The organism is Cupriavidus sp. YAF13 (assembly GCF_052113425.1).
Classification (GTDB): domain Bacteria; phylum Pseudomonadota; class Gammaproteobacteria; order Burkholderiales; family Burkholderiaceae; genus Cupriavidus.
This window is the reverse complement of record NZ_JBFRDD010000002.1, coordinates 1-56,035: the sequence shown is the minus strand read 5'-3', so window position 1 is coordinate 56,035 and position 56,035 is coordinate 1. Positions and strand designations below refer to the sequence as shown.

At 66.1% G+C, this 56,035-nt stretch carries 50 protein-coding genes (1 of these 50 cut by a window edge); 23 read left to right on the top strand and 27 right to left on the bottom strand.

Annotated elements, in window-relative coordinates; genetic code table 11:
- On the bottom strand, window positions 1-388 hold the 5' portion of the coding sequence (locus AB4061_RS02270; protein WP_043345022.1) for a CoA transferase subunit A. It extends 314 nt beyond the left edge of the window; only the first 388 of its 702 coding nucleotides appear in the window; its start codon is at window positions 386-388; its stop codon lies off the left edge, out of view.
- Window positions 389-561: 173 nt separating this feature from the next.
- Here AB4061_RS02270 and AB4061_RS02265 point away from each other — a divergent pair, with 173 nt between their 5' ends.
- Window positions 562-1,107 (top strand): LuxR C-terminal-related transcriptional regulator, encoded by a 546-nt coding sequence (locus tag AB4061_RS02265; RefSeq protein ID WP_441630544.1) that lies wholly within the window; start codon window positions 562-564, stop codon window positions 1,105-1,107.
- Window positions 1,108-1,117: 10 nt separating this feature from the next.
- On the opposite strand, the gene AB4061_RS02260 is transcribed toward AB4061_RS02265, so the two are convergent.
- The 6 genes from AB4061_RS02260 to AB4061_RS02235 all read right to left on the bottom strand — a co-directional run bounded on the left by AB4061_RS02260 (window position 1,118) and on the right by AB4061_RS02235 (window position 6,907).
- The gene (locus AB4061_RS02260; protein ID WP_043345018.1) at window positions 1,118-1,516 is read right to left on the bottom strand and encodes an acyl-CoA thioesterase; all 399 of its coding nucleotides are present in this window, start codon (window positions 1,514-1,516) and stop codon (window positions 1,118-1,120) included.
- A 221-nt stretch (window positions 1,517-1,737) separates the two neighbouring features.
- Window positions 1,738-2,442: a DUF2968 domain-containing protein gene (locus AB4061_RS02255; RefSeq protein WP_441630542.1), complete on the bottom strand. Its 705-nt coding sequence runs from the start codon at window positions 2,440-2,442 to the stop codon at window positions 1,738-1,740.
- 236 nt (window positions 2,443-2,678) lie between these two features.
- Window positions 2,679-3,707, bottom strand: a complete 1,029-nt coding sequence (locus AB4061_RS02250) for a DctP family TRAP transporter solute-binding subunit (RefSeq protein WP_441630540.1) — start codon at window positions 3,705-3,707, stop codon at window positions 2,679-2,681.
- A 137-nt stretch (window positions 3,708-3,844) separates the two neighbouring features.
- Window positions 3,845-5,149 (bottom strand): TRAP transporter large permease, encoded by a 1,305-nt coding sequence (locus AB4061_RS02245; RefSeq protein WP_150983918.1) that lies wholly within the window; start codon window positions 5,147-5,149, stop codon window positions 3,845-3,847.
- Complete coding sequence (locus tag AB4061_RS02240) at window positions 5,146-5,754, bottom strand: TRAP transporter small permease (RefSeq protein ID WP_441630538.1); 609 nt, start codon at window positions 5,752-5,754, stop codon at window positions 5,146-5,148. The genes AB4061_RS02245 and AB4061_RS02240 overlap by 4 nt, the downstream gene beginning before the upstream one ends.
- Before the next feature lie 367 nt (window positions 5,755-6,121).
- A complete protein-coding gene (locus tag AB4061_RS02235) occupies window positions 6,122-6,907 on the bottom strand; it encodes an SDR family oxidoreductase (protein ID WP_043345010.1) in 786 nt (261 codons plus the stop codon).
- A 346-nt stretch (window positions 6,908-7,253) separates the two neighbouring features.
- On the opposite strand from AB4061_RS02235, the gene AB4061_RS02230 reads away from it, so the two are divergent.
- Window positions 7,254-8,939 (top strand): 4Fe-4S dicluster domain-containing protein, encoded by a 1,686-nt coding sequence (locus AB4061_RS02230; protein WP_441630536.1) that lies wholly within the window; start codon window positions 7,254-7,256, stop codon window positions 8,937-8,939.
- Window positions 8,940-8,997: 58 nt separating this feature from the next.
- Here AB4061_RS02230 and AB4061_RS02225 read toward each other — a convergent pair whose 3' ends face one another.
- Entirely contained in the window at window positions 8,998-9,459 is a 462-nt protein-coding gene (locus AB4061_RS02225; protein WP_441630534.1) for a hypothetical protein, read from the bottom strand.
- Window positions 9,460-9,607: 148 nt separating this feature from the next.
- Window positions 9,608-10,498 (bottom strand): flagellar brake protein, encoded by an 891-nt coding sequence (locus tag AB4061_RS02220; RefSeq protein ID WP_441630532.1) that lies wholly within the window; start codon window positions 10,496-10,498, stop codon window positions 9,608-9,610.
- A 305-nt stretch (window positions 10,499-10,803) separates the two neighbouring features.
- Between AB4061_RS02220 and AB4061_RS02215 the strand changes: the two genes are divergently transcribed.
- Complete coding sequence (locus tag AB4061_RS02215) at window positions 10,804-11,502, top strand: FadR/GntR family transcriptional regulator (protein WP_441630530.1); 699 nt, start codon at window positions 10,804-10,806, stop codon at window positions 11,500-11,502.
- Between the two features lie 104 nt (window positions 11,503-11,606).
- Complete coding sequence (locus tag AB4061_RS02210) at window positions 11,607-12,713, top strand: NAD(P)/FAD-dependent oxidoreductase (RefSeq protein ID WP_441630528.1); 1,107 nt, start codon at window positions 11,607-11,609, stop codon at window positions 12,711-12,713.
- A 30-nt stretch (window positions 12,714-12,743) separates the two neighbouring features.
- On the opposite strand, the gene AB4061_RS02205 is transcribed toward AB4061_RS02210, so the two are convergent.
- The 5 genes from AB4061_RS02205 to AB4061_RS02185 form a co-directional block, all read right to left on the bottom strand.
- On the bottom strand, window positions 12,744-13,970 hold the full coding sequence (locus tag AB4061_RS02205) for an MFS transporter (protein ID WP_441630526.1): 1,227 nt from the start codon (window positions 13,968-13,970) through the stop codon (window positions 12,744-12,746).
- Between the two features lies 1 nt (window position 13,971).
- Window positions 13,972-15,090, bottom strand: a complete 1,119-nt coding sequence (gene aroC, locus AB4061_RS02200) for a chorismate synthase (RefSeq protein WP_441630524.1) — start codon at window positions 15,088-15,090, stop codon at window positions 13,972-13,974.
- Between the two features lie 87 nt (window positions 15,091-15,177).
- Window positions 15,178-15,897, bottom strand: a complete 720-nt coding sequence (locus tag AB4061_RS02195) for a glutathione S-transferase C-terminal domain-containing protein (protein ID WP_441630522.1) — start codon at window positions 15,895-15,897, stop codon at window positions 15,178-15,180.
- A 22-nt stretch (window positions 15,898-15,919) separates the two neighbouring features.
- Window positions 15,920-17,818, bottom strand: coding sequence for an MFS transporter (locus AB4061_RS02190; protein WP_441630520.1), 1,899 nt, complete (start codon window positions 17,816-17,818; stop codon window positions 15,920-15,922).
- 163 nt (window positions 17,819-17,981) lie between these two features.
- A complete protein-coding gene (locus AB4061_RS02185; RefSeq protein WP_006163173.1) occupies window positions 17,982-18,428 on the bottom strand; it encodes a CBS domain-containing protein in 447 nt (148 codons plus the stop codon).
- Between the two features lie 202 nt (window positions 18,429-18,630).
- Between AB4061_RS02185 and AB4061_RS02180 the strand changes: the two genes are divergently transcribed.
- From AB4061_RS02180 to AB4061_RS02170, 3 genes are all read left to right on the top strand, one after another.
- On the top strand, window positions 18,631-19,941 hold the full coding sequence (locus AB4061_RS02180; RefSeq protein WP_441630517.1) for an O-acetylhomoserine aminocarboxypropyltransferase: 1,311 nt from the start codon (window positions 18,631-18,633) through the stop codon (window positions 19,939-19,941).
- A complete protein-coding gene (locus AB4061_RS02175) occupies window positions 19,941-20,765 on the top strand; it encodes an alpha/beta fold hydrolase (protein WP_441630515.1) in 825 nt (274 codons plus the stop codon). Before AB4061_RS02180 ends, AB4061_RS02175 begins: the two co-directional genes overlap by 1 nt.
- 332 nt (window positions 20,766-21,097) lie before the next feature.
- Window positions 21,098-21,415, top strand: a complete 318-nt coding sequence (locus tag AB4061_RS02170; protein ID WP_441630513.1) for an Mpo1-like protein — start codon at window positions 21,098-21,100, stop codon at window positions 21,413-21,415.
- Between the two features lie 13 nt (window positions 21,416-21,428).
- On the opposite strand, the gene AB4061_RS02165 is transcribed toward AB4061_RS02170, so the two are convergent.
- Window positions 21,429-22,793 carry a YihY family inner membrane protein gene (locus tag AB4061_RS02165; protein ID WP_441630511.1) on the bottom strand — a complete coding sequence of 455 codons (1,365 nt, stop codon included), beginning with the start codon at window positions 22,791-22,793 and terminating at the stop codon, window positions 21,429-21,431.
- Window positions 22,794-22,950: 157 nt separating this feature from the next.
- Here AB4061_RS02165 and wrbA point away from each other — a divergent pair, with 157 nt between their 5' ends.
- The 3 genes from wrbA to AB4061_RS02150 all read left to right on the top strand — a co-directional run bounded on the left by wrbA (window position 22,951) and on the right by AB4061_RS02150 (window position 25,510).
- Window positions 22,951-23,556, top strand: coding sequence for an NAD(P)H:quinone oxidoreductase (wrbA, locus tag AB4061_RS02160; RefSeq protein WP_441630509.1), 606 nt, complete (start codon window positions 22,951-22,953; stop codon window positions 23,554-23,556).
- Window positions 23,553-24,002 carry a DUF2069 domain-containing protein gene (locus tag AB4061_RS02155; protein WP_441630508.1) on the top strand — a complete coding sequence of 150 codons (450 nt, stop codon included), beginning with the start codon at window positions 23,553-23,555 and terminating at the stop codon, window positions 24,000-24,002. The genes wrbA and AB4061_RS02155 overlap by 4 nt, the downstream gene beginning before the upstream one ends.
- 86 nt (window positions 24,003-24,088) lie before the next feature.
- Window positions 24,089-25,510 carry an FAD-binding oxidoreductase gene (locus AB4061_RS02150; RefSeq protein WP_441630506.1) on the top strand — a complete coding sequence of 474 codons (1,422 nt, stop codon included), beginning with the start codon at window positions 24,089-24,091 and terminating at the stop codon, window positions 25,508-25,510.
- 20 nt (window positions 25,511-25,530) lie between these two features.
- Here the strand turns inward: AB4061_RS02150 and AB4061_RS02145 are convergent, their stop codons facing one another.
- From AB4061_RS02145 to AB4061_RS02125, 5 genes are all read right to left on the bottom strand, one after another.
- The gene (locus tag AB4061_RS02145) at window positions 25,531-26,346 is read right to left on the bottom strand and encodes a DUF2145 domain-containing protein (RefSeq protein ID WP_441630504.1); all 816 of its coding nucleotides are present in this window, start codon (window positions 26,344-26,346) and stop codon (window positions 25,531-25,533) included.
- 11 nt (window positions 26,347-26,357) lie between these two features.
- Window positions 26,358-26,861 (bottom strand): hypothetical protein, encoded by a 504-nt coding sequence (locus AB4061_RS02140; RefSeq protein ID WP_441630502.1) that lies wholly within the window; start codon window positions 26,859-26,861, stop codon window positions 26,358-26,360.
- Between the two features lie 151 nt (window positions 26,862-27,012).
- A complete protein-coding gene (locus tag AB4061_RS02135; protein WP_441630501.1) occupies window positions 27,013-27,555 on the bottom strand; it encodes a gamma carbonic anhydrase family protein in 543 nt (180 codons plus the stop codon).
- A gap of 148 nt (window positions 27,556-27,703) precedes the next feature.
- The gene (locus AB4061_RS02130) at window positions 27,704-28,381 is read right to left on the bottom strand and encodes a DsbA family protein (protein WP_441630499.1); all 678 of its coding nucleotides are present in this window, start codon (window positions 28,379-28,381) and stop codon (window positions 27,704-27,706) included.
- A gap of 61 nt (window positions 28,382-28,442) precedes the next feature.
- Window positions 28,443-29,093, bottom strand: a complete 651-nt coding sequence (locus AB4061_RS02125; RefSeq protein ID WP_441630497.1) for a DsbA family oxidoreductase — start codon at window positions 29,091-29,093, stop codon at window positions 28,443-28,445.
- A gap of 227 nt (window positions 29,094-29,320) precedes the next feature.
- Between AB4061_RS02125 and AB4061_RS02120 the strand changes: the two genes are divergently transcribed.
- The 12 genes from AB4061_RS02120 (at window position 29,321) to AB4061_RS02065 (ending at window position 43,077) form a co-directional block, all read left to right on the top strand.
- Window positions 29,321-30,478 carry an FAD binding domain-containing protein gene (locus tag AB4061_RS02120; protein ID WP_441630495.1) on the top strand — a complete coding sequence of 386 codons (1,158 nt, stop codon included), beginning with the start codon at window positions 29,321-29,323 and terminating at the stop codon, window positions 30,476-30,478.
- A 153-nt stretch (window positions 30,479-30,631) separates the two neighbouring features.
- Entirely contained in the window at window positions 30,632-31,120 is a 489-nt protein-coding gene (locus AB4061_RS02115) for a VOC family protein (protein WP_441630493.1), read from the top strand.
- Between the two features lie 2 nt (window positions 31,121-31,122).
- The gene (locus AB4061_RS02110) at window positions 31,123-32,346 is read left to right on the top strand and encodes an FAD binding domain-containing protein (RefSeq protein ID WP_441630491.1); all 1,224 of its coding nucleotides are present in this window, start codon (window positions 31,123-31,125) and stop codon (window positions 32,344-32,346) included.
- 49 nt (window positions 32,347-32,395) lie between these two features.
- Window positions 32,396-32,758 (top strand): DUF485 domain-containing protein, encoded by a 363-nt coding sequence (locus tag AB4061_RS02105; protein WP_441630489.1) that lies wholly within the window; start codon window positions 32,396-32,398, stop codon window positions 32,756-32,758.
- Window positions 32,755-34,404 (top strand): cation/acetate symporter ActP, encoded by a 1,650-nt coding sequence (actP, locus tag AB4061_RS02100; RefSeq protein WP_441630487.1) that lies wholly within the window; start codon window positions 32,755-32,757, stop codon window positions 34,402-34,404. The genes AB4061_RS02105 and actP overlap by 4 nt, the downstream gene beginning before the upstream one ends.
- Before the next feature lie 122 nt (window positions 34,405-34,526).
- Complete coding sequence (locus tag AB4061_RS02095) at window positions 34,527-35,210, top strand: TetR/AcrR family transcriptional regulator (protein WP_217446607.1); 684 nt, start codon at window positions 34,527-34,529, stop codon at window positions 35,208-35,210.
- A gap of 45 nt (window positions 35,211-35,255) precedes the next feature.
- A complete protein-coding gene (locus AB4061_RS02090; RefSeq protein WP_441630485.1) occupies window positions 35,256-36,179 on the top strand; it encodes a LysR family transcriptional regulator in 924 nt (307 codons plus the stop codon).
- Between the two features lie 181 nt (window positions 36,180-36,360).
- Window positions 36,361-37,473, top strand: a complete 1,113-nt coding sequence (locus AB4061_RS02085; RefSeq protein WP_441630483.1) for an alkene reductase — start codon at window positions 36,361-36,363, stop codon at window positions 37,471-37,473.
- Window positions 37,474-37,803: 330 nt separating this feature from the next.
- Window positions 37,804-39,078: a c-type cytochrome gene (locus AB4061_RS02080; RefSeq protein ID WP_441630481.1), complete on the top strand. Its 1,275-nt coding sequence runs from the start codon at window positions 37,804-37,806 to the stop codon at window positions 39,076-39,078.
- Window positions 39,075-39,584, top strand: a complete 510-nt coding sequence (locus AB4061_RS02075; protein WP_441630479.1) for a (2Fe-2S)-binding protein — start codon at window positions 39,075-39,077, stop codon at window positions 39,582-39,584. Before AB4061_RS02080 ends, AB4061_RS02075 begins: the two co-directional genes overlap by 4 nt.
- Window positions 39,581-41,845, top strand: a complete 2,265-nt coding sequence (locus tag AB4061_RS02070; RefSeq protein WP_441630477.1) for a molybdopterin cofactor-binding domain-containing protein — start codon at window positions 39,581-39,583, stop codon at window positions 41,843-41,845. The genes AB4061_RS02075 and AB4061_RS02070 overlap by 4 nt, the downstream gene beginning before the upstream one ends.
- A 68-nt stretch (window positions 41,846-41,913) precedes the next feature.
- A complete protein-coding gene (locus AB4061_RS02065; RefSeq protein ID WP_441630895.1) occupies window positions 41,914-43,077 on the top strand; it encodes an FAD binding domain-containing protein in 1,164 nt (387 codons plus the stop codon).
- On the opposite strand, the gene AB4061_RS02060 is transcribed toward AB4061_RS02065, so the two are convergent.
- Window positions 43,052-43,255, bottom strand: a complete 204-nt coding sequence (locus AB4061_RS02060; protein WP_441630475.1) for a DUF6538 domain-containing protein — start codon at window positions 43,253-43,255, stop codon at window positions 43,052-43,054. The two genes, AB4061_RS02065 and AB4061_RS02060, sit on opposite strands and share 26 nt — an antisense overlap.
- Before the next feature lie 239 nt (window positions 43,256-43,494).
- A complete protein-coding gene (locus tag AB4061_RS02055; RefSeq protein WP_441630473.1) occupies window positions 43,495-44,130 on the bottom strand; it encodes a hypothetical protein in 636 nt (211 codons plus the stop codon).
- A gap of 235 nt (window positions 44,131-44,365) precedes the next feature.
- Here AB4061_RS02055 and AB4061_RS02050 point away from each other — a divergent pair, with 235 nt between their 5' ends.
- Window positions 44,366-45,433 (top strand): integrase, encoded by a 1,068-nt coding sequence (locus tag AB4061_RS02050; protein ID WP_441630471.1) that lies wholly within the window; start codon window positions 44,366-44,368, stop codon window positions 45,431-45,433.
- 183 nt (window positions 45,434-45,616) lie between these two features.
- On the opposite strand, the gene AB4061_RS02045 is transcribed toward AB4061_RS02050, so the two are convergent.
- From AB4061_RS02045 to AB4061_RS02025, 5 genes are all read right to left on the bottom strand, one after another.
- Complete coding sequence (locus AB4061_RS02045; RefSeq protein ID WP_441630470.1) at window positions 45,617-46,102, bottom strand: hypothetical protein; 486 nt, start codon at window positions 46,100-46,102, stop codon at window positions 45,617-45,619.
- A 495-nt stretch (window positions 46,103-46,597) separates the two neighbouring features.
- On the bottom strand, window positions 46,598-51,310 hold the full coding sequence (locus tag AB4061_RS02040; RefSeq protein ID WP_441630468.1) for a transglycosylase SLT domain-containing protein: 4,713 nt from the start codon (window positions 51,308-51,310) through the stop codon (window positions 46,598-46,600).
- Between the two features lie 71 nt (window positions 51,311-51,381).
- Entirely contained in the window at window positions 51,382-53,742 is a 2,361-nt protein-coding gene (locus AB4061_RS02035) for a hypothetical protein (RefSeq protein ID WP_441630466.1), read from the bottom strand.
- 365 nt (window positions 53,743-54,107) lie between these two features.
- Complete coding sequence (locus tag AB4061_RS02030; protein ID WP_441630464.1) at window positions 54,108-54,320, bottom strand: hypothetical protein; 213 nt, start codon at window positions 54,318-54,320, stop codon at window positions 54,108-54,110.
- A 646-nt stretch (window positions 54,321-54,966) separates the two neighbouring features.
- Window positions 54,967-55,440 carry a hypothetical protein gene (locus tag AB4061_RS02025; RefSeq protein WP_441630462.1) on the bottom strand — a complete coding sequence of 158 codons (474 nt, stop codon included), beginning with the start codon at window positions 55,438-55,440 and terminating at the stop codon, window positions 54,967-54,969.
- Window positions 55,441-56,035 lie beyond the last annotated feature (595 nt).

Below are 56,035 nucleotides of genomic sequence, written 5' to 3'. Positions count from 1 at the left end.
CGGCCACGATGGTGCCCACGCCGGTCTTGGTGAAGAAGGCCGGGATGCCCGAGCCGCCGGCGCGCAGCTTCTCGGCCAGCGTGCCCTGCGGGGTGAATTCCAGTTCGAGTTCGCCGGCCAGGTACTGGCGCTCGAACTCCTTGTTCTCACCCACGTACGACGAAATCATCTTCTTGATCTGGCGTGTGGCAAGCAGCAGGCCCAGGCCGAAACCGTCCACCCCGGCGTTATTCGAGATGCAGGTGAGCTGCTTGGCACCACTGTCGCGCAGCGCGGCAATCAGCGCCTCCGGGATGCCGCACAGACCGAAACCGCCAACCGCGATCGTCTGGCCGTCGCGAACGACGCCCGCGAGCGCCTCCGCGGCACTGGCGTAGACCTTGTTCATGTTTGCTCCTTCCTCGGTGATTTCCTGTCATTGCGCCCGCCTCCAGGTGATGCCAGCGAGTCACGCAGGGAAATTGTAACGGTACAATCGGACGGAGATCGTCCAGCTGCCAACCGTCCGACAGCATACGCAAGCGTCGCATCCCGCGCCAATACGTACAATTACATAAGCAAATGCCCGCCATCGACTACCAGACCGCCTTCCAGCTCGCCCCAGTCGGCCTCGTGCTGTCGCGCGAGCGCATGATCGAGGACTGCAACGACGAGCTCTGCCACATCTTTGGCACCACCCGGGCCGCCCTGATCGGCGAATCGTTCCAGGTGCTCTATCCCACCGCCGACGAGTTCGAGCGCACCGGCGCGCGCATCGTGCCGATCATGAACGCCAAAGGCTCCTACTCCGACGAGCGCATCATGAAGCGCGCCGGGGGCGACCTGTTCTGGTGCCACGTCACCGGGCGCTCGCTGGACCGCCAGCAGCCCTTGGGCGCCGGCATCTGGACCTTCGAAGACCTATCGCAAAAGCGCCCGGTCACCGCCGAGCTGACGGCGCGCGAACGCGATATCGCCGCGCAACTGGTGGATGGCAAGACCAGCAAGCAGATCGGCAAGCTGCTTTCCATCAGCCCCCGCACGGTGGACATCTACCGGGCCAGGCTGATGAAGAAGTACGGCGCGCATACCTCGGTCGACCTGGTGCAACGCCTGGTCAACCACTAAGGGCGACGCCCTACTCCATCAGCGCCCGGATTGCCGGCGGCACGGGCACCGATTTCTCGGCCTCGTAGTCGCACCAGACCACCTTGGCGCCGCCTTGCGCGTACACCACGTCCGGCTGGTCGATGCGGCGGATCTCCATGCGGGTCTCGAAGCTCGTGCGCCCCAGGTCGCCCGCAAACATCCGGCACTCGATATCCCCGGGATAGCGCAACTGCTTCAGGAAACTCATGTGGGCGTTGATGATGACTGGTCCGCAACCGCTGGCGTCCTTGCCGCCATGTCCCAGCGACTCGAACCAGGCAATGCGCGCCTGTTCCAGGTAGCGGAAGTAGACCGTGTTGTTGACATGGCCCATGGCGTCCATGTCGCCCCAACGGATGGGCATGTGCAGAGTGAATACGGGTTTCATCCGCGTGAGCGTAACACCGGGAGCCGGTCGCTTCCATCGGCGAAAGCGACGGTTTGCGCATCGGCACATCAGGAGGACGGCTGCCTTGGCCTTCGATCCGCCAAGCCTGCTCATCTCGGAGCAAGCCGAATCTGCGTTCAGAAGTTGAGGCGAGTGCCGGCCGGCGACGGACGCCGCCGGCATGACAGGCAAAGCCAGGAACGATGGCTTAACGCGATGGCTTAGCGGCGCACAGGGCGATCGCTGCCGGGCGCGCCCGGGATGCCGAGGCCGGAATCCGTCAGGGACGATTCCATGCGGCGGATCTGCTGCTGCAGCTGCTCCAGGCGGATACGGGAGGCTCGGCTCTCGATTTCCGCGCTCTGAACCTCGACGCGCGCCGTCTTCTGCTCTTCGGCGATACGCTGGCGCTGCGCCTGCATCACGCGCACGTCTTCATTGAGCGCATTGGCACGCGCCTCGGTTTCTTGCAGTGCCTTGTCAAACGCGCGTTTTTGCGATGCCAGCACCTGGCGGCGGATATCGTCATCGGCCCAGGCCGCGCTCTGCTGCGTTACCTGGCGGTAAGCCTGTTCCGCCGCCCCGATCGATTCGAAGCGGAAAACCCGCCAGAGATTCTTCTGGTAAAACAGCGCCACATAGCAAACCACCTGATCGTCCGCGAGCATCAGCGTGGTGCCGTAGTCGCCGTTGTAGCTGGTGCGCAGCTCGCGCACCGACCTGTCGCGCAGGCGCTTCTGCAGCTCCGATACCAACCCCAGGGATGCCGGCGAGGCCTGCGGCATGCTGCCCGAAGCGGTCAGCGGCGCCGGGGCCACCGACATCGGCACGGGCTCGGCCGCCGCCACGACACCGGAGGCGGACAGCGACAAGGCCAGGCCGATCAGGCTGGCTAGCAAGGGGGCGCGGCAGGAATTATTCAACATGGCGTTCCGGCTGGGACGGGGACGAAATACGGTTCAGGAAATCGGGGTGCATCATGCGGCACTGCCCGACGGCAATGATGCGCAACGCGCACCCCACCGACGGCGGATTGTAACAAGCTTCCCAGCAAGGACCGCGTTTTGTAACCATTGCGGGATTGGCGGTGCCATTCCCGCAACAGCCCCACGGGCGTGGGGGAGCGTTAGCGCCGCCCCACGCCTTGGCGATTGCCAGCCGCTTAGCGCTTGGCGATCGAGGCTTCTGCCTTGCTCACCAGATCCACGCCAATCTGCTTCTTCCACTTGTCATAGACCTTGGTCGTGGCCTTGCGGAAGGCATCGTGCTCGGCCGGCGTCAGTTGCGCCACCTTCACACCGTGGGTTTCCATATCCTTCCAGGCCGGCGCGCCCGCCTCGACCAGGCCCTTGCGGGCCAGTGCCGTTTCCTGCTTGCCGGCGTCGATGGCGGCTTGCTTGACGATCTCGCGGTCGGCCGGCGTCCAGCTTTCCCAGATCTGCTTGTTGACCACGAAGATCAGCGGGTCAGCCACGTAGCCCCAGGTGGTCACGTACTTCTGGCCCACCGTGTAGAGCTTGGCGGCGGCGAACACCGATTGCGGATTTTCCTGGCCATCCACCGCGCCCGAGGCCATGGCCGGCTGCGCGTCGGCCCAGCTCATCTGGGTCGGGTTGGCGCCGAGCGCATTGAAGGTCTCGATATACAGCGGCGAGCCCACCACACGCAGCTTCATGCCTTTCAGGTCTTCCGGCTTGCGGATTTCGCGCTTGGAGTTGGAGACTTCGCGAAAGCCGTTCTCGCCCCAGGCCAGCGGCACCACACCGGACTTGTCCAGGGTCGCGAAGATCGACTTGCCGACTTCGCCTTGCGTGAGGGCGTCCAGTGCCTTGTAGTCAGGCATCAGGAACGGCAGCGAGAACAGGTTCAGCTCCTTGACCTGCGGTGACCAGTTGATGGTCGAGCCGACCGCCATGTCGATCACGCCCTGGCGGATCGCCGAGAACTCGCGGGTCTGGTCGCCAGCCACCAGCGAGGTGCCCGGGTACAGTTTGATGTTGATGCGGCCGCTGGTGCGCTGGCGCACCAGGTCGGCCCAGATCTCGCCGCCCTTGCCCCACGGGAAGGCCGGGCCGAGCACCAGCGACATCTTGTACTCGGCTTTGTAGCTCTGCGCCATGGCGCCAGCGGGCGCGAGGGCAGCAGCGGCGATGGTGGCTGCCAGCGACAGCATCAGGGCACGACGTTTCATGGGTTCTCTCCTCTCAGGATCTGTTGTGTGTGATTTGTTTCTTATGCATTGCGCTGAGCGTGGCCCAGCGCGGACCTGGCAGCGCGGGAGCCAGTCCCGCCCTGCCTGATGAACGCCAGCAAACGCCAGCTTCAGCCTTAATAACCCAGGTAGTCAGGCAACCAGGTCGCCAGCGGCGGGAAGGCCAGCACCAGCAGCATGGCGACAAACATCGCCAGCAGCATCCACACCACCCAGGGCACGGTCTCTTCCATGCGCACGCGCGCGATCCGGCACGAGACCATCAGGTTCACCGCCAGCGGCGGCGTGAACTGGCCAAGCGCGACCTTGAGCGTCAGCACCACGCCGAACCACACCGGGTTCCAGTGGAAGGCATTGGCGATCGGCAGCAGCAGCGGCACGAAGATCAGGAAGATCGAGATGCCGTCGAGGAACATCCCCACCGTCATCAACAAGGCCACGATCAGCGCCAGCACGCCGTATTCGCCCAACCCGGAATGCGCGATGGCATTGGCCAGCGGATCGATCACGCCCAGCGTGGATAGCGCGTAGGCAAAGATGCCGGCCAGCGCCACCACCAGCAGGATCACCGCGGAAGTCTCCGCCGCCTCCTGGAAGATCACGAACAGGTCGCGCATGCCGATGCTGCGGTAGATCACCATGCCGACGAACAGGCCGTACACCACCGCCACCACGGCGGCTTCGGTTGGCGTGAACCAGCCCGCGCGCATGCCGCCCAGGATCAGGAACGGCGCGACCAGGCCCCAGGCCGCTTCGCGCAGGCTCTTCCAGAACGGCGGACGCGGCAAGCCGGCCTCGATGGCGCCCATATTGTGCTTGCGCGCCAGCCAGACGGCCGGCACGATCAGCGCCACGCCGGCCAGGATGCCAGGGATCATGCCGGCGGCAAACAGCGCCGGCACCGAGGCGCCGGGCACCAGCACGCTGTAGATGATGAACGCAACGGACGGCGGGATCAGGATGTCGGTCGCCGCGGCAGCGCCGACCACGGCCGCGCTGTACGCGCCGGGATAGCCGGCCCGCGACATCGCGGCGATCATCACCCCGCCCACCGCGGCCGCATTGGCCGGGCCGGAGCCGGAGATGCCGCCCAGGAACATGGCGACCAGGATGGCCACGAGCGGCAGCATGCCCGGACCGCGCCCGACGATGGCAATGGCGAAGGTCACCAGCCGCTGCGCCACGCCGGAACGGTCGAAGATCGAGCCGACCAGCACGAACATCGGGATCGCCAGCAGCGGGTACTTGCCCAGGCCGGCGTAGAAATTCTGCGGTACGGCCAGCAGGCCGAACATCTGGGTGTCCAGGTTGGACAGGCCGATCGCCACCAGGCCGCCAAGGCCCAGCGACACGCCGATCGGCACGCCCAGCATCATCAAGCCCAGGAACACCACGAACAGGATAATGGCAATGAGGGTCATGGCGTGGACTCCGACGCCGCTGCGCCGTCGATGCGCTCGGCATGCAGGGCCTTGAGCGCGCGCAGGTTGCGCACCGCTACGCCAAGCGCCCGCAGCGCGATGGCGGCGGACAGCACCGGCAGCCAGACGGAGTACCACCAGCTAGGCACGCCAATGCCCGGCGAGGTCTCTCCAAACGTGTATTCGTCCCACGCCACGCGAGCGCCAAGCACCGCCAGCGCGATGAACATGACCGCAACGGCCACCGCCGACAGCACCGCCAGGCGCCGCTGGCGCGCCGCGCTGCCGCGATCGAAAAAGAACTCGATGCGGATATTGCGGTCGCGCGCCACGGCCGCGCTGCCTGCCACCAGGGCCAGCACGATCATCAGGAAGACCGAGAATTCCTCGGTCCAGGCAAACGATTCATCGGTGAAATAACGGACCACCACGTTGGCGAAGGTGATGCACACCAGCAGCACCATGACGATCACGCCAACCCAGTCTTCAATTCGCGGCGATACCTTGAAGCCGCTGTCCCCTTGCTGGCTGGCGCCAGTCTCGTCCGGCATGGCCGTGACGTGTTTTGGGTCGGCATCGCGCCGCCCCTCCCGATCTGCTTGCATCTCCCCGGCCTCCGGTCCGGTCCGCGCGGCGCCGCTGGCTGCGCACGGATTTTCTCTTTGAATTATGTAAAGACTTAATCTCAAGACATGGCGGATTATGCCAAGACTTGCAGAGCGCGCGGGAACTTTTGCTCCATGCCGCGCGTTACGCCTGCTGGACAGGGGTACCCAAGCACCCCACGCTGGCTCGCGCCAACAGGCAGTCTTCTGGCCATGGGAATCCGGCAGGCCATCGATTCCGCAGGGTGCCCAAGGGGACCGGTACGCCCAGGGACCGTGAATCGCACGCCCCGCCGCCGCTTTTGGCGCGGGCCAGGGCCAACCTGCCGGCAAGCGCGCGCGAAGCGTGCGCCGCCCCTTCTGGCAGCTACACCATGCCGTCGTCGGCGGTAATGATCGCGCCGTTGATGAATGCCGACTGGTCGGACGCCAGCAGCAACAGCAGGCCGTCCAGGTCCTCAGGCTTGCCCACGCGCTTGCGCGGCAGCATCTGGACCAGCTTCTGGCCGGCGTCGGTATCCCAGTGGTGGTGGTTGATATCGGTGTCGATATAACCGGGGCAGATGGCGTTGACGTTGATGCCATGGCGCGCCCACTCCAGCGCCATCGACTTGGTCATGTGCACCACCGCGGCCTTGCTCATGCAGTACACGCCGATCTGCGAGAGCACCTTGAGCCCGGCGACCGAGGCGATATTGACGATGCGCGACTGCGGCAGCGGATTGCCGTTCTTCTCGGCACCCTTGGCGCGTGCAATCATGCGCTTGGCCACTTCCTGCGCCACGAAGAAAGCGCCCCGGGTATTGGTGTCGAAGACGAAATCGAAGTCGTCAGGGGTTACGTCGGTCAGGCGCTGGGTGGTAGAGACGCCCGAGTTATTGACCAAGATGTCGATCGCCCCGGCCTCGGTCTCGGCATGCGCCACCGCGGAACGCACGCTGTCGTGGTCGGTCACGTCGAGCTGCACCACGTGCGCGCTGCCGCCCTCGGCCTCGATCGCGGCACGTAGCTCCTTGAGCCGCTCGGTACGCCGCGACGCCAGGATGACCTTGGCGCCGGCACTCGCCAGGACGTGGGCAAACCGCGTGCCCAGACCGCTTGAAGCGCCTGTCACCAGCGCGACCTTGCCTTCCAGATTGATCGACAATCCCATAATGGCCTCTATGTTCGGGAGCCCCCGGCGCCGCCTGCCATGGCCACGGCCAACGGGCGCTCCTCGCGAAATCTGCCTGCTGAAACCGAAGGCAGCATATCAAAAAAAGAACGGTCGTTCCAAAAAAAATCTTGCCTGACCATGGCGAGTCCCGGACAATGCCGGAGATTCTAAGAACTCGGGCCACAAAGGGAAAGAGGAAAAACGCGCATGGCCGCCACGATTTGGCGAGTGCGCCGCGCCGCCCCTGCCCCAAGTTCCCCCCGATCATCGCATCCCCGGTACTACCGAACACGGCATTTCCCACAATTGCGCGCAAGTTGCCAAGAATAGAGGGTTAGAGACAATGAATCAGCAACAGCTCCTGGAGCAGTACGGCCCCCGCGAGGCCATGGAATACGACGTCGTCATCGTTGGCGGCGGCCCCGCCGGCCTGGCAACCGCCATCCGCCTGAAGCAGCTCGCCCAGGAGAAAGGCAACGAGGTCAATGTCTGCGTGCTGGAAAAGGGCTCCGAGCCGGGCGCCCACATCCTGTCCGGCGCCATCATGGACCCGGTTGCGCTCGATGAGCTGATCCCCAACTGGAAGGAACTTGGCGCCCCGCTGAACCAACCGGTCTCTGAAGACAAGTTCCTGTTCCTCAACGAAACCGGTTCCAAAGCCACGCCGTCCGTCCTGCTGCCGGAGTGCTTCCACAACCACGGCAACTACATCGTCAGCCTGTCCAACTTCACGCGCTGGCTGGGGCAACAGGCCGAAGGCCTGGGCGTTGAAATCTTCCCGGGCTTCCCGGCCGCCGAAGTGCTCTACAACGACGACGGCTCGGTCAAGGGCGTGGCCACCGGCAACATGGGCATCAACAAGGAAGGCGAGCCGACCGAGAATTTCCAGCTCGGCATGGAGCTGCACGCCAAGTACACCATCTTCGCTGAAGGGTCGCGCGGCCACCTGGGCAAGCAGCTGATCGCCAAGTACAAGCTCGACGACGGCAAGGATCCGCAAAGCTACGGCATCGGCCTGAAAGAGCTGTGGGAGATCGATCCCGCCAAGCACCAGCCGGGCCTGGTGGTGCACACCGCCGGCTGGCCGCTGGACCCGGCCACCTACGGCGGCTCCTTCCTGTACCACATGGAAGACAACAAGGTCGCCGTGGGCTTCGTGGTGGGCCTGGACTACACCAACCCCTGGCTCTCCCCGTTCGAGGAGTTCCAGCGCTTCAAGACGCACCCGGAAATCCGCACGTATTTTGAAGGCGGCAAGCGCATCAGCTACGGCGCGCGCGCCATTACGGCCGGCGGCCTGCTGTCGCTGCCCAAGACCGTATTCCCGGGCGGCGCCCTGGTCGGCTGCGACGCCGGTTACCTGAACGCCTCGCGTATCAAGGGCAGCCATGCTGCCATCAAGACCGGGATGATGGCCGCCGAAGCCGCCTATGACGCGCTGCAGGCCAACCGCCAGCACGACGAACTGACGGCCTACCCGACCGCCTTCGAGAACAGCTGGCTGCACAAGGAACTGCTGCAGGCAAAGAATTTCAAGCAGTGGTTCAAGAAGGGCCGCACCACCGCCACGCTGATGACCGGCATCGAGCAATGGCTGCTGCCCAAACTGGGCATCCGCAACCCGCCCTGGACCATCCACCGCGTGAAGCCGGACCACGTCTACCTCAAGCCGGCCGCCGAGTGCCCGCAGATCGTCTACCCGAAGCCGGACGGCAAGCTCACCTTCGACCGCCTCAGCTCGGTGTTCATCAGCAACACCAACCATGAGGAAAACCAGCCGGCCCACTTGACGCTCAAGGACGCAAGCGTCCCTGTCAATGTCAACTGGGACAAGTTTGCCGGCCCCGAAAGCCGCTACTGCCCAGCCGGCGTGTACGAGTTCGTGCAGAACGACGACGGCAAGGAGCGCCTGCAGATCAACGCGCAGAACTGCGTGCACTGCAAGACCTGCGACATCAAGGATCCCACCCAGAATATCGTATGGGTGACGCCGGAAGGCGGCGGCGGCCCGAACTACGTGGGCATGTAAGTTCGCCGCAGGGCAAAAAAAAATGGCACCGGATCCGGTGCCGTTTTTTTTGGGGGGCTCAGGCCTGCGGACTCGACGTCGCGGGCGACGTCAGTGAATCATGGTAGAGCGGCTTGTCGTCGGCCACGCTCTGATACCAGCCAATCACATCGGCCACGCCAGCAATCAGCGTGATGAGTGCCGGGCCGGCGAGCGGCACCTGCCCAATCCCGTCGATCAGGGCCAGCACCACGTCCGTCATGCCGCCAGCCTCGCGCGGCTTGCCAAGGGCGGTGGCCGAAGCCACGTCCAGGGGCGACATCCCGGCCAGCAGGCGTGCGCCGTCAGCGCCGGTGTCGGCGCTAACTGGCTTGGTTCCACTCGATAAATCTTCCAGTCCCAGCGCGCGCTCGTCCATCGACAAAGCGCTCGCCCGGCCGCCGCCCTGCGCGATATCGGCCATGGCTGGCATGGCAACGGCTAGCAGGGCCGCCAGGATGGGCGCGCGCAAGTGCGCGCCAAGGCGGAATATGCGCTTCATGATGTCTCCTTGGGGCAGGGATCTGGATACCAGCCCGTCGCAATGCCAGTATGCCGTGCCCGATTTTCTTGTAAGGGACAGTAGAAACGGGAAGCGTGATTCGGGCAAGAATCCGTGTTAGCAGGATTGCTCCAAACGCCGCCCCCTCTCACGCGGCGGTGACCTGCATGCTGGCATTTGCCAGCAACTGCTCATAGATATAGCACTGGAGCAGCGTCAGCTCGCGCTCGCCGAGCGCGTCGAACGCAACGCCAAACGTGGGAAACTCCGCATCGCCCTCGGCAGGCAACGCATTGCGCACCATCCCGTCGACCATGATCTCGCTGTCCAGCGCGGCGGTGCGCAGATGGAAGCACAAGCGTACCGGCGCACCGAATGCCGGCACCGCACCGGCGATCTGGATCTGCGCTCCGCCAGTGCTCAGGTCGGTCAGCAACACCAGGCGGGCAGGCTGGTGCTGTGCCGCGGCCTCATCATCCGTGCTGCCGGGATCCACCAGGTAAGCCGCCAGCCGCGTCGGCACGCGGGTCGCCTTGCGCACCGGCATCTGCTGCGGCTCGGCCGGCGCCGACAAGACCAGGTAGCGGAATGGACTGCGGCAGATGGCGGTCACCGTCGACTCGAAACTGAGGATGGCGTGACCGGAAAAACCGCGCAGCAACACCGTCTCGCCGGGCTTGAGCTGCAGCTCCTTCCCGCCGAGCTGCGGCCAGGTCACGAACAGGCCCTGCTCGACAAATCCGATCAGCCGGCTGGCCGCGGCGCGCCCGGTCTGCCCCGGCGATTTGAGCTGCAGCAGCGTACCTACCTGCAGGCCAAGCGGCCCCGCACTGACCAGCCGCCCGCTGTCCGCCGGTTCGCCCGGCTCGCCCGGGTCGTCCTCTGGCCGGCACACAGTGCCATGACGGAACACCAGGGCGACGTCGCGGTCCTCGGGAATCACGCTGCCGCTGCCGAGCACGAGATTGCCTGCCTCGTCCAGCAAGGACCAAGGCAAGGGCTGGCCGACGGGGAGATCGTTAGGGGTGAGTGCAATCATGGTTAGCACCGGTGAACGCCCGGGCGGCGGGCGTGGCAGATCCAACAGCGGCTACGGGAACGCAGGAACGGTCGTCCCGGCCACCACCTAGCGAGGCGCTCAGTGCACAGAGCGGCTGGCGCGGCTGCCTCAAGGCGCCGCGATGTACCAAGTGAATAGCGCATCTCATCCAGTTTGCTATCGGCGCATTCCTGGAAAACCTTAAGAACAATCCGACAACCAAGAGGGCAGGCATGCCTTGACGCCGTCCCGCTTTCCTCGCAAAATCTCTCCACAATCTGTCTGACAGCCTTACATATTTATCGATGACCGTCCTAAGCCGCCCCGCCTCGCTTGCCGCACGTATCGCTGACGCCCTGCGCGCCGACATCGCGGCCGGCCGCTTTGCCGCCGGCGCCCGGCTCCCGGCCGAAGCCGCCCTCGGCGAGACCTTTGGCGTGAGCCGCCCCATCGTCCGGGAGGCCATTGCACAACTGAAGGCGGATGGGCTGCTGGTCACGCGCAAAGGCTCCGGTGCCTATGTATCGGACATGCCCGGCGGCCAGGTGTGGCGCATGGCCCCCGAACTGCAAGGCGGCCCGACCCCGGCCCAGTTATTCGAGTTGCGCATGGTGGTGGAGTGCGCCTGCGCCGAAATGGCCGCGCTGCGCCGCACCGAAGAGGACCTGCAAGCCATCCACGCCGCGCTGGCCGCGATGCGCGAGCACGCCGAAGATTTCACCAGCGCCGCAGCCGCCGACGTGGCGTTCCACCACGCCATCGCGCAGGCCGCGCACAACCCCTGCTTCACCGGCCTGACCGATTTTGTTGGCCAGCACATGCTGGCGGCGCGGCAAACCGCCTGGGAAAACGCCGCCCGCTTTCGCGGCGGCTCGCAGGGCGCGGACAGCGAGCACTCCGCGCTGGTGGAGGCCATTGCCGCCGGCAACGCCAGCGCGGCGCGGCAGGCCGCACGCAGGCACCTCGGCGCGGCAGCCAAGCGCATGGGGCTGACTTTGCGTTAAGCCCTGGCGCGCAGCGCGCAGGGCCTATCCACCGCACAACACAATCCAGGGACCCGCGGCACGCATCGCCTGACAGGCGCCGGCCGCATCAGCAGAGAACGACAATGGAACAAGTAGATTGCGTGGTAATCGGCGCGGGCGTAGTGGGCCTGGCCGTGGCGAGACAACTGGCCATGCAGGGCCGCGAAGTCATCATCCTGGAAGCCGAGAACGCCTTCGGCACCATCACCAGCGCGCGCAACAGCGAAGTGATCCACGCCGGCATCTACTATCCGGCCGGCTCGCTCAAGGCCGCGATGTGCGTGCGCGGCAAGGCCATGCTGTACGACTACTGCGCCTCGCACCACATTCAACACCAGCGCTGCGGCAAGCTGATCGTAGCCACCACCGAGGCCCAGGTCGCCACGCTGGAAGGCATCCGGGCCAAGGCCGCGGCAAATGGCGTGCATGACCTGCAGTTGCTCAGCCAGGCCGAGGCGCAGGCGCTGGAGCCAAACCTGCAATGCCGCGCCGCCCTGCTCTCGCCATCCACCGGCATCGTCGACAGCCATGGCCTGATGCTGGCCTTGCTGGGCGACGCCGAGAATGCCGGCGCCATGCTGGCGGTGCAGTCGCCCGTGGCCGGCGGCGCCGTGATGCCGGATGGCATCCGCCTCGACGTGGGCAGCCAGGGCGAGGCGGCCGCCACCACGCTGCTGGCGCGCACCGTGATCAACTCGGCCGGTCTGACCGCGCCGGCGCTGGCGCGCAGCATCGAAGGCATGCCTGCCGCACATATTCCATCGCAGTACTACGCTAAAGGCTGCTACTTCACGCTGGCCGGGCGCGCCCCCTTCTCGCGCCTGATCTACCCGGTGCCGGAGGCCGCCGGCCTGGGCGTGCACCTGACGATCGACCTGGGCGGCCAGGCGCGCTTCGGCCCTAATGTGCGCTGGATCGACGAGATCGAGTACGGCGTGGATCCGGCCGATGCCGACAGCTTTTACGGTGAAGTGCGGAATTACTGGCCGGGGCTGGCCGATGGCGCGCTGCAGCCGGGCTATGCCGGCATCCGCCCCAAGATCAGCGGCCCGGGCGAGCCGGCGGCGGATTTCCGCATCGACGGCCCCGCTACCCATGGCGTGCCCGGGCTGGTCAACCTGTTTGGCATCGAGTCGCCGGGGCTGACGTCGTCGCTGGCGCTAGCCGAGCACGTGGCAGGCCTGCTGTGAAGCCCTGAACGATCCAAACGCCGGCGCGCGTCAGCGCCCGGCCGGAGCGGCATCCGCCTTGGCGTCGGAAGCCGCCTCCGCACGGAACGTCATGAACGCGCACAGCGCGCCGCCCGCCGCCGCCAGTGCCGCCAGCCCGAACGTGTGAGCGGGCCCGAGCGCCTTCCAGGTCCACCCCATCGCCAGCCCGCCGCAGGTGCCGCCAAGGCCGTAGGAAAGGCCGGTGTAAAGGGCCTGGCCACGCCCCTGCAAGGGGCCCGCGAACCAGCGCTGCAGGCGTTTCAGGCTGGCGCTATGGTGCGCGCCGAAGGTGGCCGCGTGCAGGACCTGCACCAGCGCCATCAGCCATGACAACTGGGCAAAATAGCCGGTCAGGCCAAAGCGGATCGCGGCCAGCACGAAGGTGCCGGCCAGGATGGTGCGCAACGGTACGCTTGCGAACAACCGCCCCTGGTAAAAGAAGAAAACGATCTCGGCCACCACGCCGATGGTCCACATCACGCCGATGGCGAACTTGCTGTAGCCAAGCTGCTCCAGGTACAGCGAATAGAACACGTACAGCGCGGCATGGGCGAACATCATCAGGAACGCCGAGCCGAAGAACCAGCTCACATCGGGACGGCGCAGCAGCGGCAGCGCCGGCGGCGGCTTGACGCGCGGCCCGTCGTCGGGCGCATCCCGCATCCCGAACACCACCACCAGGAACAGCGCCAGCATGGCGCTCGCCAGCCACGGGAACGCCTCCATGCTGTAGCGCTCGAACAGCGCCCCGCCCAGCAGCACGGCCGCGATAAAGCCGGCCGAGCCGAACATGCGGATGCGCCCGTAGCGGTAATCGAAGGCGCCGTAACGGCGCAGCGTGGAAATGGTGAGCGCGTCGCCCAGCGGAGACATGGCGCTGGTGATCAGGTTCAGCCCGATCATCATCGCCATCATGCCGCCATAGCTGGTAACGCCGGGCACCATCAGGAAGGCCAGCAGGGATGTCACGGCGGCCAGGCGCAGCAGGCGCACGCGGGTGTGCATCACATCGGACAGCCAGCCCCAGAAATACGGGCCGACGATGCGGCTGACCTGGAAGCAGGCCATCAGCACGCCGATCTGTACCGGGGAAAAACCGCGCCCGGCGAAGAACAGGCTCACATAGGGAGAGATGACGCCGACGTAGCCGTAGTAGCCGAGGTAAAACAGGCCGAAGCGCGTCTCTGAGACGCGCCCGGCACCCGCGGCGCGGGCGTGTTGTTCCGCCTGCGCCAACTCAGCGCGACTGGCCGGACTGCGGCGACTGGGCAGGAATGCGCGGGGTGTCGACCTTGACGTCGCCGCACTGGGCGCGGTGGCGCAGCGCATGGTCCATCAGCACCAGCGCCAGCATGGCTTCGGCAATGGGGGTGGCGCGGATGCCCACGCAGGGATCATGGCGGCCGAAGGTTTCCACCGTGGCTGGCTGGCCTGCCTTATCGATGGATTCGCGCGGGGTGCGGATGCTGGAGGTGGGCTTGATTGCCAGCGAGACGGTGACGTCCTGGCCGGTCGAGATACCGCCAAGCACGCCGCCGGCGTTATTGCCGCGGAAGCCTTCGGCGCTGAGCGAGTCGCCATGCACGCTGCCGCGCTGGCTCACGCTCTCGAACCCCGCGCCGATCTCCACGCCCTTGACGGCGTTGATGCCCATCATGGCATGCGCGATATCCGCATCGAGCTTGTCGAACAGCGGCTCGCCCAGGCCCACCGGCACATGGCTCGCCACCACCTCGATGCGCGCGCCGACGGAGTCGCCGTCGCGGCGCAGCGCGTCCATATAAGTCTCCAGCTCCGGCACGATCTCCGCATTGGGGGCGAAGAAGGGATTTTCCGGCACTTCCGCCCAGTCCACGAACGGCACGCGGACTTCGCCCAGTTGCGACATATAGCCCCGGATCTCGGTGCCGTACTGCTCGCGCAGCCACTTCTTGGCCACGGCCGCCGCCGCCACCACCGGTGCCGTCAGGCGGGCCGACGAGCGGCCGCCGCCGCGATAGTCGCGGATGCCGTACTTCTGCCAGTAGGTATAGTCGGCGTGGCCCGGGCGGAAGGTCTCGACGATATTGCCGTAGTCCTTGCTGCGCTGGTCGGTGTTGCGGATCAGCAGGCAGATCGGCGTGCCGGTGGTCTTGCCCTCGAACACGCCGGAGAGGATCTCGACCTGGTCGGGCTCCTGGCGCTGCGTGACGTGGCGCGAGGTGCCGGGCTTGCGGCGATCCAGGTCCAGCTGGATGTCGGCCTCAGTCAGGGACATGCCCGGCGGGCAGCCATCCACCACCGCGCCGATGGCCGGCCCGTGCGATTCGCCAAAAGTGGTGACAGTGAAGAGCAGGCCGAGAGTATTGCCGGACATGATGGGAGACCGCGCAGGGCGTGAGAATTGGGGAACGGGCTACATTGTAAGGCTTTTGCCGCCCTTCCGGCCCTCCCCGGCTCGCGCTCAGGGCGCGGGCGCCGCCTGCAGGTCCGGATAGAAGCGCTCTCGCATCCGCGCCACGTAGGCCACCAGGCTGGGGTGGGATTCGGCGGCGGTGCGGATCGGCGTGTCGAACAGCGGGCACAGCGCGCCGGCCATGAAGGCAAAGACCGTGGCGTCGGCGCCGCAAGGCTCGTCGCCCATCAGGTAGGGCTGGCTGCCCAGCACGTCGGCCACGGCCGCCACATCGCGGCCGGCGATCGCGGCCAGATCGGCCGGGCTATGGCGCCCGAGCCCCTGCGTCCACAGGATGCGGCGGATCTTCGAGCGCACAAAACGCATCGCCAGCCCGCGCACCGGCCACGGCACGGCGCGGAAAAACGTCGCCGGGCCCCGGGCAAAATTGGCGTCGTGGTTCCAGCGCGCGTCGGCCACCGCCCAGTAGAAGTTATCTTCCAGCATCTTCTCGACCGCCCAGGCCGTGCCGCGCTGGGACTGCGTCAACCCTTCATCGAAGTCGATGTGGTAGGTCTTCTCCAGATGCCAGCGGATCAGCGTGGAGTCCGCCACCACGCGGCCCTCGTCGTCGAGATAGGGCAGCTTGCCCTTGGGCGCGCGCCGCAGGCCGCCCTGCGCGGCGCGGTACGGCAGCCCCGCGAGCTTGAGCAGCATGTCGGCCTTGGTGACGAAAGGGCTGGCGTCTGGCAGGCCGAACGCCGGCCCGAAGGTGTAAAGCGTGATCATGGTTGCCGCCTCCCGCTTGTCGTTAGCGCCACTCGCCGCGCAAGCCCTGCACGACTTCCTGCAGGCCCTCCGGCGTGGCCAGTTCCGGCGCGATCGGGTCGCCCACGACCAGCTCCAGCCGGTTCAGGATGCCGCGCCGGAATGGCCGGGACATGGCATTGCCGCCCTTGCGGGAGAAAAAGCTGCCCCACAGCCCGCGCAGCGCCATCGGCACGACCGGCACGGGGGTGCGCCGGATGATCTGCTGCACACCCTGCTTGAAAGGATTGAGCTCGCCGGTGGCCGTGATCTTGCCCTCCGGGAAGATGCAGACCAGGTCGCCGCCGGCCAGCGCCCGCGCGACTTCGTCGTAGGCGCGCTCCAGCATGACCGGATCCTCGTGCGCCGGCGCGATCGGGATCGCCTTGGCCTGGCGGAAGAACCACGACATCAGCGGCACCTTGAAGATGCGGTGATCCATCAGGAAGCGCACCGGCCGCGGGCTGGCGGCCATCAGCACCACCGCATCGGCAAAGCTGACGTGGTTGCACACCAGCACCGCCGCGCCCTCGGCCGGAATGTGCTCGGCATTGACGCGCTTCAGGCGATACACCGTGTGCACCAGGATCCAGGCAATAAAGCGCAGCAGGAACTCCGGCACCAGCGAATAGATGTAGATGGCGACCACGGCGTTGAGCAGCCCCACCACCAGGAACAGCTGCGGAATGCTGAAGCCAGCCTGGGTCAGCACCACCGCCAGCAGCGAGGAGCCGATCATGAAGAAGCTGTTGAGGATGTTGTTGGCGGCGATGATGCGGGCCCGGTGCGTCGGCGCGCAGCGGCTCTGGATCAGCGCGTACAGCGGCACGCTGTAGAAGCCGCCGAACATCGCCAGCAGGAACAGGTCGATCAGCACGCGCCAGTGGCGCGGGTCGGCGGCAAAGCCGGCCAGCCCGGACAGTTCGCTGTGCCGCTCGCCGTTGCTGGCGAAGAACAGGTCGACCGCGAATACCGTCATGCCGATCGAGCCGAACGGCACCAGGCCGATCTCGACATGCCGCCCGGACAGCCGCTCGCACAGCAGCGAGCCGGTGCCGATGCCCAGCGAGAACACCGCCAGCAGCAGCGTCACCACGTTCTGGTCGCCGCCCAGCACGTCCTTGGAAAAGCTGAAAAACGAGGTGAGGAAGGTCGCGCCCAAAAACCAGAGCCAGGAAATCCCCAGCAGGCTCAGGAACACCGTGCGGTCGGTGCGCGCCAGCTTGAGGTTGCGCCAGGTCTCGGTAAACGGGTTCCAGTTGATGCGCAGGTCGGGTTGCGGCGCCGGCGAGTCCGGCACGCGCGCGGACACCATGCGGCCGGCCAGCGCCAGCGCTACGCAAGCTGCGCCGACATAGAACGGCCCCACGATCTTCTCGCCATGGGTCAGCCCGGCCAGTTCGCCGCCAAGCAGGGTGCCAAGCAGGATGGCCACGAAGGTGCCCATCTCCACCAGGCCGTTGCCGCCCACCAGTTCGGTCTCGTCAAGGTGCTGCGGCAGGTATGCGAACTTGACCGGCCCAAACAGCGTCGAGTGCAGCCCCATCAGGAAGGTGCCCGTGTAGAGCAAAGGCGCGCTGTGCATGGCAAATCCCGCCAGCCCCAGCAGCATGATGGCGATTTCCAGCGTCTTCACCAGCCGGATCAGCCGGGACTTCTCGATCTTGTCGGCGATCTGGCCGCTGGTGGCCGAGAACAGCACGAACGGCGCGATAAAGATGGCCGAGATTAGGAATGCCGCGCTCTTGGCGTCAACGCCGTCGAACAGCGCCGTATGGTAGGTGACCAGCGAGGTGAAGGCGACCTTGAACAGGTTGTCGTTCATGGCGCCCAGGAACTGGGTCCAGAAGAACGGCGCGAAGCGGCGCGTGCGGAGCAGACGGAATTGGTTTTGTTGGCTCATGTAGCGCTCATGTAGCGGTCGGCTCAAAAAGATGCCGCGTCGTTGCGCGGCATTTACCACTTGTACGGACTACGGGCCGCGCCCCGGGAGGGAGTACAGCCCGCAGCGCCTCGATCGACACAACCCGGCCGCCGCTACGTGGCGCCTCTCGCGCCATGGCGGCTCAATCGGTCTTTTCTTCCGGCCAGTCGCGGATGTAGGCCTTGAGCATGCGATTCTCGAAGCTCTGCTCTTCCACCACGGCCTTGGCCACGTCGTAAAACGAAATCACGCCCATCAGCGTCCGGTTGTCCAGCACCGGCAGGTAACGGGTGTGGCGCTCCAGCATCATGCGGCGGACTTCATTGACGTCCGTCTCCATGGTGCAGGTCAGCGGCGCGTCGTCCATGACCTTGCGCAGGCTGGTGGTGCCGACGTTGCCGCCGTTGGCGGAGAGCGTCTTGATGATCTCGCGGAAGGTCAGCATGCCGACCAGGTCGCCGTATTCCATCACCACCAGCGAGCCGATATCGTGCTCTGCCATGATGTTGACCGCCAGCAGCAGTGACGTTTCCGGCTTCACCGTATAGAGCGTGTTGCCCTTGATCTGCAGGATGTCGCTGACTTTCATGATGGTCTCCGCTTCTCTGAATCTGCTGTTTTGCTGTTTATTACCTGCCGCTGCCGGCACGGCCTGATGCGCCGATCCTAGCCGAAACCAGCCGCACAAGTAAAGCACGGGCCGCCGCCGGGGCCGCCAAGGCTATTTGCCGTGCCCCCGGCGGCAGCGGATGCTACGATGCGATCCGGAGACAACTCTAGCCCTGGAAGCCATGTCCGGTACCCGTTTCGACACCCTGGCGCTGCATGCTGGCGCCGCCCCCGACCCCGCCACGGGGGCGCGGGCCACGCCCATCCACCTGACGACATCCTTCGTGTTTAAAGACAGCGAGCACGCCGCCTCGCTGTTCAATATGGAACGCGCGGGCCACGTCTACTCCCGCATCTCCAATCCGACGGTCGCCGTCTTCGAGGAGCGCATCGCCGCCCTGGAGAACGGCGCCGGCGCGATCGGCGTGGCTTCGGGCCAGGCCGCGCTGCATCTGGCGGTGGCGACGCTGATGGGCGCGGGCTCGCACATCGTGGCGTCCAGCGCCCTGTATGGCGGCTCGCACAACCTGCTGCACTACACGCTGCGCCGCTTCGGCATCGAGACCACCTTCGTGCAGGCGCGCGACATCGACGCCTGGCGCGCGGCCATCCGGCCCGAGACCAAGCTGCTGTTCGGCGAGACCCTGGGCAACCCCGGGCTGGACGTGCTCGACATCCCGACCCTGGCGCAGCTCGGCCAGGACAACGGTATCCCGCTGCTGGTCGACTCCACCTTCACCACGCCCTACCTGCTCAAGCCCTTCGAGCTGGGCGCCGGCCTGCTCTATCACTCGGCCACCAAATTCCTGGGCGGCCATGGCACCACCATCGGCGGCGTGCTGGCGGAAGGCGGCACCTTCGACTTCGAAGCCTCCGGGCGCTTCCCGGAGTTGTCGGAGCCCTATGCTGGCTTTCACAACATGGTCTTCACCGAGGAGAGCACGGTGGCGCCGTTCCTGCTGCGCGCGCGCCGCGAAGGCCTGCGCGACTTCGGCGCCTGCCTGAGCCCGATGGCCGCCTGGCAACTGCTCCAGGGCATCGAGACGCTGCCGCTGCGCATGGCCCGCCATGTGGACAACGCGCGCCGCGTGGTGCAGTTCCTGGTGTCGCACCCGATGGTCGAGTCCGTCGCCTATCCGGAGCTGGAATCCCACCCTGACTACGAACTCGCCAAGCGCCTGCTGCCGCGCGGCGCGGGCGCCGTGTTCAGCTTCAACCTCAAGGGCAACCGTGGCGCAGGCCAGCGCTTCATCGAAAGCCTGGCGCTGTTCTCACACCTGGCCAATGTGGGCGACGCCCGCTCGCTGGTCATCCACCCGGCCTCCACCACCCATTTCCGCATGGACGCCGCGGCGCTGCAGGCGGCTGGCATCAGCGAAGGCACCATCCGCCTGTCGGTCGGACTGGAAGACCCGGACGACCTCATCGACGACCTCAAGCGCGGCCTCAAGGCCGCCGAAAAAGCCATGAGCGCCAAGGGAGGGCAAGCCTGATGGAACTGACGATCGCAGGCCGCAAGGCCTACGCCTACACCGGCGGCAAACCCTTCGACCCGGCCCTGCCCTGTGCCGTGTTCGTGCACGGCGCGCAGAACGACCACAGCGTCTGGGCCCTGCAGACGCGCTGGTTCGCCAACCACGGTTTCAGCGTGCTGGCCGTGGACCTGCCTGGCCACAACCGCAGCGAGGGCGAGCCCCTCAAGACGGTCGAGGCGATGGCCGACTGGGTGATCGAACTGGTCCGCGCAGCCGGCGTCAGCGCCCCCGCGCTGGTCTTCGGGCACAGCATGGGCTCGCTGATCGCGCTGGAAACGGCCGCCCGCCATCCTGACGCGGTGCGCGGCATCGCCCTGCTTGCCACGGCCTACCCGATGAAAGTCGCCGACGCCCTGCTCAACGCCTCGCTCAACCGCGTGGACCAGGCCATCGCCATGGTCAACGCGTGGTCGCACTCCAGCCTCGCCAACAAGCCGTCCTCGCCGGGTCCGGGCTCGTGGATGCAAGGCGGCAGCCAGCGCCTGATGGAACGCGTAGCACAACGCAACCCCGAAGGCCACGTTTTCCACAACGACTTTTCCGCCTGCAACGCCTACGCCAATGGCGACGCCGCCGTGGCCGCTGTGCGCTGCCCCGCCCTGTTCATCAGCGGCAGCAAGGACATGATGACCTCGCCCAAGGCCGCTCAGGCGCTCGCGGCAAGGATGGCCTCGGCCAGCACGGTCACGGTGCCTTGCGGGCACGCGCTGATGGGGGAAAGGCCGGATGAGGTACTGGACGCGCTGGCAGCGTTCGCGCGCAAGGTGGTAGCGGCGGGTTGAAGGCTGCGGCGTGGCGAGCGCCCGCCGTCTCCGCCGGCCCCTCTCACACAAGTGGGTAAGGGGGCAAACCAGCGGACAAGGTGAACGACTAGGTGTAGCCGTGATTCCCGCCCGTCAGGCGGAAATCACCCAAGCGCGATGCGAAGCGAGCCGTCAAGGTGTGCCAAGGCCGTATGGGGCGCCTTTTTTGCCTACTTTTTTGGCAAGACAAAAAAGTAGGTCGCCGCCCCGCAGGGGTGGTGAAACTGCAGTTGCCTTTGACGTTAAGCAGTTGCAGTTGCAGTTACCCCCCACCTAAACTAAAAGTCCCCGAACACCCCCCAGGCCCCGCCATGCCCCAGGCCCACCCCCGTGAGTTCGAGAATTTCGCCGCCTTCTACCCCTTCTACCTGAACGAGCACCGCAACCGCACCTGCCGCCGCCTGCATTTCGCCGGCTCCACCGTGGCGTTGCTGTGCCTGCTTGCACTCCTGCTCAGCGGCAACTGGTGGTGGCTGGCAGCGGCCGCAGTGTCCGGCTATGCCTTCGCCTGGGTCGGCCATTTCGTCTTCGAGAAAAACCGGCCCGCCACCTTCCGGCATCCGCTCTACAGCCTGATGGGCGACTGGGTGATGTACGGCGATATCTGGCGCGGCAGGATTCCCTTCTAGGCCTGCGCGGCCATCAGACCTGGCCGTGCCAGCCGGGCGGCACCACCTCCAGGGTGCGCCGCGCGGGATCGGCGGGGCGTTCCTGGGCGTCCGTCCCGGTCTGCGCTTGCGCCTGTTGATCCTGCTGCTGGCGCCGGAACACCGCCTCCAGCGGCTGGTCCAGGCGCGGATTGTCCAGCACTTGCTTGAGCGCATCGGCGCCCTGGAGTTGCTGCGCCAGCGCCGTGCGCGGCAGGCGCGGCAGGTTCAGCACCAGCCGGTCGTGCAGCGTGCGCAGCGTCACCTGGCCCGGATCGCACAACAGCGCCCAGTGCGCCTGGCCGCGATCCTGCGCCAGCCTGCCGACCAGATGCATGCCCTTGAGCTTGCCGAGCAGGCCAGCCAGGTAGTCGGCCTCCACCCGCAGCTTGCGCCCCAGATCGAGCTCGCCGACGCTGCGCGGCACTTCGTCCCGCGCCCGATAGAGCAGGTAGAGCACGCCCAGCGCATCGAAGAACTCGCTGCCGGCAAAGGTGCGGCGGCGCCAGTAGCCCTGCCGGATCACCGGCAGGTTGGCGGCGATGGTGGCGCCCAGCAGCGTCACCAGCCAGCTCAGGTAGATCCACAGCAGGAAGATCGGCAGCGCGGCAAAGGTGCCGTAGACCGCGGTGTAGGTCGGGATATGGGTGACGAAGTAGCCGAAGCCGCGCTTGGCCAGCTCGAAGGCCAGCGCTGCCACCAGCCCGGCGGCAATCGCGTCGCGCCACTCCACGTTGGCGTTGGGCACGGCCGTGTAGAGGAAGGCAAAGGCGACCGCCGACAGCAGCACTGGCGTCAGGCCGACCACCAGCCCCAGCCCGAACGGCATGGTGCCGACATAGCCGGCCGAGACCGAGATCAGGTAGGAGCTGATCGACAGGCTGGCGCCGATCAGCACGGGGCCCAGCGTCAGCACGGCCCAGAACACCAGCACGCGCTGCGCCAGCGGGCGGCGTTGCTTGACGCGCCAGATCGCGTTGAGCGCGTCCTCCACCGTCAGCATGGTGAGCACCGAAGTCACCATCAGGCCACCCAGGCCCACCGCCGTGAGGCCCTTGGCATTCTTGGCGAACTGGCCAAGGTAGCTGGTGATGGAATTACTGACGTTGCCAGGAATCAGGTTCTGGAACAGGAAGGATTCGGTCGCGCTGCGAAACTCGCGGAATACCGGGAAGGCCGCCAGCAAGGCGAAGGCCACGGTCAGCACCGGCACCACCGCCAGCACCGTGGTGAAAGTCAGGCTGGCCGCAACCTGCGGCAAGCGGCCTTCGCCGGCGCGACGCAGCGCGTAGCGCGTGAGCGCGCGTAGTTTTTGCAGATTCCATTCCCTGCGCAGGCGAACGATGCGGGCGGCAAACATGCGGGGGAAACTCCTTACCGGATTCCGTGGCGAGGCCGCAACTATAATACGCGCATTGCCCTCGCGCGCAGCGCAAGGCACAAACCCGGCCTGCCTCCCGGGACCGCTCCATCCTGGCGCCTCCCCGGTTACACCGTTTGGCGCCGTAGCTCCGTCCATGACCGAACTCCTAGTCCTCTACTACAGCCGCCACGGCAGCACCCGCAAGCTGGCCGAACACATCGCCACCGGCATCGACAGCGTGCCCGGCGCCCAGGCGCGCCTGCGCACGGTGCCGCCGGTCTCGACGGTGAGCGAAGCCACTGCTCCGGATATCCCCCCGCAAGGCCCGCCGTATGCCGAACTGCGCGACCTCGAGGAGTGCGCGGGCCTGGCCCTGGGCAGCCCCACGCGCTTCGGCAACATGGCCGCGCCGATGAAGTACTTCCTCGATGGCACGGTGGCCCAGTGGCTGTCTGGCGCCCTCACCGGCAAGCCCGCCTGCGTGTTCACCGCCACCGGCAGCCTGCACGGGGGCCAGGAAACCACCTTGCTGTCCATGATGCTGCCCCTGCTGCATCACGGCATGCTGGTCATGGGCCTGCCCTATTCGGAAAGCGCGCTGATGACCACCACCGGCGGCGGCACGCCCTACGGCCCAAGCCACCACGCGCGCGTGGACAACAGCGCGCCGGTGTCCGAAGAGGAAGCCACGCTCGCGCGCGCCATGGGCAAACGGCTGGCCGAGACCGCGCTGCGCCTGGCCGGCGGGAGCCGCGCATGAGCGCCGCCCCGAAAGTCCCGGACGCGTCGCACACCACGGCCCCGTCCACCGCCAACACCAGCGACGGCGCGCTGCACAACGCCACCCTGTGGCGCCTGAGCGCCGGCAGCCTGATCGCGCTGATCGTGCTGTGCATCGCCTGGGAATGGTTCCTGGCGCCGCTGCGTCCGGGCGGCTCCTGGCTGATCCTCAAGTTCCTGCCTCTGCTGCTGCCGCTGCGCGGCGTGCTGACCCGCAACCGCTACACGATGCAGTGGTCGTCGATGCTGATCCTGCTGTTCTTCACCGAAGGCATCGTGCGCGCCACCAGCGACCGCGCGCCATCTTCCTCGCTGGCGTGGACCGAGGTGGCCCTGACGCTGCTGTTCTTCTTCGGCACCATCCTCTACCTGCGCCCTTACAAGCGCCGTGCCAAGGCCCTGCAGCCGGCCAAGCCCGGCAAATGACCACGCCGGCGAGCTCGCCATCAGCCCGCACCGATCCATCTCAGCGCGGCCGCCCTGACGGCGGCCGCCCTCCCGGACCCACCGCCATGAACGCCTCGCACCTCGAATCCTTCCTTGCCCTGTGCCGCGCCGCGCTCGGCGAGCAGCACGTGCTGACCGACGCCGCCGACAAGGCCCCCTACCTGACCGACTGGCGCAAGCGCTACACGGGCGAGGCAGTGGCGGTGCTGCGGCCGGGCACGGCGGAGGAAGTCGCCGCCGCCATGCACGCCTGCCACGCGCACAAGCTGGCCGTGGTGCCGCAAGGCGGCAATACGGGGCTATGTGGCGGCGCCACGCCGCAGGCGGACCAGGCTTCGGTGGTGATCTCGCTGCAACGCCTGAACCGCGTGCGGCAGGTGGACCCGCTCAACAACACCATCACCGTGGAAGCCGGCGTGATCCTGCAGCAGTTGCAGGACACCGCGCGCGAGCACGGGCGGCTGTTCCCGCTGAGCCTGGCCGCGGAGGGCAGCTGCACCATCGGCGGCAACCTTTCCACCAACGCGGGCGGCACGGCCGTGCTGCGCTATGGCAATACGCGCGAGCTTTGCCTGGGGCTGGAGGTGGTAACGCCTGCCGGCGAGATCTGGGACGGCCTGCGCGGCCTGCGCAAGGACAACACGGGCTATGACCTGCGCGACCTGTTCATCGGGGCGGAAGGCACGCTTGGCATCATCACCGCCGCCGTGATGAAGCTCTACCCGCTGCCACGCGCCCGCGTCACCGCGCTGGCAGCCGTGGCCAACCCGCGCGCTGCGCTGGCCCTGCTGGCCATCGCCCAGCAGCGCGCGGGCGCCATGCTGACCGGCTTCGAGCTGATGTCCGAGCGATGCCTGTCGCTGGTCACCACGCACTATCCGCAATTGCGCTATCCGTTCGACCGCCCGCACCCCCAGGTCGTGCTGCTGGAACTGTCCGACAATGAAAGCGAAGACCATGCGCGCGCCATCTTCGAAGCGCTGATGGAAACAGCCTTCGAAGCCGGCGTGGTGCAAGACGCGGTGGTCGCCGAATCCGTGCAGCAGTCACGCGACTTCTGGAACCTGCGCGAACATATCCCGCTCGCCCAGGTCGACGAAGGCAAGAACATCAAGCACGACATCGCCGTGCCGATCTCGCGCATCGCCGACTTCATCGACACCACCGACGCCCTGATCCAGCAAGCCTTCCCCGGCGCGCGCATGGTCACCTTCGGCCATCTCGGCGACGGCAACCTGCACTACAACGTGTCGCCGCCCGTGGGCGAAAGCCATGATGCCTTCCTCGGCAACTCGGAAGCCATCAACCTGATCGTGCATGACAGCGTGCACGCCCACCGCGGCTCGATCTCCGCCGAGCATGGGCTGGGACAACTCAAGCGCGAGGAGAACCGCCGCTACAAGAGCGGCGTGGAGCTGGCGATGATGCGGGCGATCAAGCAGGCGCTCGATCCCCAGGGGTTGATGAATCCGGGCAAGGTGATCTGAGCGCAAGCGGCGCCGGCGGCTTAGCGCGCCGCCGGAATTTCCACGACCTGCCAGCCCTCCTTGCGGTCCGCCAGGAATCGCATCACGGAATCGACGGTGACGGTCCTGATGCGGTCGGAGAAGCGCAGTTCAGCGGGATGATCGTCAAAGGCCACGTTGGCCTTGAACACGCGGCCACCCAGGCGCTTGAACGTACCGATCTTCATCTCGGACGGCTGGTAGCCGGCCAGCTTGAGCCAGGCTTGCGCCTGCTCGCGATTGACAATCTTGGCGTCCCTGGCTTCCACGGCTGCCAGCGTTTCCAGCACCCAGGTGTTGGAGTTCTGGTACTGCGTGGAGAATGGGTACGATACCAGGCTGTAGTTGATATCGTGAACCGAGCGCAGGGCTGCGCCATCCTGCAGGCGCGGCAGCAGGCGATCGGCGATCTGCTTGGGAGGGACGATCAGGACGGCATCGTACGAAAACATGTCGTCCAGGAAGAAATTGCCGACGCCCTCGTACCACAGATCCGACTGCGCGGTGCCACAGCTATTGAGCAAATGGGCAATGCGCCAGCGCCCGTCCGCCGGGTTGCGGTAGATGATGCCGACGTGACTGTATTTCAGGCCGTAGCTGGACAGGTCCTGCCCCACCCGGCCCACCAGCGCCACGTTGTCCTGGCGCCGCTCCATCTCCGCCGTCACCTTCTGCGCCGTGGCCATGGCCTGGCGCAGCGTCTGCGTGCTGAGCGGCGTGTCTTCGCAACTCTGCCCTGCCGACGCCAGCAGCGGAACCAGCAGCAAGGCGAGCAAGGCGCCGGCGCGGCCGGTGCGGCCCATCCAGTTCGAGATCATGGTGTGCCCCTTCACGGCTTCGCGGCCGAGGGAACACGCTCGCGATAAAGCAACGCCTCACCGACCGAATTGGGAATGAAGGCGAGCACCTTGCCTGACACCACCAGCACGGTGCCGGTCGAATCGGCCACGGCGTTCACGGTGGCGCCGACCGAGACGCCCAGCTTCTCGAACCCGCTCTTGGCGACCTTGACCGAAGCCTTGCCCGCGGTGCTGACCGAGTCGAGGATCACCTCGACGGTATCCTTCCCGCCCTGCGCAATGCCGGAAACGACAAAGGCGCTGCCCATGCCTGCCAGCAAGGAACCCTGCACCGGGCCCGCGCCACCGGTGCTGCCGGCCACGCTGACGACAGGCGCGGCCAGGATCGACAGCGTGCCGACGGAAACCTGCTCCGACCCGCCCATATTCGCCATGGACTGCGCACTGGCCGGCGCTACACAGAGCGACGCGCAAACGATGACCAGCAATGCGGAGATCGCTCGCACCGAAACCTTGCCTTGATAGAAGTTCATTGTTCTTTTTCTCGAAAATGTGATCTTCTATTGTAAAGGCAAAGCCCTCACAAGCATCAATGCCTGCGCGGCGCTGGACGACAGACTGGGGTTCGCGGCGATCCTGGGCAAGAGCGGCCGGGATATCCCCGCGAACCAGGCAGGCAACCCGTCAAGCGCCCTTCAGCTCCGCCACGTGCTGGTCTTTCAGCTTGACGTAGTTGGCCGCCGTATAGCGGAAGAAACCAAGCTCCTTTTCCGTCAGCGCCCTAGCCTCTTTCGCCGGGCTGCCGACATAGAGATGCCCGCTCTTGAGCACCTTGCCCGGAGGCACCAGGCTGCCGGCGCCGAGGATCACTTCATCCTCGATCACCGCGCCGTCCATCACGATGGTGCCCATGCCGATCAGGATGCGGCTGCCTACCGTGCAGCCATGCAGCAGCGCCTTGTGGCCGATCGTCACGTCGTCGCCGATGGTGAGCGCGAAGCCGTCGGGATTGAAGGGGCCGGCATGGGTGATATGCAGCACGCTGCCGTCCTGCACGCTGGTGCGCGCGCCGATGCGGATGCGGTGCATGTCGCCACGGATGGTCACCAGCGGCCAGATGGAACTGTCCGCGCCGATCTCTACGTCGCCGATCACGACGGCACTGGGGTCGACGAACGCGCGGTCGCCGAGTTGGGGGGCCTTGCCCTGGAAGCTGCGAATGGTCACGATAAAAGCCTGGATACGGAAAGTCGCCAATCAAGCGCGCGCTGCGGCGCCCGGATGGCGCCGGGTCAGCGTGGAGCGCGCCGGTTCGAGCATTCTAATCCGCTGACTGCCTGCACCGCAGCGCCGCGCGATTCGCGTGGGCAAGGTATCAACCCAACCGCCTGAATGACGCCGGAGCACGCACTGATTGCGCCAAAGCCTCCTCCATTGCCTTCTTGAACAACTCCGGCTTCCCGAGGTACCGCCCCAGGCGCAGCCTCGAAATCTTGCCGTCCTGCTCGATGGCCAGCGCCGGGTAACCACGGCCGCCGATCTCATCGAGTAGCGCCCGGGTCTGCTCGAAATGGTCCGGCAGCGTCGCGCCCGCCTCGTCGTAGGCGTTTGCGAACGATGCAGCATCGAGCCCCAGTTCGTCGACAATCTGGATCAGTTCCTTGCGCTCGGCGATCGGGCGTCCCTCGCGGTAATACGCAGTCTGAAGGCGCTCGAGCATCTTTAGCCCTGCGCCGGCGACGGATTCAGCGGCCAGCATCGCCGCGGTGGGCGGGCCGGAATCCAGCCTGACATCGTAGTCGTACTGCGTGCCCTGCTGGTACGTCTCGCTGAAAGGCTGCCCGCTGAGCGCGGTGATGCGTTCCTCGTGAGGGCGAACGAAATCGCGCCATTCGGCGGACATGTTCTGCGCCCGTTCTCCCGCCAGCATGCCGCCGCTGTGCGGCACCACCCTCAGGCCAGCTTCGTCGGCCGCCGACACAAGCGGCGCAAGACCATAGCACCATCCGCAAAACGGGTCGTAGACGTAATGAAGCGTCGCTTGCTTGTTCATTTCTGTGTTCTCCAGATTCTCTGCGGCAGCCGCGCGGTGCACGCTGCCGCTGCGCTCACTATTAAATGGCATTGCCCATTTCCGCCTGCAATGCCTTTTCCATGATGGAAGGGGGCTGCGCCCCAGCGATGACGGTGTTGCCGATCCGCATCGAGGGCACGGAGCGGACCCCCTCGCGCAGCGCCTTCGCCTGCGCCGCCACGACCTCCGCTTCGCCGTCGGTGCCAGACAAGTGGTGCCGCACGGCTTGCGCATCGAATCCAGCCGATACGGCTAGCGGCACGAGTACATCGATCAGGCCGATGTGCTCCCCGCGGGAAAAGTACGCAGCGAATATGGCCTCAAACAGTGCCTCCACCATGGCTGCGTCGCCGGTCTGTTGGGCGAAAGCCATCAGCCGGTGCGCAAGCCGGGTATTGGGCGTGACCGTGATCAGGTCATAGTTGAAATCAAGCCCGGCGCGCCGCCCCATCATCGCCACCTCTGCGTCCATGGCCTGCGAACGGGCCCAGCTGCCGAACTTCGCAGTACGGTAGGCCTTGCGGTCGGCGCCTTCCACCGGCATGTCCGGGTTGAGTTCGTAGGGCACATAAGACATCGCGGGGGCGACCTCGGCCGGCACGCGCTCAATGGCGGCCTTCAGGTTGCGATGGCCGATCCAGCACCACGGGCAAATAAAGTCATAGGTGATCTGGGTGTCAACGGGTTTCATGACGGCTCCTTGCGTGAGTGATGCAGCCAGCGTAGACGGCGGGCCGCATCAGCGGAATGGCATGCCAGCGCAAACCTGCGTTGCCGGCGGCGCAACGCCAGGTTCGCGGGGCGAGTGCGCCCACCCCGTTGCCGCCCACGCAAAACTGCTTTGCCCCCGCCATGCATTCTCTGCGGGCCCGGACGCTTCTACGATGCAATGCATCCACTCGCACTCTGGAGCCACACATGGACACCAATGACGCATCCTCCGTCGGCCCGCGCAAGGCCCTGGTCATAGGCGGCTCGCTGGGCGGCCTGTTCGCGGCCACCGCGCTGCGCGCCGTGGGCTGGCAGGTCGACGTGTTCGAGCGTTCGGCATCGGACCTCGACAGCCGTGGCGGCGGCATTGTGTTGCAGCCGGAGGTACTGCGGGCGTTCTCGTTCGCCGGCATCGCCGCGCACGGAGCGCTAGGTGTGCGCTCGCACGACCGGCTGTTCCTGGATCAAGGCGGCGACGTGCTCCACCGCCAGCGCATGCCGCAGACACAGACCTCATGGAACACGCTGTATGCCACCCTGCTCGATCATTTTCCGGCAGCGCACTATCACCGCGGCGCGGCGCTCACTGCGATCGCGCAGAACGAACACGGCGTGCGCGCCACCTTCGCCGATGGACGCCAGGCGTGCGGCGAATTGCTGGTCGGTGCCGACGGCGCTGGCTCCACGGTGCGCAGTATCGTGCTGCCCGGCGTCGCCCCCAGCTATGCCGGCTATGTCGTCTGGCGTGGCCTGGTCGACGAAGGCCGCCTGCCTGAGGCGGCCAGGCCGCTGCTGCACGAGAACTTCGTGTTCCAGCAAGACCGCGACTCGATGATGCTGCAGTACATGGTGCCCGGCGCCGACGGCGCCACGGCGCCCGGACGACGCCGCTTCAACTGGCTGTGGTACCTGAAGGCCGAGCCCGGCGCGGCGCTCGATGCCGTGCTCACCGATCGCCACGGAAAACGCCGCAGCCATTCGATCCCACCGGGCTTGCTGTCGGCCGAGCAGGAGAAAGGGTTTCGCCAGACCGCCGCCGCGCGCGCCAACCCCGCGTTCCGCGCGCTGATCGATCACACCGATCAGATCTTCGTCCAGGCCATCCAGGACCTGCAGGTGCCTCGCATGGTGTTCGGCCGCGTACTGCTGACCGGCGATGCCGCCTTCATGCCCCGCCCCCATACCGCCGGCAGCACCGCCAAGGCCGCGGCCAATGCCGTGGCGCTGGCCAAAGCGCTCGACGACACGGCCGACCCGGACCAGGCGCTGCAACGCTGGCAGCAGGGCGAACTCGCGCAAGGCAAGCAGATGACCCAGTGGGGCATCGACATGGGTAACCGCATCATGGGAATCGCACTGCATTAAGGCACGGAGCCGTGCCGCGAAGAAGTGGCGCAGCCGGCATGCACTCCGCCAATCAGGGTAAGTACTCCCCTTTTCCGCTCTTGGCTGTTCCGTTCAGCCGCCCTACAATTTATCAAACGATCACTAATCGATCGATCAATAGCAAAGGCAACCATGACCATCCGCAAGCTCGCGCACTTCTCGATCCGCACCACGGACCTCGAGCAATCCTGCGCCTTCTACGAACGCATTCTCGGCTTCAGGCAAGGCTATCGCCCGCCCTTCGATTTCCCCGGCGCCTGGCTGTACATGGGCGGGGACGAGGGTGACTTTGGCACGGTGCACATCATCGGTGCCGACCCCGGCAACCCCGGCGGGCTGTCCGGCTACCTCGGCGACCGCGCACCCTTGGCGGCGGGCACCGGCGCCCTCGACCACATCGCGTTCCTGGCCACCGGCGTGGCGCAGATGTGGGCAAAGCTGGAAGCCGAAGGCATTCCGTGGCGCGACCGCACCGTCCCCAGCCTGGGCCTGCATCAGGTGTTCATCGAGGACCCATCCGGCGTCACCATCGAACTGAACTACCCCGCCGCCGAGGTGGCGGGCCTTGAAATCCCGGGCAACGGCGCGCGCGCACCCCACCCCGAAGTGGCAGGAGACTGACTATGACAACCCTATCGACACGGCCGAAGGCCATCATCGTGGGCGGCTCGCTGGGCGGGCTGTTCGCGGCAAACCTGCTCGCCCGCGGCGGGTGGGAAGTGGAGGTATGCGAGCGCGTTCCCGACGCCCTTGCCGGGCGCGGCGCGGGCATCGTCACGCATCCGGAATTGTTCGAGGCCCTGGCCGCCGCCGGGGTCGAGGTGGACGACGCCATCGGCGTGCAGGTGAAGTCCCGGCTGACGCTGGCCCAGGACGGCAGCGTGCTGTCGCAGCGTGAGCTGCCGCAAACGCTGACGGCATGGGGCAAGATGTATCACGTGCTGCGGTCCGCCTTCACCGGGGGTACCTACCGCACGGGCGCCAATGTGGTGTCGGTGCGCAGCGAGCCCGGCCGCGCCGTGGTGATGCTGGACGATGGCTCGATCCATCACGCCGATCTCGTCGTCGCCGCGGACGGTTTCCGCTCCGCGCTGCGCGAGTGCCTGTTGCCCGAGGCCAGGCTCCAGTACGCCGGCTACATCGCCTGGCGCGGCCTGGTGGACGAAACGAGCCTGAGCGAAGCCACGCGCGACATGCTGTTCGAGAAGTTCGCCTTCTGCCTGCCGCCGCGCGAGCAGATCCTCGGCTACCCGGTGGCGGGCCAGGGCAACAGCACCCGGGTTGGCGAGCGCCGCTACAACTTCGTGTGGTATCGCGCCACCAGCGAAGACGTGGACCTGCCCGACCTGCTGACCGACGCCAGCGGCAAGCGCTGGTCCGGCGGCATCCCGCCCGGGCTGATCCGCCCGGATGTGCTTGCTAGCATGGAAGAGGCCGCGCTGGCCAACCTGGCGCCCCAGTTCGGCGAGGTCGTGACCAAGGCCGCGCAGCCGCTGTTCCAGCCCATCTTCGACCTTGAGGTGCCGCACATGGCCTTCGGCCGCGTGGCGCTGCTCGGCGACGCCGCCTTCGTGGCGCGCCCGCACTGCGGCATGGGCGTGACCAAGGCCGCGGGCGACGCCATCTCGCTGGTCAAGGCCCTGCAAGCGCATGGCAGCGTCAGTGCCGCACTGGAAAGCTACAGCGCCGAGCGCGTGCAGGTGGGCGCGGCCATCGTCCAGCACGCGCGCCACCTCGGCGCCTATATGCAGGCGCAGCTCAAGAACGAGACCGACCGCCAGATGGCCGAGCGCTATCGCACGCCGGAAGCCGTGATGCGCGAGACGGCGGTCTCGACGCGCTTCTGAGCGCGCCGCCGCCCTCCCGCCAGACCAAACGCCCCCAATGGAGACAGCCTTGGAACACACCGCCCCCACCTTTGCCGCAGCCGCCCGCGAAAGCGCCGCGCCCGCTGCGCCCCCACCGAATCCCCTGCTCGCCGATCCGGCATTCCAGTCCCTGGTGCGCGCGCGGCGCAGGTTCGCGTGGGCCCTGACCGCCATCATGCTGGCGGTGTACTTCGGCTACATCCTCACGCTCGCCTTCCGGCCCGCGCTGCTGGGCCGCCAACTGACCCTGGGCCAGCCCATGAGCGTGGGCATTCCCGTCGGCTTCGGCATGTTCGCGCTGACCTTCCTGCTGGTTGCGGTGTACGTGCATCGCACCAACACCGTGTACGACCAGCGCATCGGCGAGCTCAAGCAAGGGGCAGCAAAATGAAACGATCCGCCATCTTCTCCATTTCCGCCACTGCCGCAACCCTGCTGCTTGCCGCCTCGCCCGCGTGCGCGGCACAAAGCTCGGTGGGCCAGGGCATGAACGTCATCGCCATCGCCATGTTCCTGATGTTCGTTGCCGCCACGCTCGTGGTCACGCGCTGGGCGGCCAGGAGCAACCACAGCGTGGCCGATCACTATGCCGCCGGCGGCAAGATCACCGCCCTGCAGAACGGCTGGGCGATTGCCGGCGACTACATGTCGGCGGCCTCCTTGCTGGGCATCTCCGCGCTGGTCTTCACCAGCGGCTACGACGGCCTGATCTACTCCATCGGCTTTCTCGCCAGCTGGCCGATCATCCTGTTCCTGATCGCCGAGCCGCTGCGCAACCTGGGCCGCTTCACGCTGGCGGACGTGGTCTCTTACCGCCTGCAGCAGCGCCCCATCCGCGCGTTCTCCGCGTCCAGTTCCATCGTCATCGTACTGCTGTACCTGGTGTCGCAGATGGTGGGGGCCGGCAAGCTGGTGGAGCTGTTGTTTGGCTTCAGCTACACGGCGGCGGTCGTGCTGGTCGGCGTGCTGATGGTGGTCTATGTGTTCTTCGGCGGCATGCTGGCTACCACCTGGATCCAGATCATCAAGGCGGTGCTGCTGCTTGCGGGCGCCGCTTTCATGGCGTTCATGGTCATGAGCCGCTTCGGCTTCAGCCTGAATGCGCTGTTCGCACAGGCCATCGAGGCCCACGGCAAGCACGCGGCCATCATGCGCCCGGGCGGCCTGGTCTCCGATCCCGTCTCGGCGGTATCGCTCGGCCTGGCGCTGATCTTCGGCACTGCCGGCCTGCCGCATATCCTGATGCGCTTCTTCACCGTCGGCGACGTCAAGGCGGCACGCAAGAGCATCCTGTATGCCACCGGCATCGTCGGCATCGGCTACGCGCTGATCATCATCATCGGCTTCGGCACCATCGCGCTGGTGGCCAGCGATCCGGCCTACCACACGCCTGCCGGCACAGTGATCGGCGGCGTCAACATGGTGGCCGTGCACCTGGCCCATGCCGTTGGCGGCAACCTCTTTCTCGGCTTCATCTGCGCGGTGGCGTTCTCGACCATCCTGGCCGTGGTGGCGGGGCTGACGCTGGCAGGTTCCTCGGCCATCTCGCACGACCTCTATGCCAAGGTCCTGCGCCAGGGCAACGCCACCGACAAGGAGGAGATGCGCGTCTCCCGGATGACCACGCTCGTGCTGGGCGTACTGTCCATCCTGCTGGGCATCCTGTTCGAGAAGCAGACCATTGCCTTTATCGTCAGCCTGACCTTTTCGATCGCCGCCAGCTCGAATTTCCCGGTGCTGCTGCTGTCGATCTACTGGCGCGGACTGACCACGCGGGGCGCTGTGGTGGGCGGCTCTCTTGGTCTGCTGACCGCAGTGGTGCTGACGGTGCTGAGCCCGACCGTATGGGTGCAGGTGCTCGGCCATGCGAGCGCCATCTACCCCTACGAATATCCGGCGCTGTTCTCCATGCTGGCGGCCTTTGCCGGCATTTACGTCTTCTCGGTCACCGACCGGTCCGCGCGCGGCGCGCGCGAACGCGGCGCCTTCAACAATCAGCTGGTCGATTGCGAGCTCGGCCTGGTCAAGCCGCAGTAGGTCCCGTGTCCTGTGCTGCCGGCCACAGTGCCGGCAGCCCGGCCAGCGCCTCACAATTTATCACCCGATTGGTACAATGCCGCAAACGCTCCGCACGGGACGTGCCTGTCACAGGTGAACGAATGAAACGAGACGCAACGCCGCCGGAGACCCCTGCCCCGGCCAAGACCGCAAAACGGCTGCTCCCCGAAGAGCGGGAGCAGCAGATCGTGCAGAAGGCCATCGAGCACTTCACGCGCAACGGATTCTCCGGCAGCACGCGCGATCTCGCCAAGCAGATTGGCGTCACCCAGCCCTTGCTGTACCGCTACTTCTCCAGCAAGGAGGCGCTGATCGACCGGGTCTACAGCGAAGTGTTCCAATGGCGGCCCGACTGGGAACGCCAGATCGCCGATCGCGCCACGCCGCTGACCGAACGGCTGTATGCGTTCTACCTCGACTACGCCTCCGTGATCCTGCGCGAGGAATGGATCCGGGTCTTCATCTTTGCCGGCCTCACGCGCGAAGGCATCAACAACAAGTACCTCAACAAGCTGCGCAGCAAGGTCTTCCTGCCCGTGCTGGCCGAGGTGCGCGCCGCGTACGGCATCCCGGAGCCGCGCAACGCGGCCGAGCTGGAGGCCGAGGTCGAGATGATCTGGGGCCTGCACGCGGCCATCTTCTATCTCGGCGTGCGCAAATGGGTCTATGGCCTCAAGGTGCCCGCGGACATCGGCGCCGTGATCCGCCGCAAGGTGGACATGTTCCTCCACGGCGCGCCTGCCGTCATGCGTTCCCTGCGCGCGCCCGACAAGCCCGGCAACTGAGCCCCCGCAGGGATAGACGGCACCCTTACCGCTGGAGTCTTACCTATGGACAAGCTGCTGGCATTGAAGCTGTTCGTCGAGACAGTCGACGCCAAGGGGTTCTCCTCCGCCGCGCGCCGGGTCAACCTGGCCACGTCATCGGTGACCCGCATGATGGATGGCCTGGAGGAGGAGCTGGGGACCGTGCTGCTGAACCGGTCGACGCGGCAGGTGACGGTGTCCGAAGCCGGCGCCGCCTATTACCAGCGGGCGCGCAAGATCCTCGACGCGGTGGCGGAAGCCGACGCGCTGATCGCCGACCGTGGCGATACACCGGTGGGCCAGCTTCGCGTGTCGCTGCCGGTGGCGTTCGGGCGCCGCTGCATCGCGCCGTTCCTCGGCGGCCTGATCGCGCAGTATCCGAAACTGGAACTGGAAGTCACGCTGACCGACGAGATCGTCGACCTGCTCGGCGAACGCATGGATCTATCCATCCGCCTGGGCAGCGCCGCGTCGCTTGACGAAGTGGTGGCGCGTCAGATCGGCACGTTCCGGCGCAGGGTGGTGGCAAGTCCGGGCTATCTGCAGCAGCGCGGCATCCCCGCCGCGCCGGCGGAGCTGGCCGGGCACGCGTGCCTGCGTTTCACGTACGGCGCGGGCCAGCAGATGTGGACCTTGCTGCGCGGCACCGAAGAAATCCAGGTGCCCGTTCCGGGCACCTTCAAGAGCAACAACGCCGAAGTGCTGCGCGAACTGGCGCTGGCCGACGCAGGCATCGCCCTGCTGCCCGACTGGCTGGTCGACGACGACATCCAGAGCGGGCGGCTGACCGCCCTCCTGGAAGACTGGACGGTCAACCCCAACCGCGCCAGTTCGGCCATCACCGCGCTCTACCTGCCGAACCAGCGCGGCTCGCGGCGCATCGCCGCCTTCCTCGACTTTCTCTCGCGGATTCCCGGGCCGACCGGCCGGCACGAAGCGGGCGGCTGACGCCCTCCCCCCGTTCCCTTTTCCCCCTTGCCGCCAGCGCAACGCAACGTTGCGCGGTGGCCCGATTCTCCGGCGACGGGTTAGCACCTAACCTTCAGGTCATCTCGTTTCGAGACGGCCAGCGGCGCGAAGGCAAGCCTGCTGCCACCGACCGACCCATCGCACCTGACGGAGAACCACCGTGACCCACCATCTCTTCACCCCCGTTCGCCTCGGCAACCATACCCTGGCGCATCGCATTGCCATGGCGCCGCTGACACGCTCGCGCGCCGGCCAGCCCGGCAACGTGCCCACCGACATGAATGTCGAGTACTACCGGCAGCGTGCCAGCGCGGCGCTGATCGTCACCGAAGCCACGCAGATCTCGCAGCAGGGACAGGGCTACGCCTGGACACCGGGCATCCATAGCGCGGCGCAAATCCAGGGATGGCAGGCGGTCAGCGACGCCGTGCATGGGCAAGGCGGCATCATCTTCATGCAACTGTGGCACGTCGGCCGCGTTTCGCACCCGGTGTTCCAGCCCGGCGGCGCGCTGCCAGTGGCACCCAGCGCCCTGCCCGTCCCCGGCAAGACCTTCATCATCGATGCGCATGGCAACGGCGCCTGGAGCGACGTGCCCGTGCCGCAGGCGCTGACCCTCGACGGCATCCGCGATATCGTGTCCGACTACCGGCACGCCGCCCGCAACGCCATGGCTGCCGGCATGGACGGCGTGGAGATCCACGCCGGCAACGGCTACCTGCTCGACCAGTTCATCAACTCCAACAGCAACCAGCGCGACGACGCCTACGGTGGCAGCATCGAGAACCGGGCACGGCTGCTGCTGGAGGTGGTGGACGCGATCGCGGCGGAGGTCGGGCCCGCGCGCGTTGCCGTGCGGCTGACGCCCATGGGGCGCTTCATGGGCATGGGAGATGCATCGCCTGAAGAAACCTTCGGCTACATCGTGCGCCAGCTCGACACCCGGGGCCTGGCCTACCTGCACCTGGTCGAGCCGGCCATGGTCGGCACCGTCAAGGAGGAGCACGCCGATCCCCGCTGGGATGCGATCATCCAGCAACTGCGCGCGGCCTACCGCGGCGTGTTGATGCTGGCGGGCGGCTACGGCCGCGACACCGCCGAGCACGCGCTCGCCAGCGGCCGTGCCGACATCATCGCCTTCGGCCGCCCGTTCATCGCCAATCCCGACCTGCCCGCCCGGCTGCGGGGCGGCCTGCCCTTGAACACGCCCGATGCCACGTCCTTCTTCGGCGGCGGTGCCGGAGGCTACACCGACTATCCGGCCGCGGCGTGAATGCGGATGGCCGACAAGCGATCGGCGTGCCCGGCAAGCCGCGCGGTCAATATCCGCCCGGGCACCTGGCTTACGGCCCCGGCCACACACGTCGCCGGATCGCGCGGCCGCCTGCGCCAGGCGCGCCGGCACACCACCCTCTCATACCTTGGTTTGAGCGTCACAGACCACTGGTCTGATTGTTGCCGGTCAACACGGCTCCTACCATGCGAGTTGAGCCGTGCCTTCCCACCGCTGCCAAAAGTCCCGATGCATGGAATGCGCGCCGCGGGTCTTTATCGATACAAGGATTCCCGCAATGAACCGGCATCTACTCCCGGCAGGCCAGGCATGAAACGCCGGCCCATCCTTCTCGCGGCGGCAGGGGCGGCGGCTGTTGCCCTGGTGGCCGCCGCCGGCATCATGTGGGAGCCGGCCATCGCGCCGATCCCCGCGCCCGCTTCCTTCGACCGGGCGCTGACGCTGGAGGGCGCCCGCGTGGTCGCGCTCGGCGACTGCGCGGTGTGCCATACGGCCAAGGGCGGCCAGCCCTTCGCCGGCGGCCTGCCGCTGGTCACGCCGTTCGGCACCATCTACTCGACCAACATCACGCCCGATGCGCAAACCGGCATCGGCAACTGGTCGCTGGACGCCTTCACGCGCGCCATGCGGCGCGGTATCGCGCGCGACGGCCACCAGCTCTATCCGGCGTTTCCGTACATTCACTTCACCAGGATGTCGGACCGCGAGATCGAGGCGGCCTACGCCTACCTGATGCGGCGCGAGCCCGTGACTGCCAGGCCGCCCGCCAACGCACTGATCTTCCCGCTCAACTTCCGGCCCCTGGTCGCCTTCTGGAACGTGCTGTTCCTGCGGCCCGGCGAAGCGCAGCGCGATCCCGCGCAGGACGAAGCCTGGAACCGCGGCCGCCTGCTGGTGGACGGGCTTGGCCACTGCGCCGCCTGCCACTCGCCGCTCAATGCGATCGGCGGGGAAAAACCGGGCCGCGCCTTCGACGGCGGCGTGGTGGACAACTGGGAAGCGCCGCCGCTGAACCGCCTGGCGAGCGGGCCAGCGCCCTGGACCAAGGCGCAGCTAAGCACCTACCTGCGCACCGGCATCTCCGCGGCGCATGGCGCTGCAGCCGGGCCGATGCTGCCGGTCACGCTCGAACTGGCCACCGTGCCAGAGGCGGACGTCGATGCCATTGCGAGCTATCTGATGTCGCTGCACGAGCCGGCACCCGCGCCCGCCGTGGTGCCGGTCTCGGCGGCCGTGACCGACCAGTCCGCCATCGCGCGCGGCGCGACGCTCTTCACCGGGGCGTGCGCCGCCTGCCATGGCCCCGGTTCGCCAATGCAGAGCGCGGGTGCCCGCCCCAGCCTCGCCACCAGTTCCGCGGTCAACGCGAGCACGCCGCGCAACGCCATCCAGATGATGCTGCAAGGCGTGGCGTGGAACGGCGAGGACGCGATGCACTACATGCCTGCGTTCGCACAGGCCTTCGACGACCAGCAGCTTGCCGACCTGGCGGCCTACCTGCGCGCCACCTACACCCGGCAGCCGCCGTGGACCGGCGTGCAGGACACCGTAGCTAACCTCAGGAAAGGGGACGAATCGAGATGATCAAGCTCACCGTCAACGGCGCCAGCCACGCGCTGGACATCGATCCGTCCACGCCACTGCTCTACGCCCTGCGCGGCGAGTTGCACCTGCACGGCGCCAAGTTCGGCTGCGGCCTGGGCCAATGCGGCGCCTGCACCGTCATCGTCGGCGACCGCCCCGTGTTTTCATGCCTGATGCCGGTGGCATCGGTCGGCGCCCGGCCGGTGCGCACCATCGAGAGCCTGGGCACCGCCGATAAGCCGGGTCCCTTGCAGAAAGCGTTCATCGACCACCAGGCGGCGCAGTGCGGTTATTGCATCGCCGGCATGATCATGCGTGCGCAGGCTCTGCTGGAGGTCAACGCGCACCCCACCGAGGCCGAGCTGCGCGCGCATATGGAGCCCAACCTGTGCCGGTGCGGCACCCATATGCGCATTCTGGCGGCCATCCGCGCCGTGGCCGGCATGCCCAGCGCCGTGCGCCCGGGCGGGGTCAAGGGCGAGGGCAGCAAGGAGGGGACGCGATGAGCGGCCATGACGACCCCATCGACCTGGGCCGCCGCGCCATCCTGGTCTCGGGCTCGCTGGTGGTGGGCTTCACGCTGCTGCCAGGCCGCAAGGCCATGGCGCAAATGGTGCTGGCCGACGAGGGTGCCGCCGTGCAGGTCGCGCGGCAGTACGGAGCATTGGCGGGCAGCCTGAAGACCAACCCCTATCTCGACGCCTGGATCAGGATCGCCCCCGACAACCAGGTCACGGTGTACACCGGCAAGGTCGAGCTGGGCACCGGTGTGCGCACCGCGCTGCTGCAGGTGGCGGCGGAGGAACTGCAGATGGCGCCCGCGCTGATCACCTTCCTGAGCGCCGATACCGGCCGTTCGCCGGACGAAGGGCTGACCGCCGGCAGCCACACCATGGCCGACAGCGGCAGCGCCCTGCTCAACGCGGCGGCCCAGGTGCGCGGGCTGCTGACCGACGCCGCCGCGCGGCAGCTGCGTGTCGATGCGGCATCGCTGTCGGTCGGCAATGCGCGCATCACGGCCCCCGACGGGCGCTCGCTGTCGTTCGGCGAACTGCTGCCCGCGGTGAACCTGCACCGCACGGCAACACCCGCCTCGCCGCTGCGCGACCCCAAGTCGTTCTCCGTGATCGGCACGCCGATGCCCCGGCTGGACATTCCCGGCAAGGTCACCGGCAAGCCGAGCTATGTCCAGGACCTGGCCATGCCGGGCATGGTGCATGCGCGCGTGGTACTGCCGCCGGCCTATGAGGCCGCGCTGCTGTCGGTCGACGAGACCACCGTCAAGTCCATGCCCGGCGTGATCGCCGTCGTGCGCGACGGCAACCTGCTCGCCGTGGTGGCCGCGGGGGAATGGCAGGCGGTACTGGCTCAGCGCGCGCTCAGCGCCGCCTGCCGCTGGAGCAAGGGGCGCGCGCTGCCCCGCCCCGCCGACGTGATCGCGCAGCTCAAGCCACTCTCCACGCAGCACATCGAGATCGCCAACACACGGGGCGCAGTGCCGGCAGGCGCCAGGACGCTGGCCGCCAGCTATTCCAAGCACTACCTGATGCACGGATCGATCGGCCCCTCGTGCGCCGTCGCGCAGTTGCAGGACGGCGTGCTGACCGTATGGACCCACTCCCAGGGTGTCTACCCGCTGCGCGACGGCCTGGCCGAGATGCTGTCGATGCCCAAGGACAAGCTGCGCTGCATCCACGTGGAAGGCTCGGGCTGCTACGGGCACAACGGCGCCGACGACGCCGCCGCACATGCCGCCTATCTGGCCCGCGCCCTGCCGGGAAAGCCGGTGCGCGTGCAATGGATGCGTGACCAGGAGAACCTGTGGGACCACTTCACGCCGGCCATGGCCACCGAGGTCAAGGCCTCGCTCGATGCCAGCGGCCATATCGTCGACTGGAACTACGCGCTGTGGAGCAGCTCGCATAACGAGCGCGTGATCAACGCGGGCCGGCTGCTGCCCGCCACCCAGCTGGCCAGGCCCTTCGTCCCCGCGCCCTCGGCCCCGATGGTGCAGCCCGAAGGCGGCGGCGACCGTAACGCGATTCCGCTCTACAAGCTCCCGGCCTCGCACATCGTCAACCACTTCTCGCCGACCATGCCGCTGCGCACCTCGGCGATGCGCTCGCTGGGCGCGCACATGAACGTCTTCTCGATCGAGAGCTTCATGGACGAACTGGCCGCCGCGGCCAACACCGACCCCGTGGCGTTCCGGCTGCGGCATCTGGAAGACCTGCGCGCGCGCGACGTGATCCAGCTTGCGGCCGCCAGGTTCGGCTGGCCCCGGCGCGGCCGCAAGCCCGGCCACGGCGTCGGCTTCGCGTTCGCCAGGTACAAGAACCTGATGGGCTATATGGCGATCGCGCTGGAGATCTCGGTGGTGCGCGACACGGGACTGGTACGCCTGGAGCATGCGGAGGTGGCCGTCGACTGCGGGCAGATCGTCAATCCGGATGGCGTGCGCAACCAGATCGAGGGCGGCGTCCTGCAGGCCGCGAGCTGGACGCTGTACGAGCAGCTGCGCTTCGATACCAGCGGCATCGGTAGCTTCGATTGGAGTGCCTATCCGATCATGCGCTTCTCCGCCGTGCCCACCACCGTCAACGTGCACCTGATCGACCGCCCCGGCACGCCCTTCCTCGGCGTGGCCGAAGCAGCCATGGGGCCCACGGCGGGCGCCATCGGCAATGCCCTGTTCGACGCCACCGGCAAGCGGCTGCGCGACATGCCGCTGGGCGGCGAGCGGCTGCGCAGGGAAATCGCGCCGTAGCGCGCAGCGTGCCATGACCCGGGCGCTGACCGGCGCCCGGCCCCTGAACCTTCAACGCCATGACCATCATGCCCATCGTGCCCACCATGCCCACGTCCAGACCTTACCGCGCCATCGTGATCGGCGGCTCGCTCGGCGGGCTCTTTACCGCCATCTGCCTGCGCGCCATCGGCTGGGAGGTCGATGTCTTCGAGCGCTCGCCGCAGCAGCTCGACAGCCGCGGCGGCGGGCTAGTGCTGCAGCCCAGCGTGCTCGACGCGCTGGCCTTCGCCGGGGTCGCGCACCCGCCAGAGTTCGGCGTGCCGTCGAAGGACCGCATCTTCCTGGACCGCGCGGGTGTAGTTCGCCGCATCGACATGCCGCAGACGCAAATCGCCTGGAACGGACTCTATGCCCTGATGAAAGGCGCGCTTGATCCGCGCATGATCCATGCCGGCGAGGAACTGGTCACGCTGGCCCGCGAGGCCGATCATGTGACGGCCCGCTTTGCCTCCGGCCGCACCGAGCGCGCGGATCTGCTGGTCGGCGCCGACGGACCGCTGTCCACGGTGCGGCAGCAACTGCTGCCCGGCGATGCGCCCGCCTATGCTGGCTATGTCGCCTGGCGCGGCGTGCTGCCCGAGGCAGCGCTGGGCGAGCAGGCCAGGTCGCTGCTGGTCGATGCCTTCGCCTTCCAGGACGGGCCGGGACACCAGATGCTGACCTACCTGATTCCCGGCGAGGACGGATCGGCCCGGCGCAACGAACGGCGCCTGAACTGGGTCTGGTACCGCGCGCTGCCGGCGGGAGAGCCGCTGGCGGCCGTGCTGCTGGACCGCCATGGCCGCCAGCACACGCACTCACTGCCCCCGGGCGCGGTCAAGGATGCCGATGCCCAGGCGCTGCGGCTTGCCGCGGCGGACAGCCTCGCGCCCGTGTTCGCGGCACTGGTCGTATCGACCCCCGATCCTTTCCTGCAGCTGATCCAGGATTACGCGGCGCCGCGCATGCGCTTTGGCCGCGCCATGCTGCTAGGCGATGCCGCTTTTGTGGCACGTCCGCATACCGGCGCGGGCGCGGGCAAGGCGGCAGCCAATGCCGTAGCCCTGGCGCGCGCGCTGCAGGCCGGCGGGGAGCGTATCGACGATGCACTCGCGCTGTGGGATCGAAGCCAGTGGGCCGAGGACAAGCGCCTGGCCCAGTGGGGCATCTCGCTCGGCCGGCGCATCATGGGCGTGATGCAGCCTGGCTGACCGGCGCCGCAGCGCGGTTCCGCGTGCAGGGAGCGGTACGATCGATTCGTGCGCGGTCGATGGCCCGGTCCTTGACGCTAACGCTGCGCAAGATCTCTCGCTTGCCATAGACGCCAATGCGGTCCATCGGCACGCGCTTGCGCAGGTAGTAGATGCCGTCTCGGCGGGCGAGGTACATGCTGGCTCCCGGTCGGCCTGTGTCAGGTACACATGCGGGGGCAGCAGTGGAATGGGGAGCAGTGAAACGGGACGCACAAAAAACAAAACCCCGGAAGACCGCAATCTTCCGGGGTTCCGCCGCCAATACGATGTAGTGGCGGAGACGGAGGGATTCGGTCTACCCTAGTGTTTATGCGGGTTTCGGGGCAGGTACACATGTCGCGCGCCAGCCGCGAGTGTACTACTAAATGAAGAAAGCTAGTCCATCCCAATGGCTTTGCGTGCGATGTCAGACGCCAACTCCCGTCCTTCCTTGGAGGTGGCGACCCCGCGCAATAGTGTCCAGAGTTTGCTTCCCGCTGAGCGATACCACGTCCCCTTCGGGAAATAACTGAGTTCGTCTTTGAGTCGTTCGACTTCCTGCACAAGCTCGTCAAGCTGCTTCTGAGTTATCTCATCCCGCTGCCGGAATCGGGCTAGATCTTCAATCACCGCATCCAGCTTCTGTTGCATTGCAGCAGCTTCGTCGACGGTGAAAGGTTCGGCGGGGTTCTCTACGTGCGATTTTAAGTGCGCCTCAAGCCTCTTTTGCAGTTCTTCAATTTCGCCCATCACGGGTAGCGAGGCCCTTAATTCCGCGTAGATGTTTCGCGTCCAGCCCGTTATGTGCTTCGGTACGCCCGCAAGACTGTCCAGGGCGACGAGATCGGTCTCCTTGTGGGCGCCAGGAGACATCCTGAGAAGCAGCCGACTACCGTCATCGACTGCGAGTTCAAACGCCTTCTGCGGGAGGAAGGTAATCCGAAGCAGATTGGTGCCCCCGGTCCCAACGGATACGTCAAAGTCTGCAAGTGTGAAGCGGCCTGCTACAAGCGCAGCATAAATCTCGGCCATGAACGTCTTTCGCAACATAAGCTCCCCCTAGTCTCAAGCGTTTCGGTGCCGCACGATGCCAAAGTGTAACTATCGTCACGTAGCCTATGCAAGGCTGGATCACCTTTATCGGGCAGATGGCGGGTGCCATAATTCGCCTGTCCACACCTGTCTTCTTGAGTCGGTTGGGCAGAGTTCAGCACTGAGGAACGGCACGTAAGCGCCCAGTACCGCAAACCTGTAACAGGAGAACGGTATGGGCACCATCATTCGGCGGCGCAGTAAGGGCGACGTGGTCACATTCCAGGCCAAGATTCGCCTCGCGGGCGTTCCAATCGCCTCCAGCACTTTCCCTAGCCGCGACGAGGCCAAATCGTGGATACTGTCCACGGAGCCGGAGTTAAAGGCGCGCTCGCGGGCAGCCGCGAGAGAACAGGCACACGCGAAACGAGTCGCGGAGTTCAAGGAGCGCCCGCGCATCGTGGCTGACCTACTCCACCGCAACCTCCGTGAGGAGACTATCCACAAGAAGGGAGCGGAGGCCGAGGTCAATCACACGCGCAGCATCCTGAAGTACCCGCTCGCCCGCGTCCACCTTGAGAACCTGACTCGTCTGGACATCAAAGAATGGACAGAACAGCGGCTTCAGCACGTCGCGCCAAGCACGGTCAACCGAGAACTGAACATCCTCAACGCGGTGTTTAAGCTGGCCGTCTATGAGTGGGATGTGGCCCTCTGCAAGAGCGTCCTGACTTCCGTTCGCCGCCCCAAGAACCCACCGGGGCGCGTGCGCCGACTATCTCCGCCCGAGGAGGCAGCCCTGCGGCGGGCAGGCGAGGAGACGCGAAACCCCTACATCGTTTCGATCTTAGACTTGGCGCTAGAGACTGCCATGCGCCGTAGCGAGATACTCGACCTCCGATGGAATCGCGTCAGCCTCGCCCATCGGTCAATCCAGCTCATTGCAACGAAGAACGGCACGCCGCGCGGCGTGCCTCTGTCCAGGCGCGCGATGGAAGTGCTCATCGCTCTGAGGCGAGTCGCAGCCCACGAACTCGGCGGCGCTGGAGAACTCGATTCCGGTCCCGTCTTCCCAGGCCTCACGGTAAACGCATTCAAACTCGCGTTCACACGCATGGTGAAGCGCGCCGGGCTGGAGAACTTCCGGTTCCACGATCTGCGCCACGAGGCTACCAGCCGGCTTTTCGAGAAGGGGCTGTCACAAATGGAAGTGGCGACAATCACGGGCCACAAGGACATACGAATGCTGGCTCGGTACACGCACCTGCAAGTCAAGGACTTGGCGGCGAAGCTGGACATCTAATGCAGATGGCGCGCGGATGCGCGGGCGCTGTGCCCCGCTTGCTCTTACGCTTACGGCGGGACACTCGAACGCAACATGCGCTGGGGAGACAGGGGCCACAGCAAATGCGATGCCGCAGCCCTTAGTTCGATAGCCCCTCCCCGTGCGCCCGGGTGGCCTCGCTCGCCGCCCATCACTACTGCCTTACGCAGCCACGGCGAAAAAGTCTGCATTGGCGGCATCCTGTGCGCCGGCACCGAAGGCGTTTCCTTTCCTGCCATTCTCCTCAGGGGTGATGTACTGGAGGTTCCACGAGACGTGCAGCCCGGACACGAACTCGCCGTTCAGCGGCACAGCGTGGTCAACTTGCATCCCCTCCGGGCATGCGGCGTAGAACGCCTCACACGCTTTGCGGTCGTAGGCCGCAGGCAGCGGACGACCCATCCGGACCTCAATCCGATGGACAGTGGTCCGATCGCGTTCGGCCCCTCTATTGGCGTCCCGATACTGCGCAGATTTCTCCCGGTATTTATCCGAGGCATCGCGCATCCGCTTGCAGTCAACGCAGGCAGCGCTGCTAGTGAACCGCTTGGACGTGTGGCCGTGCTTGCACGGCTTCCCCGTGAAGAAATGAGTCAAGGCGCGCGCGCGTGCCGAGGCGCGGGTGACCAATTCAGTCTCGTCATACATCGCCGATGTGTCCTCCCATGTGATTACACCTGTTGCGGGATAGTGCTTACCAGCAGAGCCTTGGCCTTCCGCTCCAGTCGTTTCCGCCCGGCCCAACTTAGTAGCCCGCCCGTTAGCTTCTCCACCACACGACGGTAGTGGCCCACTGCGTTGCTGTGGCGCTGAATGGCGCGGAAGTGCTCTCGCTCTGTGCTGTCACTCTCAAGCGTGTGTGTGGTGTGGTTCATTGTCTCCTCGTCAATCGATGTACCATCCAGCGCGGCGCAGTACCTCCACAAGTGCCGGGTACTGGTGCATAAGCTGGAGAAGTCCGGATAGATGAATCGCCCGCAAGTCGGGGCATTGAAGGGACGGGCGACTGGAGATTGTCCCGTCGCCCGTCCGGATGCTCATGGGCGGTGATGTCGCCCACGGCAATGCTGTTGTACTCGCCGGCTCCGGTCTGCGACTCGCCCTCAGACTACGAATTTACTTTCGTCTCACGAGGCGTAGACGTTACTCGTCGTTGTTGAGTGCGTTGCTAATCGCCGTGCCGAAGACGGTGTTCGCCCCGGGAACCATGCGGAGGGATTGGCGGAACTGCTTCTGCCAGTCCACCGGGTCGGTGCCAAAAACGGCCTTCCCTGCCCCGGAGGTCAGCGCGGCCACGCCGCCCGTCAGGCTCGACAGGTAGCCCAGCGCGGCAACAGGAGACGAGCCACCGTACAATTGCCCGTTCATCACGAGATTGGCGAAGTCCAGGCCGTCAGCGGCCATACCACTCATGTTGAACATGACCATGACACCCTGCATACCCTTCATGCCGGTGAAGTTGTCCTCGACGTACTTGTCGCGCTGGTTAGCGGACATCCCGAGGGTGTTCACTTCCAGCTTGGCCCGGTACAGCGCGGCGGCAAGGCCGAGGCCCACCACTGCACCCATCGCGGAGTTGCTGTCAGCGATGAAGGCGTTGCGCATGGTCTGCTTCTCAGCAGCCAAGAAGCCGAAGCGGCGGAACTGGCCGATCACCCGGCCCACCGTCGTCTCGGACACCCAGCGAGGGGCCTCGCCCACGTAGCTGCGCTGGAGCGCCTGCCCTGCCGACCGCTGGATGGCGGCCACGAGGTCGTCGGCGGCGGTCGCGTCCCACTTCTCCCACTGGATAGCCTCGCCGGCCTTGCGGCCAGCTTCGTGCGTGTCCAGTTGCTCCTTGATGCGCGCGACGCGCTCGGCGTTCAGACCCATGTCCTCCATACGGGCGACACTGATACCCTTCCCCGTACGGATGGCCGTAATTACATCGTCAGCCAGGACCGGCACGAGGCCGTTGTGCAGCATCTTCGAGACTGCGTGCATACCCGACAGGTGGCCCACCACCGAGGCGGCAGACTGCCCTGCCTGGCTCCAGAACGAACCCTCCGACAGACCGCCAGCGGCGGACGCGTGGATGGAGTCCGAGGTCTGGTTGAACAGTCGCGGATCATGCACCAGCGCGCCCGGGGCGAACTTGCGCAGTGACGCCACCAGGGCGGTGTCCTTGGCGAAGCCCTTGCCCAGCGCCCGGAACATGCCGGATACGCCCGTGGCCGTGGCGATGCCTGCGGCGTCTGCCAGGGCGTTGAAGCCCAGCTTACCCATCATGGAGGCGTACGCGCCCTGCGACATCAGCTTGGCCGCTCCGAACTCGTCACCACTCAAGTCGCCCGTCAGGCTGCGCACGAGGAAGTCGATGTTGCCGAGGTCCTCGGGCGTCGCGCCATCGTGGAACAGCGCATCCTTCATGGCGTCGATCTGCGCGTTGTCGGCCAGTCCGCGACGGGCCAGCGCAATCTGCCCGCCGAAGCGTTGCGAGTTCGAGTCCACCATGCGCCCGATGTCCGAGTCCACGTAGTCCAGCAGGCGTACGCCGTTGTGCTCGGACAGGAGGTCGAATTCCGTGCGGGTGCGGTCGTTCTTGATTTCGTTGATCCGCTTCTTGAACTCGTCGGCCAGTGCGCCCGTCACCTTCTCGCCACGGAACTCGTCCAGCAGAAGCTGTTCAGAGATTTTGGCGAGGTGGTTGTCCGTATGCTGGATGCGGGACTTCGGGTCGCGGCGCACTTGGTCAATGTAGTTGCCGATCAGGTGCTCCACCTTGGCCTCAAGCTGGGTTCGCAGCGCGATGATTTCAGACGGGTCGGCGGCCTTCTGTGCAGCTTCACGCAGGGCCGGCTCCACGACCTTCGCGGTGTACTGGTCGCGGAACAGTTGCTTCATGGAGTTGAACTTCTCCGGCGTCTCGTTGTACGCGGCGTGGATGGCCTGCCAGTCCCAGCGGTACGGCATGTGGCCTTGGAAACCCTTGCCGCCGAGGGCCTTGCCGATAGGCTCGCCGGCAGCCTTCGAGGCTTCAAGGATGTTCCCCCAAAAGCCGTCGAGGTGCTTGCCAAGCAGGACCACGTTCTTGTCGTACGCGCCTTCGTCGAACGGCGTCCCCTCCAGGCGGGCCTTGCGGGCGGCGAGGCGGTACTCAGCCACCTGCTTACCGATGCGCTTCTCCGCTGCGCCGCTGTAGCCTACCCGGTACAGCAGTAGCTCCTTACCCGACAGCAGGCCCGGGACCACGCGCTTGTACACCTCGATGAACGGCTGGCGGAAGCCGTGCTTCAGTCGCTCGCTGTCCATCGCTGCGGAGTCCGCGTGCTGGCGGTTCAGGCCGCTCGGGTCTTCGGCCAGCATGGACGCAACCATGCGCACGCCCTTGGACGTGCTGCGGGCCAGCGTGTTGCCGACCGAGTCCAGAATCGCACCGACCTTGCCTAGAGTCTTCTGGTGGATCGGGCTGTTGTACCAAGCCTCGGCGCGCTTCGCCGCGATGCCCTTCACTTCTTGGTGTTCCGCGATGGCTTGGGTCCACAGGCGGGTGCGCTCGTTCTGCACGAGGTCGTCCCGGGTCGGGGCGTCCTGACGGATGGAGAAGTCCGCACCGTCTGCGCGCTTGATGGTCGCGTTCAGCGGGGCGTCCATAATCTGGTCGGTGATGCCCATCGCCTTCGCCAGCGCGGAGGCTTCCGACACGTCCAGGCCCAGCAGCTTACGCACGGAGTCGAACAGCTTGCTCAGGACGGACTCGCCCTTCACCCTCAGTTCGGTCATGTGCTGCAGGAACTCGGTCTTGCCGCTGTACAGGCCGGCAATGAACTCGTCGGCGTTGGACAGGTAGTAGCGCGTCATGTGGTCGTCACCCTCGTACGCTGCACGAGCTACGGCACGGAGTTCCTCCAGTTGCTTCACCAGCTTGCCGTGCGCCGTGTCCGGCTTGGCTCGCCCATACTGCACCTTAGCTACGGTGAGCGCGTGTGCGGCCTCGTGCAGCACGGTGTAGTCGGTCGCGTCTGCACGGACTTCGATTTTGTGCTCCACCGGGTAATACAGACCCTTCGCACCGCGCATGCTCTCCTCATCGGTGCGGGTGAATGCCACGTCGTCCTTGAGTGCAGAGCGCAGGCGGTTCGCCAGTGCTGCGGCCAGTTCGTCGGTACCCGATGCGATGCGGTCCAGTTCGGCGCGGACCCCTTGGCCTGCGTGCTGAATCTCGTTGTTCACCTGCTTGCCGGTTGCGTCGAACTCGGCGTGCGCCGTAGCCGGCGTACGTGCGGGCAGGTCCACCACGTTCGCCTGCGAGCCATCGTTGGCGGCACGGCGGCGGAGGTCGCCAACCTTGTCCGTGCTACTCGACATCATGGCTTCCTCGTCCCGGACGGCGGCCAGCATGCGCTGCTCGTCCATCTTGTGCCAGTCATTGGCTGCGGAATCGTGGCTGCCGGCCACCTTCTCGGTGCCGCCCTGGCGCATCCCCTCGCGGTCAACTACCGATGTCAGCATCGGCTGGCCGGTCTTGATCGGGCTTTCCGGGTCGAAGCCGGCCAGGGGATTCTTCGCGGACACGTCGTCCAGCGAGTGGCCGATCAGGCCATCTCCTGCCAGCGGGTCGCGCTGCGCCGGGTCCACCGGGTCGCGCATGGTGCGCTCGGCTACGCCTTGCAGGTTCGCACCGGCAGCGCGCTCCGAGGCGTCCGGCATGTGGTTGCCACGCGGGACAAACAGGCGACCCGTACCACCGAGGGCAGCGCCCATGATGGCCTGCTGAATCAGGGCCGGCACATCGAGGTCTTGGTTGCGAACCTCGCGCATGGTGATTTCCTGCGCCACGTTGCCAGCAGCACCGGCAGCCGCTTCGTACAGCAGTCCGCTGGAGCGGGCAGCTACTGCGCCACGTGCCACGTTGACCACAGCGCCCGCGCCGATGGTTGCGGCCAGCATTACAGGGTCGCCCCAGCCAGCGGCAAATTGCATCGCACCAGCGGTAAAGCCGGCGATGCCGTCGGTCTGCTCGTACCGTTTCTGGAAGTCAGCGCGCTCGATGGCGTTGCCCATGCGCTGTGACCAATCCTTGTCGGATACCGCGCCCAGCACATAGTTGCGGAGGTCGTCGTTCGCCCACACTGCCGGCGTCTCCTCGCGCATCGACTGCTGCTGGTCGTCGCGGATGGTCCAGTTCGGCGTGGCCGCGTCCTGCGTAAATGCACGCTTGATGTCACCGGCCAAGGTGTCCCAGCTTGCGGCCTGTGCGAAGGACTCCATCGCGCCGACTTGGTGCGTCGAATCCGCAGCAACCTGCATCGTCTGCGTGGAGGCGTCGTCGAGGATGGTGGTATCCGTCTTGCCGATGGGGCCTGCACCGCTCGCGGCTGCTGCGTCGGACACCGCCTGCACCTGCCCACGGAGGCGGCGGCTGCGGTCCAATGTCTTCGCCACGGAGGACATACCAGCCGAGCCATTACCACCGGCCCCGCCCGTCTCAGTGCCGTGGCCGTAGATTGTGTCCACGTAGTCGTTCGTCTCAGCGTTGTCCCACTTCTCAGGCTCCCAGCCCGAGTTATAGGCCCGCAATGCGTCCGGTACGTTGCCGAACTTGGTGAGGTTCTGCTTCATGACGTGCCCGTGGGCAGCCAGCGCGTCGTCGAAGTTCGACGGGTCGATGGTGCGGCCCATCTGCTGCTGCACGGCGGCGAGGGTCTTCGGCATGAGTTGAACGTATCCCAGCGCACCCTTCGGGGACACAGCGCTCGGGTTCCATGCCGATTCCTTCGTAATCTGCTTCGCGGTCAATCCTCGCGGCAGGCCCAACTCCTCATCTTGAGCGTAGGTCTTGTTGATCTGGTCCTGCGTCGGCATGTACTGCGTCATGTGATTCTCCCAATAGGAAACGTGAATAGCCGGGAGGACTCGATTGAATCCGCCCCACACTGCCCGCTCAGTTACTCGATGCCTGCCTTGCGCATGGCTTCTTTGCGGTTGGCCTCGAACCCGGCTGGGTCGAGGGTCGGGGATTGCACAGGCCCTGGGGCCTTGCGGGTTCCGCGCTCCTTGGTGAGGCGGGTAATCTCATCAGCCACCGGCTGCGGCATGAGATTCACGATGGTCGGCCCCTGTAGCGCGGCCTTCGTGTCGTCCTTCGGGAACATGAACACGGTGAGCATGCCGTTGCCGACCTGCCGCCCGCTGCGGATGACATAGTCCTTCGGGTCGAAGTTCGCCATGTCGCCGCCCTTCGCCTTCACGCCGGCAGTGAGTTGCGCGTCGATGACGTTCTGCACGGCGGACTGGTACACCTGAGTGGACTGCACACCGCCTCCCGGGATGATCCGGTTGACTGCGGCGTTCAGCGACGATTCGCCCTGCACGTTGTGCTGCGCGGGGATGATCGTGCCTGGCAGCAGGTCGGCGTTCTTGATCGTGTCGGCCAGCTTGATCTTGGTGGCCGTCTCAAGCGGCACGTTGTACGCCGTGGCGTAGCGCACCGCATCCGGGGCCACCGTCTTCGCAAGGTTGGCTACCACCTCGTCCGTCAGCTTGTACTTGGTAAGCTGGCCGGGACCCATGAACGGGACGACTTGCTTGAGCCAGCCGGGGTTCTCCGCAGAGATCACCGACCGCACCGCCTTGCGCTCGTCCGAGGTGGGCGACAGGTCGGCGCGACCCTTCTGTAGCGCGGTGCGGAACTCGACAACGCCCTTCGGGTCGTTCAAGTCCACGCCGCTGCTCAGGAAACCGGCCACCTTCGCCGCCTTCTCCGCGCCGAGGTAATTCGTCAGTGCCTCCGGGCCGTTCTCGCCGGACTTGTACAGTTCAGCGGCCCAGCCTAGCGCCTGAATCTGCGCCTTGGACGGGGCCGCACTGCCGCCAGTCAGGAACCCGCTGATGCCGGAATCCAGCATCATCTTGAACTTGGGGCTTTGCAGCTTCTCATCCGGGGACGCCTGTGCGGCGCGGCGGAAGTAGTTCGTCGTGCGCCCCGCGTCCCCGCTGCCCACCTCCCGGTCGAACGACTCGTTCATCACGTCGGCCACGGCCTTCGGGTCGAGTTCGATACCCTTGATGCTGGCGTAGTTGCCCGTGGCGAAGGCCATAGCGGCGACGTTCGCAGAATCGAGGTACTTGCTGTCCGCTGCGCCTGCCTTGGCCGTGGCCTTTTGCATCGCGTCCTGGCCGGCTAGCCACTGCTTGTGTAGCGCGGCCCGCTTCGTGTTGTTGATTAGCGGCTCGCTCGCACCAGTGCGGCTCTTGAACTGGTCGTTATACCCGTCGATGTGGGAGTCCAGTTCCTGCTCGGTCGTGATACCCGTGGCACCGTGCGCGAGGTTGAACTCGAAGCCGGCGATGTTGTTCGTGATGGTCGTGGTGGCGGGGTTCTGCTGCGCGTCCTTCGCCACGTACTGCGGCATAGAGTCCTCGATCTGCTCCCGCACCTTCACGTCCATCTGGCCCCAAAGCGGACTGGCCTTGATCGCGTTGTAGTAGTCGAAGTTCCCGTTACGGAGATTCGCCACAAGTGACTGCGTCATGCCACGATTCCACGAGTCCCGGGTCTGGCCCGGGGCCGGCGAGGAGGCTGCGACCGCGTTGGCGTACGAAGTCTCCCGCTCGGTAGGGTCCCAGCCGGTGGAAGCGGCCTTCCGCTGCGCCGTCAGCCCGTTTCCGATGGACAGGTTCTGGTTCGTCTGCTTGTCCATCATGTCCGTCTGCTGCCACGCGAGGTGCTCCCGCATGTGCGTCTTGAGCATGGGTCCCCACGACTCGGCCAGCTTGGCCTGTACCGTAGCGTCCACCAGCGGGTCGCCAGTGTTGCCCATCGTCGCGGCTTGGTTCACGAGGAACTTCCGCACCGCGTCCGGGGACTGCTGGCGCAGGGATTCCATGTTGCCCATGAACTCCGTCTCTGCCTGCTGGAGCGCGGTCGTGGCCGTCATAGCCTGCGCGCCGCGCACAGTGGCCGACGGTCCGAAGATGTTCATGTACCACGGGTCGTCCTTCTCGATCTGCTGAAGCGCCTGCCCCTGCGCGACCTTGGACATCCCCTCGTAATACTGCTGCTTCTCCATGCGCTCAACGTACGGCCTAAGTGCGCCTTCCGCGAGCTTGTTCACTGCCTCCAGCGTTTTCATGCCGGTCTGTGCGATGCCGGCGACGTCGGTCGTCGGGACGCCTGCGCCCACCGCCGTCGGCACGGCATTGCTGCCGCTACCATCTAGCTGGGTGGCCGGACCACTCGTCTGCACCGCGTCCTGAAGAACTACCTGCCCACTGGAGTTGAGGGCGAAGGAATCGGGAATTGCCATTGTGAATCTCCTTGTATCAGGCGCGCAGGTTGATGCAACGCCATAAAATGAGAACCCCGGCGCTGGGCCGGGGCTTGAAGGTGGGTTGAGGGGGCGATTGCGGCGACGCGGTGGCTACGCACGAAACGGCTCGCAGGTAGTTGTAATAAGGGACACAAGGCTGGCGGACACGTTGTATTTCCCAGCAATCTCTTGTGTGCTCATCCCCGCGAGTCTGTCCTCGATAATGGCGGCGTTCCGCCGCGCCGCCTGCTGAAGCGACACGCTCAGTTCCGCGCCCCGTCTCGCCCTGTATCGCCTTGCTTGATGCTCGCGCATCGAGTGTGCCTCGCCGCTAGGCCACGCTGGTCTGTCGGTACGGCCCGTCATTCAGCGGCCCCGCCGATGGCTACGCTCAGCGGGGAACGTTCTGCGTTGGGCTTTCGCCCCGGTTTCTTTCGTGCGGCCCAGGTCGGCAGGTAGCCGGTCAGCTTCTCTACCAGTCGGCGGTACTCGGCTCGGGTGCTCGGGTGCGACTGCACGGCAAAGCGGGCCGCCTCGCCCGTGTCATGTTCAAGGGGGTGTACCTGAGTGTTCATACTCTCTCCTCAATGGGGTCGTGCGGCGCATCTTGTGCGCCGTAATTTCAGTTGGATGGGTAAATGGGCTACCGAGACATGGCAGCAATTGATAGCGACACTACAGCGTGGAATCGCCAGTCTCTACTTCTGTGGGTTAGTACATCTGACCCTAGATAGCTGGTTTTTCCTGTATCCCTCGCCTGCCTCCTGCTCGAACAGATAATTCTCCTTACCTGTTCGCATCGAAAGCGGGATACGTGGATTCCTGACCCTGAGATGAGCTTGGTGTTCCTTGTAGTGCCCTGCCTGCGCACCCGATAGCCTCGCAGCCATCCCCCTGTGGGTGTCGTGCCCTTGACGTGGGCCAGTCGTATTGCGTTTCTCTGTCTCGGTCAGAGGACGAAAACAAAAGAGAGGGATCTGTTGCCCCGCAGGCGCGTCTTCATGGGCCGAGGTGTCTGGCACGCAGCGCGAGCGAAACGAAAAACAGATGCCGGACGCACGCGGCCCGGAAGGTGCCCAGGTGGTTCTGTCTCGGTCAGAGGACGGAATGGAATCCGGGGAACCAATACCGGCAGGCGCATGCCGGTACGCTTTAGAAAGCAAAATGGGGCTGGCCTGCGGGCCAGCCCCATAGAATCCATCCCGGCGCAAGGCCGGTGTCTCAGACGGCCACGAAGTGCGAGGCGTGGTGCCGCCCCTCGGCGTCGCCGCTGTCGTCCATAATGACAAGCGCGCTGCCCAGTACCGCATGGACCCGGTACGACTTGCCCAGCGTGAGCCATTTCTCGGCGTCCTCTACATCAATGCACAGCACAGTATCGCCTTGCGCCGGCTGGTACGTCGCGGGGCTGAACTCTCTCGGCGTGTGGCGGTCGTCCGCCTCGTCATAGAACCCGGCCAGCATAGACGGCAGCAGTCCGTGCCCCTCCGGGTTCATGCCGGCAATGAAGTCCCGTGCGCACTGATCGCGCCAGTCTCGCAGCGTGCTGCCCTCGGGCATGGCCTTGCGTGCGGCGGGCCAATACTTGGCTCCGAATTGGCCGAGGCCATAGGCGGCGTCGTGCTCGGCTTGGCTGTATGTGCTGGGGGCTTGCTGGGTAACTTGCTTGCGTGCTTGTGCTACTGCGTGGCGCATGGTGCGGCCTCCTTTGGGGATGTGGAGACCCGCCGAGCATCGGCCAAGATACGGGCGGCGGGCCGAAGGCGGGGTTGGCCGACCGGCCCCAAAGGATACCGGCACACCCGAGGGTGTCCCCGCCCCGGCTCGCCATTGAAAATGGCGTGAGGAGGCAGCGCACAAATGATAGCGCCGTGCATGACGGCTGTGCATCTTTGGGTTCCAGGCGGCCAAGCCCGTTCGCGTCTGTCTACGCGAGGCCCGAAGTTTACGGTCGCGGGTTTACGACCGTCAACGAGATTCGGTGTACCCATAGCGGCAGGTGACAGAAGCCGGCAGGTACAGCAACCTCAGTTGCGCCCCTTGCCTCGCGCTCCCATGACGCCCCCGAGAAGCATGAAAGGGTAGATCGCGGGAATTAGGGCTAGGAACACCAGCATGGAGAACGGGCGCGCGACCAGCCCGCCGGGCCTGTCAGAAATTTTGTGTTTAGGGCATAACATGTCGCCAAGGAGCATGTATGCCACGCAAGACGAAGACCAGCCAAGCCGCAGACCGTGAACTGCCGGCCATTCCCGAAGACCTGATCGCCCATTTCGTTAAGGGTCCCATG

What these genes read in the sequence shown, in the direction of transcription:
- AB4061_RS02140 (WP_441630502.1), bottom strand. Translation starts at nt 26,861, where the DNA reads ATGAACTTCTATCAAGGCAAGGTTTCGGTGCGAGCGATCTCCGCATTG.
- AB4061_RS02055 (WP_441630473.1), bottom strand. Translation starts at nt 44,130, where the DNA reads ATGGCCGAGATTTATGCTGCGCTTGTAGCAGGCCGCTTCACACTTGCA.
- AB4061_RS02240 (WP_441630538.1), bottom strand. Translation starts at nt 5,754, where the DNA reads ATGCAAGCAGATCGGGAGGGGCGGCGCGATGCCGACCCAAAACACGTC.
- AB4061_RS02225 (WP_441630534.1), bottom strand. Translation starts at nt 9,459, where the DNA reads ATGAAGCGCATATTCCGCCTTGGCGCGCACTTGCGCGCGCCCATCCTG.
- AB4061_RS02245 (WP_150983918.1), bottom strand. Translation starts at nt 5,149, where the DNA reads ATGACCCTCATTGCCATTATCCTGTTCGTGGTGTTCCTGGGCTTGATG.
- AB4061_RS02190 (WP_441630520.1), bottom strand. Translation starts at nt 17,818, where the DNA reads ATGAGCCAACAAAACCAATTCCGTCTGCTCCGCACGCGCCGCTTCGCG.
- AB4061_RS02060 (WP_441630475.1), bottom strand. Translation starts at nt 43,255, where the DNA reads ATGTACCTCGCCCGCCGAGACGGCATCTACTACCTGCGCAAGCGCGTG.
- AB4061_RS02180 (WP_441630517.1), top strand. Translation starts at nt 18,631, where the DNA reads ATGTCCGGTACCCGTTTCGACACCCTGGCGCTGCATGCTGGCGCCGCC.
- AB4061_RS02145 (WP_441630504.1), bottom strand. Translation starts at nt 26,346, where the DNA reads ATGATCTCGAACTGGATGGGCCGCACCGGCCGCGCCGGCGCCTTGCTC.
- AB4061_RS02230 (WP_441630536.1), top strand. Translation starts at nt 7,254, where the DNA reads ATGAATCAGCAACAGCTCCTGGAGCAGTACGGCCCCCGCGAGGCCATG.
- wrbA (WP_441630509.1), top strand. Translation starts at nt 22,951, where the DNA reads ATGACCGAACTCCTAGTCCTCTACTACAGCCGCCACGGCAGCACCCGC.
- AB4061_RS02080 (WP_441630481.1), top strand. Translation starts at nt 37,804, where the DNA reads ATGAAACGCCGGCCCATCCTTCTCGCGGCGGCAGGGGCGGCGGCTGTT.
- AB4061_RS02185 (WP_006163173.1), bottom strand. Translation starts at nt 18,428, where the DNA reads ATGAAAGTCAGCGACATCCTGCAGATCAAGGGCAACACGCTCTATACG.
- aroC (WP_441630524.1), bottom strand. Translation starts at nt 15,090, where the DNA reads ATGTCCGGCAATACTCTCGGCCTGCTCTTCACTGTCACCACTTTTGGC.
- AB4061_RS02035 (WP_441630466.1), bottom strand. Translation starts at nt 53,742, where the DNA reads ATGGCAATTCCCGATTCCTTCGCCCTCAACTCCAGTGGGCAGGTAGTT.
- AB4061_RS02045 (WP_441630470.1), bottom strand. Translation starts at nt 46,102, where the DNA reads ATGTATGACGAGACTGAATTGGTCACCCGCGCCTCGGCACGCGCGCGC.
- AB4061_RS02065 (WP_441630895.1), top strand. Translation starts at nt 41,914, where the DNA reads ATGCCCATCGTGCCCACCATGCCCACGTCCAGACCTTACCGCGCCATC.
- AB4061_RS02215 (WP_441630530.1), top strand. Translation starts at nt 10,804, where the DNA reads ATGACCGTCCTAAGCCGCCCCGCCTCGCTTGCCGCACGTATCGCTGAC.
- AB4061_RS02070 (WP_441630477.1), top strand. Translation starts at nt 39,581, where the DNA reads ATGAGCGGCCATGACGACCCCATCGACCTGGGCCGCCGCGCCATCCTG.
- AB4061_RS02115 (WP_441630493.1), top strand. Translation starts at nt 30,632, where the DNA reads ATGACCATCCGCAAGCTCGCGCACTTCTCGATCCGCACCACGGACCTC.
- AB4061_RS02110 (WP_441630491.1), top strand. Translation starts at nt 31,123, where the DNA reads ATGACAACCCTATCGACACGGCCGAAGGCCATCATCGTGGGCGGCTCG.
- AB4061_RS02250 (WP_441630540.1), bottom strand. Translation starts at nt 3,707, where the DNA reads ATGAAACGTCGTGCCCTGATGCTGTCGCTGGCAGCCACCATCGCCGCT.
- AB4061_RS02235 (WP_043345010.1), bottom strand. Translation starts at nt 6,907, where the DNA reads ATGGGATTGTCGATCAATCTGGAAGGCAAGGTCGCGCTGGTGACAGGC.
- AB4061_RS02255 (WP_441630542.1), bottom strand. Translation starts at nt 2,442, where the DNA reads ATGTTGAATAATTCCTGCCGCGCCCCCTTGCTAGCCAGCCTGATCGGC.
- AB4061_RS02075 (WP_441630479.1), top strand. Translation starts at nt 39,075, where the DNA reads ATGATCAAGCTCACCGTCAACGGCGCCAGCCACGCGCTGGACATCGAT.
- AB4061_RS02175 (WP_441630515.1), top strand. Translation starts at nt 19,941, where the DNA reads ATGGAACTGACGATCGCAGGCCGCAAGGCCTACGCCTACACCGGCGGC.
- AB4061_RS02170 (WP_441630513.1), top strand. Translation starts at nt 21,098, where the DNA reads ATGCCCCAGGCCCACCCCCGTGAGTTCGAGAATTTCGCCGCCTTCTAC.
- AB4061_RS02165 (WP_441630511.1), bottom strand. Translation starts at nt 22,793, where the DNA reads ATGTTTGCCGCCCGCATCGTTCGCCTGCGCAGGGAATGGAATCTGCAA.
- AB4061_RS02150 (WP_441630506.1), top strand. Translation starts at nt 24,089, where the DNA reads ATGAACGCCTCGCACCTCGAATCCTTCCTTGCCCTGTGCCGCGCCGCG.
- AB4061_RS02265 (WP_441630544.1), top strand. Translation starts at nt 562, where the DNA reads ATGCCCGCCATCGACTACCAGACCGCCTTCCAGCTCGCCCCAGTCGGC.
- AB4061_RS02155 (WP_441630508.1), top strand. Translation starts at nt 23,553, where the DNA reads ATGAGCGCCGCCCCGAAAGTCCCGGACGCGTCGCACACCACGGCCCCG.
- AB4061_RS02125 (WP_441630497.1), bottom strand. Translation starts at nt 29,093, where the DNA reads ATGAAACCCGTTGACACCCAGATCACCTATGACTTTATTTGCCCGTGG.
- AB4061_RS02030 (WP_441630464.1), bottom strand. Translation starts at nt 54,320, where the DNA reads ATGAACACTCAGGTACACCCCCTTGAACATGACACGGGCGAGGCGGCC.
- AB4061_RS02025 (WP_441630462.1), bottom strand. Translation starts at nt 55,440, where the DNA reads ATGCGCCACGCAGTAGCACAAGCACGCAAGCAAGTTACCCAGCAAGCC.
- AB4061_RS02090 (WP_441630485.1), top strand. Translation starts at nt 35,256, where the DNA reads ATGGACAAGCTGCTGGCATTGAAGCTGTTCGTCGAGACAGTCGACGCC.
- AB4061_RS02095 (WP_217446607.1), top strand. Translation starts at nt 34,527, where the DNA reads ATGAAACGAGACGCAACGCCGCCGGAGACCCCTGCCCCGGCCAAGACC.
- AB4061_RS02050 (WP_441630471.1), top strand. Translation starts at nt 44,366, where the DNA reads ATGGGCACCATCATTCGGCGGCGCAGTAAGGGCGACGTGGTCACATTC.
- AB4061_RS02120 (WP_441630495.1), top strand. Translation starts at nt 29,321, where the DNA reads ATGGACACCAATGACGCATCCTCCGTCGGCCCGCGCAAGGCCCTGGTC.
- AB4061_RS02210 (WP_441630528.1), top strand. Translation starts at nt 11,607, where the DNA reads ATGGAACAAGTAGATTGCGTGGTAATCGGCGCGGGCGTAGTGGGCCTG.
- AB4061_RS02195 (WP_441630522.1), bottom strand. Translation starts at nt 15,897, where the DNA reads ATGATCACGCTTTACACCTTCGGGCCGGCGTTCGGCCTGCCAGACGCC.
- AB4061_RS02220 (WP_441630532.1), bottom strand. Translation starts at nt 10,498, where the DNA reads ATGATTGCACTCACCCCTAACGATCTCCCCGTCGGCCAGCCCTTGCCT.
- AB4061_RS02260 (WP_043345018.1), bottom strand. Translation starts at nt 1,516, where the DNA reads ATGAAACCCGTATTCACTCTGCACATGCCCATCCGTTGGGGCGACATG.
- actP (WP_441630487.1), top strand. Translation starts at nt 32,755, where the DNA reads ATGAAACGATCCGCCATCTTCTCCATTTCCGCCACTGCCGCAACCCTG.
- AB4061_RS02130 (WP_441630499.1), bottom strand. Translation starts at nt 28,381, where the DNA reads ATGAACAAGCAAGCGACGCTTCATTACGTCTACGACCCGTTTTGCGGA.
- AB4061_RS02040 (WP_441630468.1), bottom strand. Translation starts at nt 51,310, where the DNA reads ATGACGCAGTACATGCCGACGCAGGACCAGATCAACAAGACCTACGCT.